Genomic DNA, 55,705 nt, shown 5'->3' on the forward strand with positions numbered 1-55,705 from the left:
GCCGACGTTGCCGTGGTTGCGGGCCAGGGTCTCGATGATCTCGCGGAAGGTCAGCATGCCGACCAGGTCGCCGTATTCCATCACCACCAGCGAGCCGATATCGTGCTCGGCCATGGTGTGCACGGCGACCAGCAAGGAGGTGTCAGGCGTCACGGTATAGAGCGTATTGCCCTTGATCTGGAGGATGTCGCTGACTTTCATGTTGGTCTCCGCTGCCTGCGCTCACACTGAGCTGAAACTGAGGGTATCGCGCCGGCCGTGGCACCGGGGGCGATACCGGTCACATTGTTATCTGTCTATGGGTGTGCGGGCACCGTGTGCCCGTTGGCCGATCCTAGCCCAAACCCGCCGCCAAAGTAAAGCGGGAGGCCGGTTTGCGGGCCGCCGGCGCGCGTGGGCGGGCGCACGATGCTACGATGCTGGCCGGAGACAACTCAAGGCCGACCGACCATGTCCGGAACCCGCTTCGACACGCTGGCGCTGCACGCCGGCGCCGCGCCCGACCCCGCCACCGGGGCTCGCGCCACCCCCATCCACCTGACCACGTCCTTCGTGTTCCGCGACAGCGAGCACGCCGCGTCGCTGTTCAACATGGAACGCGCGGGGCACGTCTACTCGCGCATTTCCAACCCCACCGTGGCGGTGCTCGAGGAACGCATCGCCGCGCTCGAGAACGGCGCCGGCGCCATCGCCACGGCCTCGGGCCAGGCCGCGCTGCACCTGGCGGTAGCCACGCTGATGGGCGCGGGCTCGCATATCGTCGCGTCGTCGGCGCTGTACGGCGGCTCGCACAACCTGCTGCACTACACGCTGCGCCGCTTCGGCATCGAGACCACCTTCGTCAAGGCGCGCGATATCGACGCCTGGCGCGCCGCCATCCGGCCCGAGACCCGGCTGCTGTTCGGCGAGACGCTGGGCAACCCCGGCCTCGACGTGCTCGACATCCCGACCCTGGCGCAACTGGGCCAGGACCATGGCATCCCGCTGCTGGTCGATTCCACCTTCACCACGCCCTACCTGCTGCGCCCGTTCGACCATGGCGCCGGCCTGCTCTACCACTCGGCCACCAAATTCCTGGGCGGCCACGGCACCACCATCGGCGGCGTGCTGGTCGAGGGCGGCACCTTCGACTTCGAGGCCTCGGGGCGCTTCCCGGAGCTGTCCGAGCCCTACGAGGGCTTCCACAACATGGTGTTCACCGAGGAAAGCACGGTGGCGCCGTTCCTGCTGCGCGCGCGCCGCGAAGGGCTGCGCGATTTCGGCGCCTGCATGAACCCGATGGCGGCGTGGCAGCTGCTGCAGGGCGTGGAGACGCTGCCGCTGCGCATGAGCCGCCATGTCGACAACACCCGCAAGGTGGTGCAGTTCCTGGTCTCGCATCCGATGGTCGAGTCGGTGTCGTACCCGGAGCTGGAATCGCACCCCGACTACGAACTGGCCAAGCGCCTGCTGCCGCGCGGCTGCGGCGCGGTGTTCAGCTTCAACCTGAAGGGCAACCGCCTGGCCGGCCAGCGCTTTATCGAAAGCCTGTCGCTGTTCTCGCACCTGGCCAATGTCGGCGACGCGCGCTCGCTGGTGATCCACCCGGCCTCGACCACGCACTTCCGCATGGACGCGGCCGCGCTGCAGTCGGCGGGCATCACCGAAGGCACGATCCGGCTGTCGGTCGGCCTGGAAGATGCCGACGACCTGATCGACGATCTCAAGCGCGGCCTGAAGGCAGCGGAGAAGGCCATGGGCGCCGGCAACAAGGGAGGGCAAGCCTGATGGAACTGAATCTTGCCGGCCAGCCGGCCTACGCCTATACCGGCGGCAAACCGTTCGATCCCGCCCTGCCCTGCGCCGTCTTCGTCCACGGCGCGCAGAACGACCACAGCGTCTGGGCGCTGCAGACGCGCTGGTTCGCCAACCATGGCTTCTCGGTGCTGGCGGTGGACCTGCCCGGCCATAACCGCAGCCAGGGCGCGCCGCTGGCCACGGTCGAAGCCATGGCGGACTGGGTCATGGCGCTGGTGGCCGCCGCCGGCGTCACCGCGCCGGCCTTCGTGTTCGGCCACAGCATGGGCTCGCTGATCGCGCTGGAATGCGCGGCGCGGCATCCGCAGGCGGTGCGCGGCATCGGCCTGCTGGCCACGGCCTATCCGATGAAGGTCTCGGACGCGCTGCTCGACGCCTCGCTCAACCGCGAGGGCGACGCCATCGCCATGGTCAACACCTGGTCGCATTCCAGCCTCGCCAACAAGCCGTCGTCGCCGGGCCCCGGCGCGTGGATGCATGGCGGCAGCCAGCGGCTGATGGAACGGGTGTCGCGCAACAACCCGCAGGCGCATGTGTTCCACAATGACTTCTCGGCCTGCAACGCCTATGCCCATGGCGAGGAAGCCGCCGCGGCGGCGGCGTGCCCGGCGCTGTTCATCACCGGCAGCAAGGACATGATGACCTCGCCCAAGGCGGCCCAGGCACTGGCCGGCAAGATGCGCAGCGCCAGCGTGGTGACGGTGCCGTGCGGCCATGCGCTGATGGGCGAGCGTCCGGATGAAGTGCTGGATGCGCTGGCGGCGTTTGCGCGCAAGGTGGTGGCGGCGGGCTGACGCTGGTCCCGGACGGCTGGCCACGCCGGCGGCCGTCCGCATTACATCACGTCGCCGAAGGTCTACACTGCAGCAAACAAGACCTGCCGGAGACAGCCATGGCCCAGGCGCATGCACGCGAGTTCGAGAATTTCGCGGCCTTTTATCCCTACTACCTGAGTGAACACCAGAACCGTACCTGCAGGCGGCTGCATTTTGCCGGGTCGACGGTGGCGCTGCTGTGCCTGGTGGCGCTGGTCGTGACCGGCAATTTGTGGTGGCTGCTCGCTGCGATAGTGGCGGGCTATGCGTTTGCCTGGGTCGGGCACTTCGGGTTCGAGAAGAACCGGCCGGCTACGTTCCGGCATCCCGTTTATAGCCTGATGGGGGATTGGGTGATGTATTTCGATATCTGGCGGGGGAGGATTCCGTTTTGATCGGCTAGCCCATGCGATTGGGTGCTCCCTCTCCCGCGCGCGGGAGAGGGGAGCAAACCGGCAAGCGGCCAGCGTGGTCGGCGATGAGCACCCCACTCACACTTGCCCATGCCACCCCGGTGGCACCACCTCCAGCGCACGCCGCGGGCGCTGCCCGTCGCCATCGCCGGCCGTCGGCGGCAAATCCACCGGCTGCTGCCGGAACACCGCCTCCAGCGTCTGGTCCAGTTGCGGATTGTCCAGGATCGACTTGAGCGCATCGGCGCCTCGCAAATGCTGCGCCAACGCCGTGCGCGGCAGCCGCGGCAGGTTCAGCACCAGCCGGTCGTGCAGCGTGCGCAGCGTCACCTGCGACGGGTCACACAGCAGCGCCCAGTGGGCCTGGCCGCGCTCCTGCTGCAGGCGGCCGACCAGGTGCATGGCCTTGAGCTTGTCCAGCAGGCCGGCGAGGTAGTCGGCCTCGACCCGCAGCTTGCGGCTCAGGTCCAGTTCGCCGACGCTGCGCGGCACTTCATCGCGGGCGCGGTAGAGCAGCAGCAGCACGCCCAGCGCGTCGAAGAACTCGCTGCCGGCAAAGCTGCGGCGGCGCCAGTAGCCCTGCCGGATCACCGGCAGGTTGGCGGCAATGGTCGCGCCCAGCAGCGTCACCAGCCAGCTCAGGTAGATCCAAAGCAGGAATAGCGGCAGCGCGGCGAAGGTGCCGTAGACCGCGGTGTAGGCCGGGATCTCGGTGATGAAATAGCCGAAGCCGCGCTTGGCGAATTCGAACGCCACCGCGGCGACCAGCCCGGCCACGATGGCGTCGCGCCACTCGACATAGGCGTTCGGCACCGCCGTGTACAGGAAGGCAAAGGCCAGGGCCGACAGCAGCACCGGCGCCGCGCCCACCAGCAGGCCCACGCCCACCGGCATGGTGCCGACATAGCCCGCCGAGATCGAGATCAGGTAGGAGCTGATCGACAGGCTGGCGCCGATCAGCACCGGGCCGAAGGTCAGCACCGCCCAGAACACCAGCACCCGCTGCGCCAGCGGGCGGCGCTGCTTGACGCGCCAGATCGCGTTGAGCGCGTCCTCCACCGTCAGCATGGTCAGCACCGAGGTCACCATCAGCCCGCCCAGGCCCATCGCGGTCAACCCGCGCGCGCTCTTGGCGAACATGCCGAGATAGCGCTGGATCGATTCGCTGACGTTGCCGGGTATCAGGTTCTGGAACAGGAATGCCTCGATGGCGTTGCGGAAGTCGCGGAACACCGGGAACGCGGCCAGCAGCGCGAAGGCCACGGTCAGCACCGGCACCACCGCCAGCACGGTGGTGAAGGTCAGGCTGGCCGAGACCTGCGGCAACCGGTCTTCGGCGGCGCGGCGCAACGCATAGCGTGCCAGGGCACGCACCTTTTGCAGGTTCCATTCCCGGCGCAGGCGGGCGACGCGGGCTCCAATCATGCGCAAGCAACCTCCTGGATCTGGTCTGTCGGATCGATTGTCGAATTCAAGGATGGCCCCGTTGCGCGTGCGGCGCGTGGCCATCGGGAGAGGGCGCGGGGGGCGCATCTATAATACGCGCATTGTTGCCGGCATCCTCGCGCGTCACCCTTCGCAGCCCCTTCACCGCCGGCCGTCCCGCTCCATGACCGAGATCCTCGTCCTGTACTACAGCCGCCACGGCAGCACCCGCAAGCTCGCCGAACTGATCGCCACCGGCATCGACAGCGTCCCCGGCGCGCAGGCCCGCCTGCGCACGGTGCCGCCGGTTTCAACCGTGTGCGAGGCCACCGCGCCGGACATCCCCGCCGACGGCCCGCCCTATGCCGAACTGCGCGATCTGGAGGAATGCGCCGGGCTGGCGCTGGGCAGCCCCACCCGCTTCGGCAACATGGCCGCGCCGGTGAAGTACTTCCTCGACGGCACCGTGGCCCAGTGGCTGTCGGGCGCGCTCGCCGGCAAGCCCGCCTGCGTGTTCACCGCCACCGGCAGCCTGCACGGCGGGCAGGAGACCACGCTGGTGTCGATGATGCTGCCGCTGCTGCACCACGGCATGCTGATCCTGGGCCTGCCCTATTCCGAGAAGGGCCTGATGACGACGGCCTCCGGCGGCACGCCGTACGGCCCCAGCCACCATGCCCACGGCGACAACCGCGGCCCCGTCACCGAAGACGAGTCGGCGCTGGCCATGGCCATGGGCCGCCGGCTGGCGCAGACCGCACTGCGCCTGGCCGGAGCGCAGGCATGACGCCCGCCGCCGATAGCGACAAGGCCCTGCACAGCCCGTGGCTGTACCGGCTCAGCGTGGGCAGCCTGCTGGCGCTGCTGGTGCTGTGCATTGCCTGGGAATGGTTGCTGGCGCCGCTGCGGCCGGGCGGCTCGTGGCTGATCCTCAAGTTCCTGCCGCTGCTGCTGCCACTGCGCGGCGTGCTCACGCGCAACCGCTACACCATGCAGTGGTCGTCGATGCTGATCCTGCTGTTCTTCACCGAAGGCATCGTGCGCGCCACCAGCGACCGCGCGCCCTCGTCCACGCTGGCGTGGGTCGAGGTGGCGCTGACGCTGGTGTTCTTCACCAGCACCATCCTCTACCTGCGCCCGTACAAGCGCCGCGCCCGCGCCGCCGCCAAGGGCGCTGCGCGCAAGTCCTGAATCGCGTCCACCCATCGCCATGACCTCGCCTCAAGACTCCTTCCTGGCACTGTGCCGCGCCGCGCTGGGTCCGCAGCACGTGCTGACCGACGCGGCCGACCAGGCGCCCTACCTGACTGACTGGCGCAAGCGCTATCGCGGCGAGGCACTGGCGGTGCTGCGCCCCGGCACCACCGCGGAAGTCGCCGAGGTGGTCCATGCCTGCCACGCGCACCGGATCGCCGTGGTGCCGCAGGGCGGCAACACCGGCCTGTGCGGCGGCGCCACGCCGGTGGCGGCCGCGCCGCAGGTGGTGATCTCGCTGCAGCGGCTCAACCGCATCCGCCAGGTCGATCCGCTCAACAACACCATCACGGTCGAGGCCGGCGTGGTGCTGCAGCAGCTGCAAGAGGTAGCGCGCGAGCACGGCCGGCTGTTTCCGCTGAGCCTGGCGGCCGAGGGCAGCTGCACCATCGGCGGCAACCTGTCGACCAATGCCGGCGGCACCGCGGTGCTGCGCTACGGCAACACGCGCGAACTGTGCCTGGGACTGGAAGTGGTGACGCCCTCGGGCGAAACCTGGCACGGGCTGCGCGGCCTGCGCAAGGACAACACCGGCTACGACCTGCGCGACCTCTTTATCGGCGCCGAAGGCACGCTCGGCATCATCACCGCCGCGGTGATGAAGCTGTTCCCGCTGCCGCGCGCGTCGGTCACGGCGCTGGCCGCGGTGCAGAGCCCGCGCGCCGCGCTGGCTCTGCTGGCCATCGCCCAGTCGCACGCCGGCGCCATGCTGACCGGCTTCGAGCTGATGTCGGCGCTCAGCATGACGCTGGTGACGCGGCACTTCCCGCAGCTGCGCTATCCGTTCGCCGACATGCATCCGCAGCTGGTGCTGCTGGAGCTGTCCGACAGCGAGAGCGAAGCCCATGCGCGCGGCATCTTCGAGACCATGATGTCGGCCGCGTTCGATGCCGGCGTGGTCGCCGACGCGGTGGTGGCGGAGTCGGTGCAGCAGTCGCGCGACTTCTGGAACCTGCGCGAGCATATTCCGCTGGCGCAGGCGGAAGACGGCAAGAACATCAAGCACGATATCGCCGTGCCGGTCTCGCGCGTCGCGGACTTTATCGAGTGCACCGACGCGCTGCTGCAGAACGCCTTTCCCGGCGCGCGCATGGTGACCTTCGGCCATCTCGGCGACGGCAACCTGCATTACAACGTGGCGCCGCCCGAAGGTGTCGACCACGATGACTTCCTGGCGCACCAGGACCAGGTCAACCGCATCGTCCACGACAGCGTGCGCTCGCATAACGGCTCGATCTCGGCCGAGCATGGCCTGGGCCAGCTCAAGCGCGAGGAAAACCGGCACTACAAGAGCGAGGTCGAACTTGCCATGATGCGGGCGATCAAGGGCGCGCTGGATCCGCTCGGGCTGATGAATCCCGGCAAGGTGGTGTAAGCGCGCCTGCGCTCAGCCGCGCAGCCCGGTGTGGCGCAGTTCGGTCTGGCGCAGTTCGGTCTGGATAAAGGCCGCGACGTGCTCGAGCAGCTCGTCGAGATGGCCGCGCAGCACGGCAAAACCCGCATGCTGCGCCAGCGTGGCCTCGTCCATGTACAACGCCCGGTTGATCTCGATCTGCAGGCTGTGGCGCCGCCGCGCCGGATCGGCATAGGCACGGATCAGCTGCGCGCCCTTGTACGGCCAGTTGATGGCCACCTCGTAGCCCAGGCTGCGCAGGCACTCCGCCACCAGTTCGAGGAACGCCGGCGAGCAAGTGGAGCCGTCGCCGTTGCTGACCACGAAATCGGGCCGCGCCGCGCCGTTGTCGAGGTTCATCGCATTGCCGCGCGACTTCATCGAATGGCAGTCGAGATGCCACACCGCGCCGCAGCGCGCATGGTGCTGCGCCAGCAGCCCGGACAACGCGGCGTGGTACGGGTCGTAGTAGGTCTTGAGCAGGTACTCCGCCATGTGCGGCGACAGGGTCGCGGCATAGACCGGCACGCCTGGCAGCGCCAGCCGGCGCAGCACGCCCATGCCGCGGCCGGACTTGTCGCTGGGGCGCACTTCGTAAGGCATGGCGCCATCGATCAGGTCGGGGTCGATATCGTCGCGGGCGCGGTTGACGTCGACCAGCCAGCGCGGGAAGTCCGCGCACAGCAAGGTGCCGCCCACCCGCGGCGCATGCGCGAAAAGCTGGTCGACATAGGCGTCCCAGCCCGACAGCAGGGCCTCGGGCGGCGCCGCCAGCGGCAGGGTCTCGGCATGCAGCAGGCCGCTGTGCGGCGAATCCACCAACAGCGGCAGCGCCGCGCCGGCCGGTTCAGTCAGCGAATACGGAAGCGTCATGGTCAGAATTTGTGCTGGATGCCGACGCCCACCGTGGTCACGGTGTCGCCGGACTTGTGCGAGTTGGGATCCTCGCGGTCAAAGAAGACATAGGGCATGGTGCGTTTGCTCAGGCTGTAGCCGTAGCCGGCCTGCACCCTGCTGAGCCGGCCCTGCGGGTCGCGCTGCACCGCGCGCTGCATATAGTTGACGGTGAGCTTGTGCGCGCCGTACGGCACGGAGAAGCCGACCAGCCAGTAGGGCACGTCGGTGCGCGTGGTCGCGGTGCCGGCGTAGCGGTCGCGCCCGACGATGCCGTAGAGGTTGACCACGGTGAAGTCGTACGAAGCCACCGCCTGCACCTTGTCGCGGAAATCGTTGGCCACCAGGCCGCCGCTCTTGGCATCGCGGGAATAGCCCAGTCCTGCCGCGAACTTGCCGGCGGCGTAGTTCAGGCCCAGGTCGAACTGGCGGAAATCGTCCTCCGCCTGCACCGGCGGCCGGGTATTGGGCGCGGCCGAATCCGGCCCCGCCAGGTTCATGCGCGCCCGCACCGAGAAGCCGCCGAAGCTCGGGGTCATGTAGCCGAGCGCATTCGACACGCGGTTGCGCGCGTTCAGCACCCGGGTGCCGATCGCGGTGGCGCCCGCATCGTGGATGGCGAAGTCGATATTCTGCGTCACCTGCGAATAGATCGGCGAACCCACGATCGTCGCTGAATCCAGCCGGCCCAGCGCGAACGCGCCGAAGCCGCCCTGCAGGCCGACGAAGGCATGGCGGAACTGCGGGTTGGTGGCGACGCCGTTGTCGGCGCCGAAGCCCTGCTCCAGGCCGAATGCCGCGCGCAGGCCGCCGCCCAGCTCTTCGCTGCCGCGCAGGCCCCAGCGCGAGGCGTTGTCCGCCATCTGCGCGGCCCGGCCATCGGGCCCCTTCTGGTATTCGATGTCGGTGTCGATGCGGCCATACAGCGTCACCGTGGCGTCGGCCGCGGCGGACATCAGCGCCAGCGCGCCGCCGAGGCAGGCGCGTGCGAGTGCGCGCCGGGTGTGGATACCGTTCATGCTGCTGCTCCCCTGTCGTGGTCTGTCATGCAAGAAATCCCCCCTCTGTGGTCCAACTGCCGCGTGTTCCGCCGGCGCAGCGCGCACGCACCCGCCCATCCCGCGCGGGCGGGATGGAACCGTTCAATCGGGAGCATGATCGGGCCGCGCCGGGCCGCGGCTATCTAGTCATTCAAATGGCAGGCGGACAGGCGTCCGCCGATATCGCGCAGCAGCGGCACCTGTGTCTTGCAGCGCGCGCTCGCGTGCGGGCAGCGCGGATGGAAGGCACAGCCACCGGGCGGCGCCAGCGGGCTGGGCAGTTCGCCGCGGATGGGCTGGTGCGCGGGCGGACTGGCGCCCAGGCGCGGCGCGTCGGCCAGCAACGCGCGCGTATAGGGATGGTTGGGCGCGGCGAACACCTCGCGCGCGGGGCCGCTTTCGACGATGCGGCCCAGGTACATGATCACCACGCGATCCGACATATGCTCCACCACCGCCAGGTTGTGGCTGATGAAGACATAGGTCAGCGCGTGCTCGCGCCGCAGCTGCATGAACAGGTTGATGATCTGCGCCTGCACCGAGACATCGAGCGCCGACACGGCCTCGTCGCAGATCAGCAGGCGCGGACGCAGCGCCAGCGCGCGCGCGATCGCCACGCGCTGGCGCTGTCCGCCGGAGAACTCGTGCGGATAGCGCTCGGCATAGCCGCGATCGAGCCCCACCTGCTGCAGCAGCTCGCCGGCGGCGGCGGCGGCGCGCGAGCGCTTGACCAGGCCGTGGTAGACCGCGCCTTCGGTAATGGCCTGGCCGATGCGAAGGCGCGGGTTCAGCGACGCATAGGGATTCTGGAACACCATCTGCACCGCGCGGTGATAGGCGGCCGAAGCGAGATCGGCGCGCTGGCCTTGCCATGCGATCTCGCCGCCGGTCCGCGGCAGCAGGCCGGCCAGCATGCGCCCCAGCGTGGACTTGCCGCAGCCGGACTCGCCCACCACGCCGAGCACCTCGCCCTGGCGCACCTGCAGCGAGACATCGTTGACGGCATGCACCGCCTGCGCCGGCTTGCCGGCCATGCGCGCGAGCAGGCCGGGCTTGAGCAGAAAGCGTTTCTGCAGGTTGTGCGCTTCGAGCATGACCGTCATGCCGCCTCCAGGGGATAAAAGCAGCGCAGCGTGCGGCCGCGCACAGTGGTTTCGACAGGGACCTGGGCGCACGCCGGGCGCGCGCGCGGGCAGCGCGGCGCGAAGGCGCAGCCCGGCGGCAGCGCCGCCAGTGCCGGCGCCGCGCCCGGAATCGCGCGCAGGGTGGCGCCGCGCATCGCCGGCGTCGGCAGCGAATCGAGCAGGCCGCGCGTGTACGGATGCAGCGGCCGGCTGATCAGTTCGGCGACCGGACCCTGCTCCACCACCCGGCCCGCGTACATCACGCAGACGCGGTCGACCAGGTCCTTGACCACGGCAAGGTCGTGGCTGATCCAGATCGCGGCAGCGCCGGTCTCGCGCACGAGTTGCTTCATCTCGTAGAGGATCTGCGCCTGGATGGTGACGTCAAGCGCGGTGGTGGGCTCGTCGGCGATGATCAGGTCGGGCCGGTTGATCAGCGCGTTGGCGATCGCCACGCGCTGGCGCATGCCCCCGGACAGCTCGTGCGGATAGGCGCGCATGCGCTCATGCGGCGCCGGGATGCCGACCCGCGCCAGCGCATCGACCGCCTGCGCATACGCCTGCGCGCGAGTGCGGCGGTGGTGCACCAGCACGGTCTCGGCAAGCTGGTCGCCCACGCGCATCACCGGATTGAGCGACATCATCGGATCCTGGAACACCATCGCGATGCGGTCGCCGCGCAGCGCCTGCCACTGGCGCGGCGAGCACGCCAGCAGCTCCTGTCCCTTGAAGCGCACCGAGCCGCCGGTGACGCGCCCGGGCGGGTCCAGCAGGTTCATCAGCGAGAACGCCGTCACCGACTTGCCCGAGCCGGATTCGCCCACGATCCCCAGAATCTCGCCCGGCTCCAGCGTGAACGACACGCCGTCGACCGCCTTCACCGCGCCGTGCGCGAACGCGAAGCTGGTGCTCAGGCCGGAAACTTCCAGTAGTGCCATGCCGGGCTCCTTACGCTTCCAGCCGCGGGTTGAGCACGCGGCGCAGGCGGTCGCCCACCAGGTTGATCGAGCCGATCAGCAGCACCAGGGCCACGCCCGGGAACACGCTGATCCAGTACTTGTTCGACAGCATGTATTCGAAGCCGTTGGCGATCAGCATGCCCAGCGACGGCTGCGTGCGCGGCAGGCCGATGCCGAGGAAGCTCATGGTGGCCTCGAGCGTGATCGCATGTGCGATCTGCAGCGTGCCGGTCACCACCAGCGGCGCCATGCAGTTGGGCAGGATATGGCGGAACATCACGCGCAGCGCCGGCAGCCCCTGGCCCAGCGCGGCCTCGACATACTCCTTGCGCCGCTCCACCTGCGCCGCGCCACGCACGGTGCGGGCAAAGTAGGCCCACTGCACGATCACCAGCGCCAGCAGGGTCTTGTCGACGCCCTGCCCCAGCACCGCCAGCAGGATCAGCGCCACCAGCACCGCCGGCAAGCTCAGCTGCAGGTCGACCACGCGCATGATGGCGGCATCGACCACGCCGCCGAAGTAGGCCGCGGCCAGCCCCACCGCGCTGCCCACCATCAGCGCCACCACCGCGCTGATCACGCCCACGCCCACGCTGATGCGGATGCCGTAGAAGATGGCGCTGAGCAGGTCGCGCCCGGCGCCGTCGGTGCCGAGCCAGTAGTGTGCCTGGGCTTCATAGCCCGTGCTGCCGGGCGGCAGCTCGGAATCGATCACCGACACCGTGGCGAGGTCATAGGGGTTCTGCGGGCTGAGCGCATGGGCCAGCACGGCCACCAGCAGCAGCACCAGCAGCAAGGCCAGCGCGGCGGCAGAGACGCGGTTGGCGCAGAAGCGCCGCAGCAGCGAAGGCCGTGCCGGCGGCGCGGCGGCTGGCGCCGGCGCGAGCGTGGGGAGCGCGGGAACGGCTTCATCGTTTTCGGATAGAGGCAGGGACATCGGTTCGGTCTCGGTCTTCGGTATGCAGTCTTCGGGTAGCGGGGAATGGAGGCGGCAGGGGCTAGGCTGCCTTGTGCCGCAGGCGCGGGTCGAGCACCACGTACAGCAGGTCGACCACCAGGTTGAGCACCACGAACAGCAGCAGCGTGACCAGCAGGTACGCCACCACCACCGGGCGGTCCAGCGCCAGCACGGAATCGATGATCAGCTTGCCCATGCCGGGCCACGAGAACACCGACTCGGTCACCACCGAGAAGGCGATCAGGTGGCCGAACTCCAGCCCGACCACGGTCACGATCGGGATCAGCACATTGGGCACCACGTGGCGCAGCACCAGCCGCGCCCCGCCCACGCCCTTGGCGCGGGCAAACTTGATGTATTCCTGCCCCGCCACCTCGCGCGTGCCGGCCTCGGTCAGCCGCGCCACCAGCGAGATCTTGAACAGCGACAGGGTCAGCGCCGGCAGCAGCAGGAAGCGGATGCCCTCCCAGCTGCTCACCGACAGCGGCACGCCCAGCACCGTGCTGACCGGCCCGCGTCCGCCCGACGGCAGCCAGCCCAGGTTCACCGAGAACACCAGGATGCCGATCATGCCGATCCAGAAGGTCGGCATGATCACGCCGCCGAGCGAGGCCGCCATCAGCATCCGCGCCAGGCGGCTGTGCGGCTTCAGGCCTGCATAGACGCCCATCGGGATGCCGATGCCGAGCGACAGCAGCAGCGCCGTCACCGCCAGTTCCAGCGTGGCCGGCACGCGGCTGACGATCAGCTCGATCGCGGGCCGGTTGTAGACGAAGGAGTCGCCGAGGTCGCCATGCAGCGCGCCCGCGAGAAAGCGCAGGTACTGCTGCGGCACGGGCAGGTCCAGGCCGAGCGCATGGCGGGCCTCGGTGATCTCCTGCTCGGTGGCGGTCGGGCTGACCAGCAAGTGCACCGGGTCGCCGATCAGGTTGACCGCGCAGAAGGTCAGCACCGACATGATCCAGAGCACCGCGATGCTCTGCAGCAGCCGTTTGAGTAGGGTTTCAAGCATGGTAGGAAGCCGGTGGGATGCGGATACGGGTTGGGCGCGGTCAGCGTTGCGGCGCAGCCAGCGGCGCCGGGCGGATGTTGCCGGCATAGGTGAAGCCGTCGCTGCGCGGCTGCACCGCAAGCCCGTCGCGATAGGCCCAGGCGGCGCGCAGGTGATGCAGCGGGACGATGCCGGCGTCGGCCGCCAGCCGCTCCGCCGCGCCCTGCTGCGCCAGCTCGCGCGCGGCCGGAGCCATGGTGCGCATGGCCTGCCCGATCAGCTCGTCGACGGCCGCGTTGGCATAGCCGCTGCGGTTGTTGGCGCCCAGCCCGGCGGCCTTGTCCTGCGCATGCGCCACCGCCACCAGCGGCTCCAGCGAATCGCCGCTGACCGCGCCGATGCCGAGCAGGAAGGCGCTGAACTCGGGCTTGCCGCCGGCGCCGCCCGAGGTGGCGCGGGTGATATAGACCGAATACGGCAGCGTGCGCACCTCGGTGCGGATGCCGGCGCGGGTCAGCATCTGGCCGACCGCCTCGCAGGTCTTGGCGTCGTTCAGGTAGCGGTCGTTGGGGCAATGCAGCGTCAGGCGGAAGCCCTGCGGATAGCCGGCCTGCGCCAGCAGCCAGCGCGCCCGCTCCACGTCGGCGCGCGGCGCCGGCACCGTCGGGGCGAAACCGAAGAAGCCCTGCGGCACCATCTGCCCGGCCGGCACGGAATCGCCCTTGGTCACGCGCGCCGCGATCAGGTCGCGGTCGATCGCCAGGCTGAGCGCCTGCCGCACCCGTACGTCGCGCAACGGATTGGCCGCCAGCGGCTGGCCCGCGTGGTCCTGCACATAGGGCGAGACCGCGCGGGCCTGGTCCAGCTGCAGGTAGTTCAGCATGTACGAGGTGGCGGAGACGGTGCGGATGCGGCCATTGGTGCGCGCAAAGGCCTCGGCAATGCTGGCCGACGAGGCGTCGATCACGTCCACCAGCCCCGACAGCAGCGCCGAGGCCCGCGCCGGCTCCTTCGGGATGAACTGGAACACCACCCGCTGCCACGGCTGCGGCCCGCCCCAGTAGCCCGGATTGCGCGACAGCGTCAGCTGCTGGCCGTGCTCCCATGCCACCAGCCGGTACGGGCCGGTGCCGATGGCGGCATTGCCATGGGCGAAATCGGCCTCGCGCACGCCCGCGCCGAGCGAGCGCGGCAGCATCGCCACCATGCCCACGTTCTGCGGCAGCACCGGGTTGGGCGAGCGCGTGCGCACGCGCAGCGTCAGCGGCCCGGTGACCTCCACCGCCACCACCGACTTCAGGTAGGTGCGGAAGGTGCGCGCGCCCGGCAGCTTCAGCGCGCGCTCGATCGAGTAGCGCGCGTCCTCGGCGGTGAACGGCTCGCCATTGCTGAAGCGCACGCCGGCACGCAGCTGGAACTCCCAGGTGCGGTCGTCCAGCTGGTGCCAGGCGGTGGCCAGCAGCGGCACCGGGCGCAGCGCATTGTCCAGGCCGACCAGGGTCTCGTAGACATGGCCCCACAGGTTGCGCCCGGCGGCGTCGAGCACATGGGGATCGGCGGCGCTGATCTCGGCCTTGTAGCCGATGCGCAGGTCGGCGGCCTGGGCGTTGTTCGCGCCGGCAAGCAGCGTCGCGCTGGCCAGGACGGCGGCCGCAAGGCGCGACGCCAGGTTGACGATGGGTCTGGGCATGGTGGGGTGGTTCGCTTCCCGATACATTGTTTCATTCAGTGATACCGCGTATCGAAGGATAAGACATCGAGGCCGTTCCCGATAAGCAGGGTTTACCCCCGAGGCGCCCTTCAGGCAAAAAAAACGGCGCCGAAGCGCCGTTTGGGACGGGAAGTGCGCGGGACGTGGCCGCGCGGTATCGGGCTCAGCCGCCCGTGTAGCCGAGTGCCCGCGACAGGTTGGCGGCCTCCGCCACCACCATCGCCACATGCTGGTCCAGCGCCTGCTGCGTGGTGCGGCTGGCCGGGCTGGCGATGCTCAGCGAGGCCATCGCCGCGCCGCTGTGGTCGCGCAGCGGCGCGGCGGCGGAGACCGCGTCGGCATCGCGCTCGCCCACCGAGATCGCATAGCCGGCGGCACGGATCGCCGCCAGTTCCTCGCGCAGCGCCTGCGGCTCGATGATGGTCTTGGCGGTGAAGCGTTCCAGCTGTTGCGCCAGCACTGCCTCCAGCACCTCGGGTGCGGCGAAGGCCAGCAGCAGCTTGCCGGAGGCCCCCACATGCAGCGGCCGGCGGTTGCCGATTTCGGTATGCACCCGCACCGACTGCGTCGACTCGTGCCGCGCCACGCAGACCGACTCGAGCCCGTCGCGCACGCGCACGATCACGTTCTCGCCGCAGGCTGCGCCGATCGCCGCCAGCCGCGGGCCCACCAGCTTGACCAGGTCGAACTGTTCGCGCGCGGCATTGCCCACCAGCAGCGCGTTGTAGCTGAGCTTGTAGACCGCCGCCGGCGACTCGCGCGCGATCAGGCCGCGGTGCTCGAGCGTGGTCAGCAGCCGGAACGCGCGCGCCTTGGTCAGTCCGGCGCGCCGTGCCAGCTCGGTCACGCCCAGCGATGGGTGCTCGGCCACCAGCATCAGCAGGCCCAGGGCCTCGTCCACCGCTTCAACGATGTAGGTCATCGATCCTTTTCGTCCAGATTCAGGAATATCCAGCGCAGATTGTAGCGGTCGCCGCAATCGTTCGCGCTGCAAGTGCCTTGCGCTCGGCCTCGATGCAAGGCTCCCCGTCCGTACCGAATACACCCTTCTGCACTTCCGAATACAACGCAGCGGGCAAGCTACGCAATACTCTCGGGATCGCCGTGCCAGCATCGCCCCGTCCCGCCCCGCCCCCTCGCTGGCACCACCTGACGCACCGAAGGAGAACAGATGAGCATCAACGGCAAGGCCTACATCGTCGGGGCCTACGAGCACCCGACCCGCAAGGCACCCGACAAGACCGTGGCACAGCTGCACGCCGAGAGCGCCAAGGGCGCGCTGCAGGACGCCGGCCTGACCCTGGCCGACGTCGACGGCTATTTCTGCGCCGGCGACGCGCCCGGGCTGGGCGCGGTCAACATGGTCGACTACCTCGGCCTGAAGGTGCGCCATGTCGATTCCACCGACACCGGCGGTTCGGCCTACCTGGTCCATGTCTCGCATGCCGCGCAGGCGATCGCCGCCGGCAAGTGCAACGTCGCGCTGATCACGCTGGCGGGCCGGCCGCGCTCGGAAGGCTCCACCGGCACGCAGGCGCGCAACTGGGGCGCCAACCTGCCCGACCTGCCGTTCGAAAGCCCGTTCAGCCCGGTCACGGTCAACCTGTACGCGATGGCGGCGATGCGCCATATGCACGAGTACGGCACCACCGCCGAGCAGCTCGCCTGGGTCAAGGTGGCGGCGTCGCACCACGCCCAGCACAACCCGCACGCCATGCTGCGCGACGTGGTCACGGTCGAAGACGTGCTGAACTCGCCGATGATCTCGGATCCGCTGCACAAGCTGGACTGCTGCGTGGTCTCTGACGGCGGCGGCGCGCTGGTGGTGGCGCGTCCGGAGATCGCGGCCACGCTGCGGCGGCCCAAGGTGAAGATCCGCGGTGCCGGCGAATACATCAAGGGCCAGCTCGGCGGCGAAGTCGACCTGACTTGGTCCGGCGCGCGCTTCTCGGGCGCGACGGCGTTTGCCGAAGCGGGCGTGACCCCGGCCGATATCAAGTACGCGTCGATCTACGACAGCTTCACCATCACCGTGCTGATGCAGCTGGAAGACCTGGGCTTCTGCAAGAAAGGCGAAGGCGGCAGGTTCGTCGCCGACGGCAACCTGATCTCGGGCGTCGGCAAGCTGCCGTTCAATACCGATGGCGGCGGCCTGTGCAACAACCACCCGGCCAACCGCGGCGGCATCACCAAGGTCATCGAAGCCGTGCGCCAGCTGCGCGGCGAGGCCCACCCCGCGGTGCAGGTCGCCAATTGCGACCTCGCGCTGGCGCAGGGCACCGGCGGCTACCTGGGCTCGCGCCACGGCAGCGCCACCCTGATCCTTGAACGTGAATAAAGCGCGGGAGCACTGACATGACGACCCCACACATCCCCGCCGCCTACAAGGCGCCCGACGAACAGCCCGACAACCTGCCGTTCTGGCAGGCCGCGCGCGAGGGCAAGCTGCTGGTCAAGGTCTGCGACGACTGCGGCAAGCCGCACTGGTATCCGCGCGTGCTGTGCCCGTTCTGCATGGGCACCACCTCGTGGCAGCAGGCCAGCGGCCGCGGCACCATCTACACCTACAGCGTGACGCGCCGTGCCGGCCCCAACCCGTTCTGCATCGCCTACGTGAAGCTGGAAGAAGGCGTGACCATGATGACCCATATCGTCGACTGCGATCTCGACACGGTGCGGATCGGCCAGAAGGTGCAGGTCAAGTTCTCGCCCAGCGACGGCGGCGCACCGGTGCCGACCTTCACGCTCGCCTGAGGCCGCGCGGCGGTAGCGGGCGTTGCGCCCGCTACCGCCGCGGCCTGCTTGCTACCGGTTGCCTATTGCCGGCCCGCCGCCATGCTGCCGAAGCGGCCGCTGCTGAAGTCGCGGAACGCCTCGGCGATCTCGGCCTCGGTGTTCATCACGAACGGGCCATGGCCGACGATGGGCTCGTCGATCGGCTCGCCGCTGAGCAGCAGCACCACCGCATCGGTGCCGGCCTCGATGCTGACCGCATCGCCGGCGCCATCCAGCACTACCATCTCGGCATCGCGCACGGTGGCCTCGGCGTTGACCGTGACCTTGCCGCGCAGCACCACCAGCGCGGTATGCCAGCCCTCGGGCAGCGCCACGCGCGTGCCGGCCCCCTGGTTCAGGCGCATGTCCCACACATGCATCGGCGTAAAGGTGCGTGCCGGGCCGCGCTTGCCTTCGTATTCGCCGGCAATCACGCGCACCGTGCCGGCGTCGCCGGGCATCGGCACCGCCGGGATATCGCGGTCGACGATGGCCTGGTAGCCCGGCGCGGCCATCTTGTCGCGCGCCGGCAGGTTGACCCACAGCTGCACCATCTCCAGCGCGCCGCCGCTTTGCGTAAACGCGGGCGAGTGGAACTCTTCATGCAGGATGCCGGCGCCCGCCGTCATCCATTGCACGTCGCCCGGACCGATGACCCCGCCCTGCCCGGTCGAGTCGCGGTGCGCGACCTCGCCCTTGTAGACGATGGTCACGGTCTCGAAACCGCGGTGCGGATGCTGGCCGACGCCGCGCGGACGCTGCGTCGGCGTGAAGTCCGCCGGGCCGGCGTAGTCCAAAAGCAGGAACGGACTCAGCTGTTTGCCGTGGCTGGTGTACGAGAACATCGAACGCACCGGGAAACCATCCCCGACCCAGTGCGGACGCGGTGCGCTGTAGACACCCAGAATGCGCTTCATGTCGATCTCCGAGAATGCCGGCCATGCGGGGGCCGGCAATGATCCATGAAGCGATGATAGGTGCCGCGGCCAGTGCGCGGTAGGCGGCGGGATTGCGATGCAGCGTCCTGCCGCTGGAACGACGCCGCCAGCGGTCAGAAGCGGTAGCGCACGTAGCCCATGCTGAAGTCGGTGCCGGGATTCGGGTCCTTGATGCCGGCGTTGGACAGGTGCTGGAAGCGGTAGCCGATGGTCAACCGCTGCGCCTTGCCGAAGGCGACGCCCACGCCGATCATGTCGGAAAACTGGAAGGCCGAGCCCATGCGATGGCCGCCGGCGATTTCGGTGTGGCTCAGCACACGCAGGCCCACCGAGGCCTCGACGAACGGCGTGGCGTACTCACCCGCATAGCTGAGCCGGAAGATCGGCGACACGCCGAACTCCATCAACTGGCTCGATGGCCGCGACGACAGTGCGCGCCAGTTGGCGACATTGACCTCGCCGTCCAGCGCCAGCGCCAGCCGGCTCGACAGCTGCCACTGCACGATCTCGTCCCAGCGCGCCGACACTTCGTATTTCTCCACGCCGTGCCGGTTGTCGCGCCCATAACCCGCCTGCATCGAGAATCCCGCGGCGCCGGCGGAGGACGGCAGCGCCAGCAGGCCAGCCGCAATCGACGCCAGAGCCGCGCGCGGCAGCCTCCCTGGCAATGTGTCTTTCTTCACTGACATCCGTATCTGTCGGGCAGCGCCTGCGAGATCGACGCGCCACCGCTTTGTTTTGATCACGGCTCGACACGATAGCAGCGCTTCGATATTGCAGAAGCCCGTTCCAGGCAAACACAGTGTTCCAAAGCCGGAACAATGTTGCGGGACGCGCCACGAAGGCGAGGCATGGCGACCCGCCCGCAGCGTCATCCAGACAAAAAACCCCGGCAAGACCGAGGTCTTCCGGGGTTCCATGGATGGCCCGCACAGGCGCGGCGGGCCACGCCAGCTGTCAGTCCTTCAGTTCCACCAGCAGGTCCTTCGCCGCCACCCGATCGCCCGCCTTCACATGCACCGCCGCGATCTCGCAGTCCCGGTCCGCGGCGATATGGGTCTCCATCTTCATCGCCTCCAGCGCCAGCAGCGTGGTGCCCGCGGCCACACGCTGGCCGGGCTGCACCGCCACTGTCACGATCGAACCCGGCATCGGCGCGGCGACATGCAGCGGGTTGTCCGGCTCGGCGACCGCCCGACCCTGGCGCGCGGTCGCGGCCTGCGCGGTGTTGCGCTGTTCGACCAGCGTGGTGCGCGACTGCCCGTTCAGCTCGAACTGGACCTTGATCTTGCCTTCGTCGGCATCGGGATGGGTGCCCTGCAACGACACCAGCAAGGTCTTGCCGGGCTCGATGTCGATCGCCACCTCTTCCTGCGGCTGCAGGCCGTACAGGTAGGCCGGCGTGGGCACCACCGAGGTATCGCTGTACTGGCGCACATGCGCGTGGTACTCGGCGGCCTGCTTGGGATACATCAGGTACGAGGCCAGCTGGCGGTCGTCGAGCGGCTGCTCGCACGCCGCCGCGCCGGCGGCGCGGGCCGCGTCGAGGTCGACCGGTGCGATCTGGTCGCCGGGCCGGTACGGCGCCGGCGGCTCGCCGCGCAGCACCTTGCGCGACAGCGCCGCCGGGAAGCCGTCGGGCGGGAAGCCCAGCTCGCCCCGGAACAGCGACACCACCGACTCCGGGAAGGCGATCTCCTTGCCCGGATTGCACACGTCGGCGGCGCTCAGGTCGTTGGCCACCATCATCAGCGCCAGGTCGCCGACCACCTTGGAGGTCGGCGTGACCTTGACGATATCGCCGAACATCTGGTTGACCTCGGCGTAGGCGCGCGAGACCTCGGTCCAGCGGTGTTCGATGCCAAGCGAGCGCGCCTGCTCGCGCAGGTTGGTGTACTGCCCGCCCGGCATCTCGTGGCGATAGACGTCGGCGGTGCCGGCGCGGATCTCGGATTCGAACGGCGCGTAGTAGCGGCGCACCCCCTCCCAGTACATCGACGCCTCGTGCAGGCGTTCCAGGTCCAGGCCCGGGTCGCGCTCGCTGCCGGCCAGCGCCGCGGCGATGCTCGACAGGTTGGGCTGCGAGGTCAGCCCGCTCATCGCGTCGAGCGCGCCGTCGACCGCGTCGCAGCCGGCCTCGATCGCGGCCAGCGCCGACGCGGCCGAGATGCCGCTGGTGTCGTGCGTGTGGAAGTGCACCGGCAGCCCGGTCTCTTCCTTGAGCGCCCTGACCAGCGCCGCGGCCGCCTGCGGCCGGCAGATGCCGGCCATGTCCTTGATGCCCAGCACATGCACGCCGGCTTGCTGCAGCTCGCGCGCGATGCCGACGTAGTACTTCAGGTCGTACCTGGAGCGCTTCGGATCGAACAGGTCGCCGGTATAGCAGATCGCGCCCTCGCACAGCGCGCCGCTTTCCCCCACTGCATCGATCGCCACGCGCATATTGCGCACCCAGTTGAGCGAATCGAACACGCGGAACACATCGACACCGGCGCTCGCCGCCTGGCGCACGAAGAAGCGCACCACGTTGTCGGCATAGTTGGTGTAGCCGACCGCATTGGAGCCGCGCAGCAGCATCTGGAACAGCACGTTGGGCACGCGCTCGCGCAACTGCTCCAGGCGCTGCCACGGGTCTTCCTTGAGGAAGCGCAGCGCCACGTCGAAGGTGGCGCCGCCCCAGCACTCCAGCGAGAACAGCTGCGACAGCTCGCGCGCATAGAACGGCGCGATCGGCAGCATGTCGGCGGTGCGCATGCGCGTGGCGAACAGCGACTGGTGCGCGTCGCGCATGGTGGTGTCGGTCAGCAGCACCTGCTTCTGCTCGAGCATCCAGCGCGAGAATTTCTCCGCGCCCAGCTCGCGCAGGCGGTCGCGCGTGCCGTACGGCAGCGCGGCGCTGGTGTCGATCGCCGGCAGCACCGGCGCGGGCAGCGGCAGCGACGGCAGCGTGCGCCCGCTCAGCTCCGGGTGCCCGTTGACGCTGACCTCGCCCAGGTAGCGCAGCAGCTTGGTGGCGCGGTCCTGGCGCCTGGCAAAGGCCAGCAGCTCGGGGGTCTTGTCGATAAAGCGCGTGGTGACGTCGCCCGAGCGGAACGCGGGATGGTTGATGACGTTCTCGAGGAACTGCAGGTTGGAGGCGACGCCGCGGATGCGGAACTCGCGCAGCGCGCGGTCCATGCGCCGCATCGATTCCGGCGCGGTCGGCGCCCAGGTGGTGACCTTGACCAGCAGCGAATCGTAGTACGGCGTGATCACCGCGCCGCCGTAGGCGGTGCCCGCATCGAGCCGCACGCCGAAGCCGGCGGCGCTGCGATACGCGGTCAGGCGGCCGTAGTCGGGCAGGAAACCGTTTTCGGGGTCCTCGGTGGTGATCCGGCACTGCAGCGCATGGCCGTTGAGGGCGATGTCCTGCTGCACCGGCACGCCCGCGGCGCGCACCACGATCCTGCCGTCGGCATCGCGCGTGTTCTCGGTCATGCCGATATGGCCGCCCTCGGTGATGCGGATCTGCGCCTTGACGATATCGATGCCGGTCACCATCTCGGTGACCGTGTGCTCGACCTGGATGCGTGGATTGACTTCGATGAAGTAGAACTGGCCGGAGTCGGCATCCATCAAAAACTCGACCGTGCCGGCGTGGGTATAGCCGACCGCGCGCATCAGCCGCAGCGCCGACTCGCACAGCGCGCTGCGCCCGGCATCGTCCAGGTACGGCGCCGGCGCGCGCTCGACCACCTTCTGGTTGCGCCGCTGCACGGTGCAGTCGCGCTCGTACAGGTGCACCAGGTTGCCGTGCGTGTCGCCCAGCACCTGCACTTCGACGTGGCGCGCATTGCGCACCAGTTTCTCGACGTAGACCTCGTCGTTGCCGAATGCCGCCAGCGCCTCGCGCCGCGCCGCGGCCAGCGCGCCCTCCAGGTCCTGCTCGCTCTCGAGCACGCGCATGCCGCGCCCGCCGCCGCCCCAGCTCGCCTTCAACATCAGCGGATAGCCGATGCCGGCGGCGAGGCGCTTGCACGCCTCCAGGTCATGCGGCAATGGATCGGTAGCCGGCATCACGGGCACGCCCGCGGCGATCGCCGCGTTGCGCGCCGCGACCTTGTTGCCGAGCTTGCGCATCACCTCCGGCAACGGGCCGATCCAGCGGATGCCGGCATCGATCACGGCCTGCGCGAACTCCGGGTTCTCCGACAGGAAGCCATAGCCCGGATGGATCGCGTCGACCCCGGCCTGCCGCGCAATGCGCAGGATGTCGTCGATATCGAGATAAGCCGCCAGCGGCTTCTTGCCCTCGCCGACCAGGTAGCTCTCGTCGGCCTTGAAGCGATGCAGTGCGAGGCGGTCTTCCTTCGAATAGATCGCCACCGTGCGGACGTTCATCTCGGCGGCCGCGCGCATCACGCGGATCGCGATCTCGGAGCGGTTGGCAATCAGCAGGGATTGGATCGGGCGGTAGTCCATGGCGGCAAGAAAATGGCCCTCCGGGCGCGCTGGCCACGGAAAGTCGGGTGATGGGGAATGGCGGATCACAGGCGCGAACCAGCATGCGCCTGCATCCTGGTGGGCGCAAGAAACGAGCCACCGACGCTCTTGTTGATTTACAAAAGGATTTTCAGTGCCGCCACGCCCGCTTGGAATTCAAAACTGAAATTCCCCCGCCGTTTCATGCGAATTCCAGCTATCGCCCCGTACCGGTCTTGTCCACCTGCAGCGCGAATTCGATGCACTCCGCGCTCGGCCCCGTCCACTGGCCAAACCCGATCCAGCCGTGCCCCCTCAGCGTGACCTCGTCGCGGCGCAAAATGAATGGCTCGGCGCCGTCCATGCAGACGTGGGTGCCGTTCGAGCTCCTGTCGATCAGCACATACCTGCCGGCGCGCGGCTCGGCCATGGCCTGGAACCGCGACGCGAGGCGGTCCGACACCACGATGGTCATGCCGGCGTCACGTCCGATGGTAACCGGCGCCGAGACCGCGTTCATCTCGACCACGGTGTCCCGGTAGCGCAAGGTGAGGAAGGCGGCATGCGCCAGCGGCTCCTTGAACCCCGCGATCAGGGTCAGGTCGGTGGCCTGCTGCCAGATCGCCTCGTACAACTCGACCGGCTGCGCCCTGCCGCGCACGTGGATCGGGTACAGGTAGCGCGTCATCTGGCGCAGCGGCGCGGGCAGGTCCGCGACCGCATCCTTGCTGGTGATGATCTGTCCGCGCGCGGCGAGCCCGGCCAGCCGCGCGGCCAGGTTGACGGCGTCGCCGAAGACATCGCCGGACGCATCGGACAGGATCGGGCCATGATGGAAGCCGATGTGGGACGACATGGTGAAGCCAGCCACGGGCGGCAGCTCGGCAACCGCCCGCTGTATGTCCAATGCCGCCTGCAAGGCCTGCTCGGCACAGGGGAACAGCACCATGACCTCATCGCCGATGGTCTTGACCAGCCGGCCTTGCGAGGCCTCGGAACAGGACTTCATCGCACCGATGCAACGGCCGACCGCGGCAAGGGCGGCGGCGTTGCCCGCCCGCTCATAGAGCCGCGTACTGCCGCTGACATCCGCGAACAGTACCGAACCCTCCGACGCCTGGTGCAGCAGTTCCCGGTCCATGTGCATCCCGATCCGTCCCGCCATCGCCGCGCGGCGCTCCGGCCAGCTGCCGGCGCCACGCCCCCGCATGCAGGGAATTCTGGCACCGGCAAAGCCGATGCTCAATATGAATCTGGAGCGCGCTGGGGCGAGGGAGGGAAGGAGATCGGCGCACGCATCATGTGAACGGCGCAAGGCAACGCGAACGGATTGCCGATGATGAGGGATGCGCCCTGCGGGGCGCCCAAAAAACAAAACCCCGGAAGACCGCGATCTTCCGGGGTTCCGCCGCCAAGGACGGTTGTCATTGGCGGAGACGGAGGGATTCGAACCCTCGATCCAGGTTTTGGCCCGGATGCTCCCTTAGCAGGGGAGTGCCTTCGACCTCTCGGCCACGTCTCCCAAACTTGCGTTGTGTGAGGGAGCCACACAACGAAGCGCGTATTCTAGCGATGCCACCGGGGTTGGTCAATGAAAAATCGATGACTCAACACAAATTTTGCGGCCTCGCCAGAAAAGCTTACGAACGGATCACGCCTGTTCCAGTTCGAAGGCCTTGTGCAGCGCGCGCACGGCCAGCTCCATGTACTTCTCGTCGATCAGCACCGAGATCTTGATTTCCGAGGTGGAGATCATCTGGATGTTGATGCCCTCTTCCGACAGCGTGCGGAACATCTTGCTGGCGATGCCGACGTGCGAGCGCATGCCCACGCCCACCACCGACACCTTCGACACCTTGGGGTCGCCCGACACGCTGCCGGCGCCGATGTGCGCCTTCACGCCATCGTTCAGGATCGCCAGCGCGCGCTGGTACTCGCCGCGCGGCACGGTGAAGGTGAAGTCGGTCTTGCCGTCGACGGACTGGTTCTGGATGATCATGTCGACGTCGATGTTGGCGTCGGCGACCGGGCCCAGGATCTGGTAGGCGATGCCGGGCTTGTCGGGCACGCCCAGGACGGTGATCTTGGCTTCGTCGCGGGCAAAGGCGATGCCGGAGATGACAGCGGCTTCCATGGTGGAGTCTTCTTCCTCAAAAGTGATCAGCGTGCCCGAGTGCATTTCCTGCTCGAGCGGCATAAGCGGGTCGGTCAGCGACGACAGCACGCGGGTCTTGACGCGGTACTTGCCGGCGAACTCCACCGAGCGGATCTGCAGCACCTTGGAGCCCAGGCTGGCCATTTCCAGCATTTCCTCGAAGGTGATCTGGTCCAGGCGGCGGGCATCCTCGACCACGCGCGGGTCGGTGGTGTAGACGCCGTCGACGTCGGTGTAGATCAGGCACTCGTCGGCCTCGATCGCGGCGGCAATCGCCACGGCCGAGGTGTCGGAGCCGCCGCGCCCCAGCGTGGTGATGTTGCCGTCGTCGTCGATGCCCTGGAAGCCAGTGATCACCACCACGCGGCCGGCGTCGAGGTCGGCCAGGATGCGCTCGTCGTCGATCGATTCGATGCGGGCCTTGGTGTAGGACGAATCGGTCTTCACCGGAACCTGCCAGCCGGTGTAGCTGACGGCGTCGATGTCCTCGCCGTGCAGGGCGATCGCCAGCAGCGCCACGCTGGCCTGTTCGCCGGTGGAGGCGAGCATGTCCAGTTCACGCGGATTGGGCTGGGGCGAAATTTCCTTGGCGAGTCCCAGCAGGCGATTGGTCTCGCCCGACATGGCCGAAGGCACCACGACTACGCGGTGACCGGCGCGGTGCCACTTGGCCACGCGCTTGGCGACATTCTTGATGCGTTCCGTGGAACCCATCGAAGTGCCGCCGTATTTGTGAACGATGAGAGCCATCTTCTTGTCGACGCCAGCGATTGTGCAAAGCCCTTGAAAATACACGAAGCGGCCCGGTCAGGCAAGGCGCACGGGGACTATCTGGGCCAGACCGATGTGATGCCGGCGGCTGGCGAGCGCCATCGAGGTGCCGTTCGGCAAGGTCAGCGCGGCGGCGTTGCCAGCGTCGGCGCCTGCGGTTGCCACGCCACGCGCCAGCGCGGCGCCGGTGCGGCGTCGGGCCAGCGGCGATGCATGCCCAGTCCGGCGGCGAGCACCAGCGTGTCCCCGGCCCACAGCAACGGCAGCCAGGCCCGGCGCCAGGCCGGGATGCCGGCTTCCTGGCAGGCCTGCTTCAGCGCCCGCGCGGGGCCGCCGGGGCGCAGCACGATGCGCTCGCCGCCGCTGCGCGCGGCCAGGCGCAAAGGCTGCCGCAGCACCGCTTCGGGCACGCCGAAGGTGTCGTCGCGGAAGAAATGGAGTTCGCCGCGCCAGGCGGGCACGACGATGCGCGCCTCGCCGCGCCAGTCCAGCAGCACCGGCGCGGGCGCCTGCGCCGGCGGCGGCACGCAGGCCAGCACGCGCTCGCGGAAGCGGCGCAGCACCAGGCCTTCATGCGCGATGGCCGGCTCGCCGCCCGTGTGCGCAATCAGCTGCTCGCGCATCGCCGCCAGCCGCGCGGTTGAAGGGGCGCGCACGCCGAGGTCGCGCAGCCACAGGCGCAGCACCGCATCGGCCTGCGCCGCCGGCAGCGCGCGCAGGCCGGGCAGGTCGAGTTCGGACAGCGTGTCGGCGTCGCGGCCGGCACGCGCCAGCGTCGCCAGCGCGGTGGCGGCGAGCTGGTCGATCAGCGCGCCGGCCTGGGCAAAATGCGCGGCCGCCTGCACCACGTTGATCGCCAGCGCGGGAAATGCCGCCTGCAGGGCCGGCAGTTGCGCACGCAGGGCGTTGCGCGCATAGCGGCCGTCGGCATTGGACGGGTCGTCCACCCACTGCAGCGCGTTGGCGGCGCAGTAGGCCTCGATGCCGGCGCGCGGAACATCGAGCCACGGGCGCAGCAGCATCACGCCGCTGTGCGGATCCAGCGGGCGCAGCGCCGGCATGCCCGCCATGCCGGCCACGCCGGCGCCGCGGAACAGCCGCAGCAGCACGGTCTCGACCTGGTCGTCCTGGTGATGGGCAAACAGCAGCATGCGCGTGCCGCTGTCGGCGCACATCGCCGCAAGCGCGGCATAGCGCGCGCGGCGCGCGGCGGCTTCGATGCCCTCGCCCGCCGACGGCCGCACCGACACGCGCCGCACGAAATAGCCGACCTGCCACTGCGCGCACAGCGCGGCGCAGAAGCGGTCCCAGTCGTCGGCCTCGGCCTGCAGGCCGTGATGGACATGCAGCGCCACCACGCGCGCGCCATCGCCCGCCTGCGCCACCGCCGCGCGCGCGGCATGCAGCAGCGCGACCGAGTCGCGCCCGCCCGACAGCGCCACCGCGACCGTCGGCGCAGCCGCCGTGGCGTCGCCAGAAACAACAAAGGCCGCACCGGCCTGCAGGGCCTGTGCGACCTTGTCGGTCAGCCGGGCGGACGGGTCAGTCCTGGGCGCCGGTTTCCTTGAACTTGCCATAGGCCAGCAGGCGCTCGTAGCGGCGCGCCTGCAATTCCTTCACGCTCATGCCCTGGAACTGGCGCAGCGACTCGGCCAGCGAGCGCTTGAGCATTGCCGCCATGCCCTTGTAGTCGCGGTGCGCGCCGCCCAGCGGCTCGCTCACGATCTTGTCGATCAGGCCCAGCGCCTTCAGCCGGTGCGCGGTCAGGCCCAGCGCCTCGGCGGCTTCCGGCGCCTTCTCGGCGGTCTTCCACAGGATCGAGGCACAGCCTTCCGGCGAGATCACCGCGTAGGTGGCGAACTGCAGCATCTGCACCACGTCGCCCACGGCAATTGCCAGCGCGCCGCCCGAACCGCCCTCGCCGATGATGGTGGCGATCAGCGGCACCTTCAGGCCGGCCATCACGTATAGGTTGTGGCCGATGGCCTCGGACTGGCCGCGCTCTTCGGCATCGATGCCGGGGAACGCGCCCGGGGTGTCGACGAAGGTGAAGATCGGCAGGCCGAACTTGTCGGCCAGCTCCATCAGGCGCTTGGCCTTGCGGTAGCCCTCGGGCTTGGGCATGCCGAAATTGCGCATGGCGCGCTCTTTCGTGTCGCGGCCCTTCTGGTGCCCGATCACCATGCACGACTGGCCATTGAAGCGGGCCAGGCCGCCGATGATCGACAGGTCGTCGGCGAAGGTGCGGTCGCCGTGCAGTTCGTGGAAATCGGTAAAGATCTCGCGCACGTAGTCCAGCGTATAGGGGCGCTGGGGGTGGCGGGCGATTTGCGCAACCTGCCACGGGGTCAGGTTGGCATAGATATCTTTGGTCAGCTGCTGGCTCTTGCCGGCCAGCCGCGAAATCTCTTCGGAAATATCGACAGCCGAATCGTCCTGCACGAAGCGCAGTTCTTCGATCTTTGCCTCGAGTTCGGCAATGGGCTGCTCAAAATCCAGGAAGGTGGTTTTCATAAAATCACACGTACCTGTCTGTGAAGGGGCGCATTCTACCGGAAATTGGGCGCTATCTTAGCGCCTGCCAGATAGCCCGGACTGCACCCGCCGTTAAATTTTGTTGTTGCGATGCTTAATACGTCACAGGCAATGGGTCGAGGCTGCGCCACATATACCAGGTGGCCACGGTGCGCCACGGCTCCCAGTTGGCCGCCACCTCGCGCGCCTCGCTGCGCGTGACCGGTTCGCCGCTGAAATAGTTGGTCGAGATGGCGTTGATCAGCCCGATGTCGTCAAGCGGCAGCACATTGGGCCGCATCAGGTTGAACATCAGGAACATCTCGGCGGTCCAGCGGCCGATGCCGCGGATCTGCGTCAGCTCGGCGATGACGGCCTCGTCGTCCATCTGCGCCCACTGCGCGACGTGCACGGTGCCGGCCTTGAAGTGCCCGGCCAGGTCGATCAGGTATTCCGCCTTGCGCTTGGACACGCCGCAGCCCGCCAGTTTCTCGGGGCCGGCACGCAGGAACTGCGCCGGCGCTAGCCGGGGGCAGACCGCGTGCAGGCGTTCCCACACCGACTGCGCCGCCTTGACCGAGATCTGCTGGCCCACCACCGCGCGCGCCAGCGTGACGAACGGGTCGCCGCGCGAGACCAGGTGCGCGGGACCGTAGGTCGGGATCATCTTGCGCAGGATGCGGTCGCGCTTCATCAGGTCCGCGCAAGCCTCGTCCCAGTAGGCGGGTCGCACCGTGTCGGCCACGGTCTCGACCGGCAGCGGCACCGCCTGCGCCTCGGGCAGCACGGACCTGGCGTTGCGCGTGGCCTTGGCCGCGGGCCGCGCGTCCTTGCTGGTGTCCTTGCCGTCGGGCAGCGGCGCTTCCCTGGCGCCGGCCTTGGCCGGGCGCGGGCCGGCCGCCTTCGCCCGGCCCGCGGCGGCGGGGGACGTGGCGGTGGCGGGCTTGCGCGCGGCAGCGTTCAAGCACGCCTCCACTCGGTGGCACCACCCGGTTTGTCTTCCAGCACGATGCCCGCTTCCAGCAACTGGGCGCGGATGCGGTCCGCCTCGGCGAAATTGCGCTCGGCCTTGGCCGCCTTGCGCGCCGCGATCAGCTTCTCGATCTCGTCCGGCGCCGGGCCGTCGTCGGACTTGCCGCCCTGCAGGAAGGTATGTGGATCACGCTCGAGCAGGCCCAGCGTGCCCGCCAGCCCCTTGAGCTGGCGCGCGGCCGCGGTCGAGCCGGTGCGGTTGATCTCGCTGGCCAGGTCGAACAGCACCGACATCGCGATCGGCGTGTTGAAGTCGTCGCCCATGGCCTCGGCAAAGCGCTTCGCGTGCGGCTCGTCCCAGTCCACCGCGCAGCCGCCCGGCTGGCTGTCCTTGAGCGCCGTGTACAGGCGCGTCAGCGCGTGGCGCGCATCGTCCAGGTGCGCGTCGCTGTAGTTCAGCGGACTGCGATAGTGCGCGCGCAGGATGAAGAAGCGCACGACCTCGGCGTCGTACGCCTTCAGCACCTCGCGGATGGTGAAAAAATTGCCAAGCGACTTGGACATTTTCTCGTCGTTGATGCGCACGAAGCCGTTGTGCATCCACAGGTTGACGAAGGGCTTGCCGCTGGCGCCTTCGGACTGCGCGATCTCGTTCTCGTGGTGCGGGAACTGCAGGTCGGCCCCGCCGCCATGGATGTCGAAATGCTCGCCCAGCAGCGCGCAGCTCATCGCAGAGCATTCAATGTGCCAGCCCGGGCGGCCGGCGCCCCATTTCGAGTCCCACTTGCTCTCGGGCGGCTCGCTGGCCTTGGCGGACTTCCACAGCACGAAGTCGAGCGGGTCCTGCTTGGCATCGTTGGCGCTGACGCGCTCGCCGGCGCGCAGGTCTTCCAGCGACTTGCCGGACAGCTTGCCGTAGCCGTCGAACTTGCGCACCGAGTAATTCACGTCGCCGTCGCTGGCATGGTAGGCCAGGCCCCTGGCCTCGAGCTTGCCGATCATGTCGAGCATCTGCGGCACGTAGTCGGTGGCGCGCGGCTCGTAGTCGGGACGGATCACGCCGAGCGCGGCGGCATCCTCGTGCATGTACTGGATGAAGCGCGTGGTCAGCTCGCCGATGGTCTCGCCATTTTCGACCGCGCGGCGGATGATCTTGTCGTCGATATCGGTGATGTTCTGCACATACGTCACCTCGTAGCCGGCGGCGCGCAGCCACCGGTGCACCATGTCGAACACCACCATCACGCGCGCGTGGCCAACGTGACAATAGTCGTACACGGTCATGCCGCACACATACATGCGGACCTTGCCGGGTTCGATTGGCACGAATGGCTGCTTCTCACGCGCGAGCGTGTTGTAGATGTTGAGGGGCTGCATGAAACGAAGTGAGTGGTGAGAGGAGTCTGCCGGTTCCACACGGCAGGCAGCGCGAACGCCGCTGCTGGCGCAATGCCGTCGCGCCCCATATCTTACCGGAAGGCGGTGCGCGAGTCGGACCCGCGGCCTGGCCGCCACGGCATCGCCTTCGTGCCGCACTTGCCGCTTTGCTAGAATGCCGCGGAGTATAACGGACCCGTCCTCAATGAGCCTGCCGCTGCCCTCCCCGTTTTCTGCCGTCTCCGCTACGCGCACGCGCCGGCGCGGACCCTGCACCGTTCTGCCGCTGCTGGCCCTGGCCGCGGCGCTGGCAGGGCCAGCATCCGCGCAGAATGGCCCGTTGTCGCTGGCGGTGCCGACCTCGCCGGTCGGCGGCATCCAGTCGACCGACCCTGGCATGGGCGAGGCCCAGCAAGCCGCCAACGCGCGCCGCTACGAGGACGCCATCAAGGGCTTCGACCGCGTGCTCGCCACCAACCCGCGCAATGCCCAGGCCCGCTTCCAGCGGGCCTGGGCGCTGGCCCAGGCGGGCCGCGAGGACGAAGCGATCCAGGCCTTCAGCGAGATGGCGCAGGACTTTCCCGAACTGCCCGAGCCGCACAACAACCTGGCGCTGATCTATGCCAAGCGCGGCGACCTGAAGCGCGCCGAAGCCGAATTGCTGCTGGCCACCGAGGTCAAGCCCGCCTTCGCGGTCGGCTACACCAACCTGGGCGACGTCTACCGCCGCCTGGCCGAGCAGGCCTACACCGAAGCGCTTCGCCGCAATCCCGGCGATGCCCGCGCCAGTGCCGGCCTGCGCCAGCTGGCCCCGGCTTCCGCCGTGGCAGCGCCACCGAAGCCGGCCGCACCCGCGGCCACCGGCCGCAAGTCGGCGCCGGGCGGGCGCCAGTCGCCGGCCAGCGCCCCCGCGGCCAACTGACAGCATTCATCCGCAGGCCCGGCGCGGCATGCCCGGGCCGTGTCCATCCCGACTTACCGGAGTTCCCTTCATGATCCGTTCCCGTCGCATCGTCATTGCCGGCCTGGCCGCAGGCGCGCTGGCGCTGTCCTCGTTCAGCGCGCTGGCCCAGCAGAAGGCCGCCGAGCGCGTCCAGTTCGTCACCAGCGCCGGCAAGTTCACGGTCGAGCTCTATCCCGAGGCCGCGCCCAAGACCGTCGCGAACTTCCTGGAATATGTGAAGAGCGGCTTCTACAGTGGCACCATCTTCCACCGCGTGATCAATGGCTTCATGGTGCAGGGCGGCGGCTTCGACCGCGACATGAAGGAAAAGCCGACGCGCGCACCGATCCCGCTGGAAGCCCGCAACGGCCTGAAGAACAAGGCCGGCACGGTTGCCATGGCGCGCACCAGCAACCCGGATTCGGCCACCGCGCAGTTCTTCGTCAATGTGGTGGATAATCCGAATCTCGACTACCCGCAGCCGGACGGCAATGGCTATGCCGTCTTCGGCAAGGTGGTGGAAGGCATGGACACGATCGACAAGATCAAGACCGTGCCGACCACGGCCTACGGCCCGATGCGCAACGTGCCGGCCGCGCCGATCGTGATCGAGTCGGCCACCGTCGTCAAATAATTACCGAACAGAGGAAACCGCCATGTCCAAGGTACAGCTGCAGACCAACAAGGGTGTGATCACCCTGGAACTCGACGCCGAGAAGGCTCCGAAAACGGTGGAGAACTTCCTGTCGTATGTCCGCAAGGGCCACTACGACAACACCATCTTCCACCGCGTGATCAAGAACTTCATGATCCAGGGCGGCGGCTTCGAGCCCGGCATGAAGCAGAAGGACACCGACGCCCCGATCGAAAACGAAGCCGGCAACGGCCTGAAGAACGACCGCTACACCGTGGCGATGGCGCGCACCAATGCGCCGCACTCGGCCACCGCGCAGTTCTTCATCAACGTGGTCGACAACGACTTCCTCAACTTCTCGTCGCCGACCCCGCAGGGCTTCGGTTATGCCGTGTTCGGCAAAGTGGTCGACGGCACCGACGTGGTCGAGCAGATCAAGGGCGTGCGCACCGGCAGCTCGGGCTTCCACCAGGACGTGCCGCTGGAAGACGTCGTGATCGAGAAGGCCGTCGTCGTCGAATAAGCCGATGCCTGCCGATTGCGGTACCGTGCGCGCGCGCGTGCCGGCCTGCGTGCCGGCCTTTTTCTCCCGACACCACGCATGACCGCAATCTCCCACACGCCGGTGGCCGGTCCCCTCGAGGTACAGGCGCCGGCGTGGTTCATTTCAGACCTGCATCTGACGCCCGGCATGCCGCGCACGCTGGCGGCCTTCGAGCGCACGCTCGAGCGCGCCGCCGCGCACGCGCGCACGCTGTTTATCCTGGGCGACTTCTTTGAATTCTGGGTCGGCGACGAAGAAACCGAGGCGCCGTTCGCGCAACGCGTGGCGCTGGCGCTGCGCGCACTGGCCGCGCGCGACGTGGCGGTGTACCTGATGCACGGCAACCGCGACTTCCTGCTGGGCCGCCGCTTCGCCGACGCCGCCGGCGCCACGCTGCTGCCCGATCCCACCTTGATCGATTGCGCCGGCCAGCGCGTGGTGCTGAGCCACGGCGACATGCTGTGCATCGACGACGAACGCTACAACCGCTTTCGCCGCTGGACCCGCAAGCGCTGGGTGCAGCGCGTGTTCCTGGCGCTGCCGCTGCGCGCGCGCCTGGCCGTGGCCCGCAAGCTGCGCGCGGACAGCGAAGGCAACCGCGCCCGGCAACGCAGCGCCGGCGCGGCGGTACCGGTGGTCTATGGTGATGTGGCCCCCGCGGCGGCGGCCGAGTTGCTCGGCGCCGCTGGCGCGTCGCTGCTGGTCCATGGCCATACCCATCGCCCTGCCCGCCACGAAGAAGGTGCAGGCGTGCGCTGGGTGCTGACCGACTGGGACCTGGATGGCGCGCATCCGCGCGCCGCGGTGCTGCAGCTGGACCGCGACGGTTTCCGGCTGCTGCCGCAGACCGACTGAGCGGCGCCAGCCATCGCCGGGCGCCCTTACTTCATCAGCTTGCGCAGCTCGCTGGCATCGAACGGGTCGTTCGGCGTGTTTTCCAGGTGTTCGCCAAGCCGGTCTAGCGCGGCCAGCACGGCCTCGATGCGGTCATGCTGGAGCGCGGCGTTGTCGATCAGGCTCTTGAGCGCCAGCGACACCGGGTCGTCCGCGTTGGGCGTGATGCCGTAGGCCGAGAACTCCTGCTTGGCACCCTGCTGCACCGACGGCGCATCGGGCAGGATGATGCGGGCCGGAATGCCGACCGCGGTCGCGCCCGCCGGCACCGGCTTCAGCACCACCGCGTTGGAGCCGACGCGCGCACCGTCGCCCACCACGAACCCGCCCAGCACCTTGGCGCCCGCGCTGACCACCACGCCGACGCCGAGGGTCGGATGCCGCTTCTGGCCCTTGTACAGCGACGTGCCACCCAGCGTCACGCCCTGGTAGATGGTGCAGTCGTCGCCGATCTGCGCGGTCTCGCCGATGACTACGCCCATGCCGTGGTCGATAAACACGCGCCGGCCCAGCGTCGCCGCCGGATGGATCTCGATACCGGTGAAAAAGCGCGACCAGTGCGAGATCCAGCGGCCCAGCCAGTGCCAGCCCGCGCGCCAGCACGCGTGCGCCAGCCGGTGCAGCAGCACCGCGTGCAGGCCCGGATAGCAGGTCAGGACTTCCAGGCGGCTGCGCGCGGCGGGATCGCGCAGCATGATGGTGTCGATATCTTCCTTCAGGCGAGAGAACATCTTGGTCGTGTCGTGGTGCCGCGCCGTGCGCCACGCCACGCGGGCCAGGGCCCGGGGCGGGGTCGCCGGCGCGGTCGGGGGCCGGTGAAGAGGATCAGGAGTGTAAGGGATTTGCCGGCCCGCCTTGCGGCGCCGGCGTTTGGCCCCTGATCCGCCAGGGACATTGCTGCGATGCTGCGATCAACATCGACCGGGCCTGCACCCACCCGCGGCGGCAGGACACCCGGCCACGCCGCCTCGGCATGCACCGTTCCGGTCCCACATCGCATCGCTACGGGTTGCTGCCACGGTCCTTTGCTCCTGTCACCGGTCGGCCGGCGGGCCAGACGGGTTCTGCGCGGCAATCAGCATGTGCTTGGCAATGCCGCGCAGGATGTTCACTTCCTCGCGCTCGAGGCCGCTGCGCGCCAGCAGGCGGCGCAGCCGGGTCATCAGCTTGCGCGGATTGGACGGATCGAGAAAGCCGATCGCCTCCAGCCCGGCCTGCAGGTGGCCGAACATGGCCTCCACCTGTTCGGCCGTGGCCGGCTCGCCAGCATAGCCGATATTGGCGCCCGCGTCCGGGGCGGCCTCCAGCAGCGTCAGCCGCATCTCGTAGGCGATCAGCTGCACTGCCTGCGCCAGGTTCAGCGAGGCATAGGCGGGATTGGCGGGGATATGGGTCACGGCGTTGCAGCGCTGCACCACCTCGTTGGGCAGGCCATAGCGCTCGTTGCCGAACACGAACGCCACGTCGCCGCTGCCGGACAGCATCTGCCGCGCCCGCGCGGCGGCGGCGCGCGGCAGCAGCCGCGGCGGGCCGAACTCGCGATGGCGCGCAGTCATGGCCACGGTCAGCGCGGCCCCGGCCAGGGCCGCGTCGACCTGGTCGACGATCACGGCGGCGGCCAGCACGTCGTCGGCGCCGCTGGCCATGGCGATGGCATCGGGATGCCGCAGCACCTCGGGCTCGCGCGGCGAAACCAGCACCAGGCTGCCGAAGCCCATGGTCTTGATCGCCCGCGCCACCGAGCCGACGTTGCCGGGATGGCTGGTTTCCACCAGCACAAAGCGCACGCGGCCGAAGGCATCCCCGCCTGACGTGGGGGTGGCTGGCTGGCTCGTATCAATTGCCGGGTTCATATACAATTCGGGGTTCTTCTTTGGCGCGGCGCCAGGTTTATGCATGCCCGCGAGACGTTCGCGACACATTTGCGAAGCGTCGAGCAACAAGGCCGGCGACGCCCCACGTTCTTCTACAATCCGTTGTGTTGTCAGCTGCCCATGAGCGGGCGAGCGGCGCTTTGGCGCCCCGCCGCGCGATCGTGGCCGGCCTGGAGAGATTCATGCATCCGATGCTCAATATCGCCATCAAGGCGGCCCGCAAGGCGGGATCCATCATCAACCGCGCGTCGCTCGACGTCGATCTGGTGCGCGTCTCGCGCAAGCAACACAACGATTTCGTTACCGAGGTCGACCGCGCCGCCGAAGCCGCGATCATCGAGATCCTGCGCACGGCCTACCCGGAACACGGCATTCTAGCGGAAGAGTCCGGCCAGTCCTGGACCGAAGAAGAAGCCACCCACGAATACACCTGGGTCATCGACCCGCTCGACGGCACCACCAACTTCATCCACGGCTTCCCGCAATACGCGGTCTCGATCGCCCAGCTGCACCGCGGCACGCCAGTGCAGGCGGTGGTCTACGACCCGACCCGCGACGAGCTGTTCACCGCCACCAAGGGCGCCGGCGCCTTCCTCAACAACCGCCGCATCCGCGTCACCCGCCGCGACAAGCTGGCCGACTGCCTGATCGGCACCGGCTTCCCCTTCCGTGACCTGGAAGGCGTGGAAGAGTACCTCGAGATCTTCGCGCTGATGACGCGCAGCTGTGCCGGCCTGCGCCGCCCGGGCGCCGCCGCGCTGGACCTGGCCTATGTGGCCTGCGGCCGCCTCGACGGCTTCTTCGAGCGCGGCCTGCAGCCGTGGGACATGGCCGCCGGCATGCTGCTGATCACCGAGTCGGGCGGCCTGGTCGGCAACTACGCCGGCGAGCCGCGCCAGCTGGAACAAGGCGAAGTGCTGGCCGGCAACCCCAAGGCCTTTGCGCAGATGGTGCGCCTGCTGTCGCCATACTCGCTGGACAACACCAAACCCAGCGCCAAGCCCAGCGCCGCCTGACGCTGGCAGATGGCCTGAGCGGCCATGCCAGCAAGCACGCCCGCCGCATCCCGGCGGGCGTTTGTTTTTCCGGGGCCGCATGCCCGTGCGTCCTGCATTGCGGCCTCGTCTCATTCCCCGGCGAGCCATGATCCTGGTCAAGGCCGCGCCGCCCTGCGCTCACCAGAATGAATCCATGCGCCACGCCATGTGCGCGCGGATCCAGCCACAGGAGAGCCAGCATGTTTCCCGAGTACCGCGACCAGATCACCGCCCTGAAGACGCAGGACGCCCGCTTTGCGCGGCTGTTCCACCGCCACAATTCGCTCGACCAGGAAATCCACAACATGGAAGCGGGCCTGGTGCCGGCATCCACCTTCGAGATCGAGCGGCTGAAAAAGGAGAAGCTGCTGCTCAAGGACCAGCTCTACCAGATCCTGCGCCGCACCGCCGCCTGACCGGAGGCGCGCAGATGACCGATCGCGACACCCTCCCCACCCGTATTCCCACCCCCACCACCACACGGCCCCGTGCCACCGCCAGGGGCGATGTGCTGCCCACCAGGTCGGCGCTGTCGGCGCAGCGCAATGAAGTCGACAGCGCAGTCGACGCCGCGGTGCAACTCGCGGCAAGCGGGATGCAGGACATCCTCGCCAGCCAGGCCGGCGATGGCAGCGGCATGCTGGGCGCCATCCGCACGCTGCTCGACGGCATGGCGCCAGACGAGGCCGCGCAATTGCGCAGCCTGATCCTCGAAGGCGACCCGGCCGCCTGGCACGCTGGCCGCCAGCGCCACCCGGACGATGAGCTGTCAGCCGGCTGGCGCGAAGGCGCATATCCGTACCAGAACCTGATGTCGCGGCGCAGTTACGAGAAGCAAAAGTACCGCCTGCAGGTGGAACTGCTCAAGTTCCAGGCCTGGGTGCGCGAAACCGGCCAGCGCGTGGTGATCCTGTTCGAAGGCCGCGACGCCGCCGGCAAGGGCGGCACCATCAAACGCTTCATGGAACACATGAACCCGCGCGGCGCCCGCGTGGTGGCGCTGGAAAAGCCCACCGAAGCCGAACGCGGGCAATGGTATTTCCAGCGCTACGTGCAGCATCTGCCCTCGGCGGGCGAGATCGTGCTGTTCGACCGCTCCTGGTACAACCGCGCCGGCGTCGAGCACGTGATGGGCTTCTGCTCGACCCGCGAATACCAGGACTTCCTGCAGCAGGCGCCGGATTTCGAGCGGCACCTGGTGCGCAGCGGCATCCACCTGTTCAAGTTCTGGTTCTCGGTCAGCCAGAAGGAGCAGCGCCGGCGCTTCCGCGAGCGCGAGATCCATCCGCTCAAGCAATGGAAGCTCAGCCCGGTCGACGTCGCCTCGCTCGACAAATGGGACGAGTACACCCACGCCAAGGAGGCGATGTTCGCGCATACCGATACCGCCGATGCGCCCTGGACTGTGATCCGCTCCGACTGCAAGAAGCGCGCGCGGCTCAATGCGCTGCGCTACATCCTGTCGCGCTTTCCCTATGCCAACCGCGACACCACCGCCATCGGCCAGCCGGATCCGCTGATCGTCGGGCGCGCGCTGGGCAACTGAACACAGCGCCGAAGCACAGGACGCAGCCGCTTTCGTCCGCTTCGCGCCATTGCCTCCCACAACCGAAAAGGACCCCATGTTCAAGCACATCCTGCTCCCCGTCGACGGTTCGGAGCTGTCGCACCAGGCCGTCTCCGCCGGCATCCAGTTCGCCCGCACCGCGGGCGCGCGTCTCACGCCTTACATGTGCGTGGAAAGCTATCCCTATGTGCTGACCAGCGACAGCTCGCACGAAAAGCGCGACGCCTACCAGCAGCGCGTCGAAGCGGAGGCGCGCCAGGAACTGGCCAAGGTCGAGTCCGCGGCCGCGCTGGCCGGCGTGCCATGCAGCGGCCACGTTTCCAGCGCTTCGGCGCCGTACCAGGGCATCATCCATGCCGCCCGGGACCTGGGCTGCGATGTCATCTTCATGGCCTCGCACGGCCGCCGCGGACTCAGCGGCCTGCTGCTCGGCAGCGAAACGCAGAAAGTGCTGACCCATAGCGACATCCCGGTGCTGGTGTTCCGCTGATCCGGCACCCGCGCAGCGCGCCTGCGCCGCTTCGGCGGCAGCACCGTGCTGTACCATATCGCCCATATTCGAAAACGCCCCTTCGTGCCGCGGCCACAGGCCGCCGGAGCAGCGCCCGGCCCGCCCCCGCGGGGGCGCTTTTCCGCGGCACGCAAGGTGCGCTCGGCGCGGATCGGGCGGCTCGACGCAGGCCCACCGCCAGACAGGCTAAATGGCAATGGGATTGCAGAAGAAAACCGACCCTGAACAGGCACAGGCAGACGCCACAGGCAGCCGCCACACGCCCATGATGCAGCAATATTTGCGCATCAAGGCGGACCACCCCGACACCCTGCTGTTCTACCGCATGGGTGACTTCTACGAACTCTTTCATGACGATGCCGAAAAGGCCGCGCGCCTGCTCGACATCACGCTGACCGCGCGCGGCGCGTCGAATGGCGTGCCGATCCGCATGGCCGGCATCCCCTTCCATTCGGCGGACCAGTACCTGGCGCGGCTGGTAAAGCTGGGCGAGTCGGTGGCGATCTGCGAGCAGATCGGCGACCCCGCCACCAGCAAGGGGCCGGTGGAGCGCAAGGTGGTGCGCATCGTCACCCCCGGCACGCTGACCGATGCCGCGCTGTTGCCAGACAAGGCCGATACCTTCCTGATGGCCGTGCACCAGCAGACCACGCGCCGCGGCGTCAGCAAGACCGGGCTGGCGTGGCTGAACCTGGCCAGCGGCGAGCTGCGCCTGATGGAATGTGAGGCGGCGCTGTTGGGCCGCGAGCTGGAGCGCATCCGCCCGGCCGAGCTGCTGTATGCCGATGGCATCGAACTGCCCGCGCTGGCGTGCGCACGCACGCGCCTGCCGGAATGGCATTTCGACCAGGACGCCGGCACGCGCCGGCTGCGCGAGCAGCTGGGCGTGGCCAGCCTCGACCCGTTCGGCTGTGCCGGGCTGGGCGCCGCGCTGGGCGCGGCGGGCGCGCTGCTGAACTACGCCGCCACCACGCAGGGCCAGTCGCTGCGCCATGTGCAGGGCGTGAAGGTCGAGCGCGAATCGGAATACGTCGGACTGGATTCCGCCACGCGGCGCAACCTGGAACTGACCGAAACCCTGCGCGGCGGCGAGTCACCGACGCTGTTCTCGCTGCTGGACACCTGCTGCACCGCCATGGGCAGCCGCGCGCTGCGCCACTGGCTGCACCACCCGCTGCGCGACCCGGCGGTGCCGCAGGCGCGCCAGCAGGCCATCGGCGTGCTGATCGACCAGGGCACCGACGCGCTGCGCGGGGCACTGCGCCGGCTCGCCGACGTCGAGCGCATCACCTCGCGGCTGGCGCTGCTCAATGCGCGCCCGCGCGACCTGTCGTCGCTGCGCGACACGCTGCGCGCGCTGCCCGAGGTGCAGGCCTGCCTGCAGGACGACCAGGGCAGCCTGCTGCTGGCGCAGACCCTGCAGGACCTGGCCGTGCCGCACGACTGCCTGGACCTGCTGGTGCGCGCCGTCGCCGAAGAACCCGCCACCGTGGTGCGCGACGGCGGCGTGATCGCCCGCGGCTTCGATACCGAGCTCGACGAGCTGCGCGATATCTCCGAAAACTGCGGCCAGTTCCTGATCGACCTGGAAGCGCGCGAGCGCACGCGCACCGGCATTGCCAACCTGCGCGTCGAGTTCAACCGCGTGCACGGCTTTTATATCGAGGTCACCAACGGCCAGGCCGACAAGGTGCCCGACGACTACCGCCGCCGCCAGACCCTGAAGAACGCCGAGCGCTACATCACGCCCGAGCTCAAGGCCTTCGAGGACAAGGCGTTGTCGGCGCAGGACCGCGCGCTGGCGCGCGAGAAGCAGCTCTACGATGGCCTGCTGCAGGCATTGCTGCCGCATATCGGCGAGCTGCAGCGCGTCGCCGCCGCGCTGGCGCGGCTGGACGTGCTGGCGGCACTGGCCGAGCGCGCGCAGACGCTGGACTGGTCGGCGCCCGAGCGCGTCGCCGAGAACGTGATCGACATCGTGCAAGGCCGCCATCCGGTGGTCGAGGGCCAGCTCGCGGCGGAGTCGGTGGCATTCATCGCCAACGACTGCCAGCTCAACGAGGCACGCAAGCTGTTGCTGATCACCGGCCCGAACATGGGCGGTAAATCGACCTTCATGCGCCAGACCGCGCTGATCGTGCTGCTGGCCTGCGTTGGCGCCTATGTGCCGGCGCGGCGGGCGGTGATCGGGCCGATCGACCGCATCTTCACCCGCATCGGCGCCGCCGATGACCTGGCCGGCGGGCGTTCGACCTTCATGGTCGAGATGACCGAGGCCGCCGGCATCCTGCATCACGCCACGCCGGCATCGCTGGTGCTGATGGACGAGATCGGGCGCGGTACCTCGACCTTCGACGGCCTGGCGCTGGCGTGGGCAATCGCGCGCCACCTGCTGTCGCACAACCGCAGCCATACCCTGTTCGCCACGCATTACTTCGAACTGACGCAGCTGCCGCAAGAGTTTCCGCAGGCGGCCAACGTGCACCTGTCGGCGGTCGAGCATGGCGACGGCATCGTGTTCCTGCACGCGGTGCAGGACGGACCGGCCAGCCAGAGCTACGGCCTGCAGGTGGCGCAACTGGCCGGCGTGCCGCAGCCGGTGATCCGCGCCGCGCGCAAGCACCTGGCCTGGCTGGAACAGCAATCCGCCGACGCCACGCCCACGCCGCAGCTCGACCTGTTCGCCGCGCCGCCGACACCTGACGAGGACGAGGCCTGGGACGATGGCGATGCCGGCACGGCGGCGGCCGCCCTCCCCGCCGCGCTGGCGCCTGAGCAGGCAGCCGTGATCGACGCGCTGGCCGACCTGGATCCGGACACGCTGACGCCGCGCGCGGCGCTGGAGGCGCTGTACCGGCTCAAGGCGCTGGCGGGCGAGGCGGTCGATACGGCATGAAGGCGCTGCGCCGGGCCCTGCCGACCCTGCTGCTGCCATGGCTGTGCCTGGCCGTCATGGCGGCGGCCGCGCCGCACGCGCTGGCGGCGCGGGCACCGGCCAAGCCGCAGGTGGTGCGCGTCGCGCTGATCGCCGACCTGCCGCAATGGCCCGCCGCGGAAGCCAACCTGGCGACGCTGCTCGACCACTTCGCCGAGCGCAAGCTGAACCTGGTAATCCATGCCGGTGGCATCAAGGGCGATACGGAGTCATGCAGCGACGCCGTGCTCAGCAGCCGCCAGCAGCTGCTGAGCCAGTCGCCGCTGCCGCTGGTCTATGTGCCGGGCGAAACCGATTGGTCCGAGTGCCGGCTGCCAGTCAACGGCAGCTTCGACCCGGTCGAACGGCTGAGCCGGCTGCGCGAGCTGTTCTTTCCGGAAGACGCCACGCTCGGAAGGCAGACGCGGCCGCTGGTGCGGCAATCGGACCAGGCGCTGTTCCGCAGCTTTCGCGAGAACATGCGCATCAGTGTCGGCGACGTGCTGATCGTCGGCCTCAACGTGCCGGGCGACAACAACCACTACCGCGACGAAGGCGGGCGCAACAGCGAATTCGAGGACCGGCGCGAAGCCAACCGGCAGTGGCTGGCGCGGGCATTCTCGGTGGCGCGCCAGCGCGATCTGAACGGCATCGTCGTGGTGGCCCATGCCGATCCGCATTTCGCCAACGGCTGGGAGAAGAAGGGACGGCCCACGCTGCTCGACGGCTTCATGCGCCATCGCACGCGCGACGGCTACCTCGAATTCAAGCGGCAGCTGCGCGACCTGAGCGCGCGCTTCAAGGGCCAGGTGTTGCTGGTGCACGCCGCCGGCAGCGGCGCCGACAGCGGCTTCGGCATCGACAAGCCGCTGCGCGACGCGGCCGGCAAGGTGCTGCAGAACTTCACGCGCGTGTCGCTGCCGACCAGCACGATCTCGCAATGGGCCGAGCTGGTGATCACGCCCGCCGCGGCGTCGCCGTTCGCGGTGGTGCTGAAGGATGCGCCGGCACCGAACTGACGCGCGCGCCAAAGCAAAGAAGCCGGCAACGGCCGGCTTCCTGATGACAGCACTGCAAGCGAAGGCTCAGTGCAGCGTGCGGGGAGTATCGTCGTCCTCGTCTTCATCCACCACTTCAACGCCCGAGGCGCCGTGGGCGTGGCCATGCTCGACTTCCTCGGCGGTGGCCTCGCGCACTTCCGAAACCTTCAGCCAGAAGCGCAGCGCCATGCCGGCCAGCGGATGGTTGCCGTCCAGCACGACCTTGTCTTCGGCCACGTCGGTCACGGTGTAGATGACGGAGTCTTCTTCGTCGCCGTCCTCGGGCATGCCTTCGAACTGCATGCCGACTTCGAGCGGCTCGGGGAAGCGGTTGCGCGGCTCGACCTTCACCAGGTCGGCATCGTAGTCGCCGAACGCGTCTTCCGGCTCCAGCTGCAGCTGGGTCTCGAAGCCGGTGTCATGGCCGTCGAGCGCTTCCTCGATCTTGGGGAACGTGCCATCATAGCCGCCGTGCAAATAGACCATGGCTTCATCTGACTCCTCGATCAGATTGCCTTGCGCGTCCGATAGCTTGTACATCACGGACACCACCGTGTTCTTAGCGATTTTCAATTCTTGACTCCATGAACGATTCCGCATTATACGCGCAGGCCCTGCCCCCTGGCCCCGTCGATCCAGACACTCCGCTCGACTTGCTTGGTGGCATGACGCCTGCTGCATTCATGCGGGATGTCTGGCATCGCAAGCCCTTGCTCATTCGACAGGCGGTGCCGGGAATTGTGCCGCCGGTGTCGCGCGATGCGCTTTTCGATCTCGCCAATCGCGACGACGTCGAATCGCGCCTGGTGACGCACTTCCGCAATCGCTGGAAGCTCGCGCATGGTCCATTTGCGCGCGAAAACCTGCCCGGCGTCAAGACCCGACAGTGGACCCTGCTGGTGCAGGGCGTCAACCTGCACGATGCCGCCGCGGCGGAACTGATGGGCCGCTTCCGCTTCGTGCCCGACGCCCGCCTCGACGACGTGATGATCAGCTACGCCACCGACGGCGGCGGCGTGGGTCCGCACTTCGATTCCTATGACGTGTTCCTGCTGCAAGTCTCGGGCCGGCGCCGCTGGCGCATTTCGTCACAGACCAGCCTCGAGCTGATTCCGGACATGCCGCTGAAGATTCTTGCCGACTTCAGTGCGGAACAGGAATGGGTGCTGGAACCGGGCGACATGCTGTACCTGCCGCCGCAATATGCGCACGATGGTATTGCCGAGGGCGAATGCATGACCTGCTCGATCGGTTTCCGCGCGCCCGCCTATCGCGAATTGGCCGGGCACTTCCTGGCATGGCTGTCGGAAACGGTGGAAGACAACGAGGATCTCGGCGGCCGTTATGCCGATGCCGGCGAGCGCGCCGCGACCCGGCCCGCGCAATTGCCGGCCGGCATGGCCAAGGCGGTGGCGGACCGGCTCAAGGCATTGCAATGGAACAGCCAGATGGTGTCGGAATTCCTCGGCAGCCATCTGTCCGAACCGAAGCCTGGCGTTGAATTTGCAGAGATCGCTGACATGCCGTTGCGCCGTTATGCGACACTGGCGTCCCGGCATGGGGTGGTGCTGGCGCCGGCATCGATTGCGCTTTACGACCGGGCCAATTTCTTCCTGAATGGAGAAGCCTACGAGCCGCCGGCCGAATTGATGCCGTGGCTGAAGAAGTTGGCCGATAATCGGCAGCTTAGTGCGCAGGAGGTAGGAAACTGTGCTGACCTGCCCGATCTGATGGAAACATTCCATCACTGGACCCTGGAAGGATGGTTGCAATTGGGGCCGCGGCTGTAATAATGCGTAACATTGCGAATCAGCAAATTTCGGCGCTACACAAGCCGGGAAAACGCGGATATAATCGTTGGCTGGCTAGTACTGTGGACCACTGCATATGTCGGCACCCGGGAGGGCCTAATTTTGCAGTTCAAGAGCGATAATTACCGGTAATTATTCATCGCCTGTTTTTCGTTATTACAAGTTAAAGGACGAACAATGAAGAAGTCTCTCCTGATCGCATCGCTGCTGGCCGCTGTTGCTCTTGCTGCTTGCGGCAAGAAGGAAGAAGCTGCCGCCCCGGCCGCTGACACGGCTGCTCCGGCTGCTACCGCTCCTGCTGCTGAAGCTTCGGCTCCGGCTGCTGAAGCCCCGGTCGCTCCGGCTGCTGACGCTTCGGCCCCGGCTGCTGACGCCTCGGCTCCGGCTGCTGACGCTTCGGCTCCGGCCGCCAAGCAGTAATCGGTTTCTGACCGATAAAAAAACCGGCCTTCGGGCCGGTTTTTTGTTTCTGGGGCGCGCCCTCGCGCGGTCCCTGCTGCCACGGGCCTCAGGCCCGGACCGCCTGCCACGCCAGGCCTTCGTCCTGATCCGCCACCAGCACTTCGCTCGGCCTGGCGCCCAGCGCCGCCGCCAGCGCACCGGTGGCCAGTTCACGCGTGTTGTTCTGCTTGCTCAGGTGGGCCGCCACCACGCGGTTCAGGCCATCATGGGCCACCTGCGCCAGGATGCTGGCGGCCACTTCATTGGCCAGGTGGCCGAAGTCGCCGCCGATGCGCCGCTTGAGCGAGGCCGGGTAGACCGAATTGCGCAGCATCTCGCGGTCATGGTTGCATTCGAGCACCAGCGCATCGACGCCCGCCAGGCGTGCGGTCACGTAAGGCGTTTCCATCCCTGCATCGGTCAGCACACCCAGCCGTGCCTGCCCGTCCGAGAGCACGAACTGCACCGGCTCGCGCGCGTCGTGCGGCACGGTGTAGGGCAGCACCTGCAAGCTGCCGATGGCGAAGCCATGGTCGGCACAGCAAACCCGCACGTCGGCCACGTCGGCACCGCGCAGGTGCGAGGTGGCCAGCCAGGTGCCGTGGCTGGTATAGACCGTCAGGCGATGGCGCGCGGCAAAGGCATAGGCCGAACCGACATGGTCGCCATGCTCGTGCGTGACCAGCACGGCGTCGAGCTGGTCCGGCGTGACGCCCAGGCGCTCCAGGCGCCGGGCGGTCTCGCGGATGCCGAAGCCGCAGTCCAGCAGCACGCGCGTGGTGGTGGTGTCTTCGCGGGATTCGATCAGCAGCGAGTTGCCCTCGCTGCCGCTGCCGAGGAAGGCGAAGCGCATCATGGCCGCGCCCTCCCCGCCAGGCACCGGCCAGGATGGCCGGCTGGCAAGCCAGCACTCATGCGCCGGCTCAGTGCAGTTGCTCGTCGATCAGCGACAGGATGCGCTTGCCGACTTCGCCGTTCTCGGGCTGGCCGGCGTCGTTGAGCACCGTCACCAGCGTGCCGCTGCCCGTGCCCTTGAGCGAGACGCGGTACTTCTTGGCGGTCTTGGGATCATCCGGCTTGGTGAACAGCTTGGAGAAGAAGCCGCGGTTGTCGACCGTGTTGCGCGGGTCGACATAGCGCACGAAGTACAGCCCTTGCGCGCGATCGCGGTCTTCGACGGTGAAGTTGACTCGGTCCAGCGACAGGCCCACCGAGCGCCAGGCGCGGTCGAACGGCTCGGGCAGCTGCAGCGCAGGGGCGCCGTTGACCTGGGCCAGGTACGACTTGTTCGGCGCGGCCCCGTCAGCACCGGCAGCGGCACCCGCGGCGGCCGCAGTGCCGGCGGCAGCGCCCGCCGCCGCGGCGGTATTGCCGGCCGGCGTCGGGTTCTTGGCCATGCGGTCGGCCTGCTCCTTCTGCACGCCCAGGCGCTGGGCCAGGCGCGACAGGAATTCGGCTTCCAGCTCGGGATCGGCCGGGCGCGGAGTCCACACGGTGCTCGACTTGTCGATGCCGGTCAGCTGTTCCTGCGCGCCGCGGTGGCTGATGAAGACTTCCAGCGTGCCGTTCTGCGAGCGCTCGACGCGGGTGCGGAACTTGTCGCGCTCCGAGGTCGAGTACAGGCCGTCGAACACCTTGCCGATGGTGTTGCGGATGATGTCCTGCGGGATCTTGGCGCGGTTCTCTGCCCAGTCGGTTTCCATGATGCCGGTCTCGGGCGAGTCCTGCACCAGCAGGAAACCGCTCTCCTGCCAGAAGCCGCGCAGTTGCTGCCACAGCTGGTCGCCGCGCATGCCGTTGCTGATCACCAGCCAGCGCTGGTTGCCGTCGCGCTCCATGCGGATGCCCTGCGCCGACGGCAGCACGTTCTCGGTCGGCGATTGCTCGCGCACCTTGGTGGCCTGGCTGTAGGTCGAGAGCGTCGAGGTGCCGTTGGCATCGGGCACCGAGTAACGACGGTCGCCTTCCAGCTTGGTCAGGTCGGGCGGCACGTCCAGCGTGGGCGTGCGCTTCGAGGCCGACGACTTGTAGTCGATCTTGTCGGGCTGCATGGCCTCGTTGAGGCTGCTGCAGCCGGTCAACACACCTGCGGCGAGCACGGGCACAACCAGGGCGGCGCGGCGGACTTGCGTCGCGCCACGGCGGTTAAGCTTCAGTTTCATTGACACGCAATCCTAGTAGGTAAGGCGGACAGCAGGACGCCGCGGAAAATCAGGCCAGCAGGCCGGCGGCGGCCAGTGCCTTGCGTACGTAGTCGTGGTTGCCCTCGGACAGCGGGGTCAGCGGCAGGCGGATACCGCCTGCCATCTTGCCCATCTGCTGGAGCGCCCACTTGACGGGGATCGGATTGGCTTCGATGAACATGGCCTGGTTCAGCCCGATCAGTTCCATGTGCAGGCGGCGCGCGGTGACGACGTCGCCCTTCAGTGCCGCCGCGCACATCTCGTGCATCTTGCGCGGCGCCACGTTAGCGGTCACCGAGATATTGCCGTGGCCGCCCAGCAGGATCAGCGCCACCGCGGTGGGATCGTCGCCGCTGTAGATGGCGAAGCCTTCCGGCGCGCCCTTGATCAGCTGCGCGGCACGGTCGATATTGCCGGTCGCTTCCTTGACACCGACGATGCCCGGCACCTGCGCCAGACGCAGGATGGTCTCGTTGTTCATGTCCGCGACCGTGCGGCCGGGGACGTTGTACAGCAGCACCGGCAGCTCCACCGCTTCGGCGATGGTGCGGAAATGCCGGTACATGCCTTCCTGGGTCGGCTTGTTGTAGTACGGCACGACCTGCAGCGAGGCATCGGCGCCCACCTTCTTGGCGAAGGCGGTCAGCTCGATGGCTTCCTTGGTGGAATTGCCGCCGGTCCCCGCGATGATCGGGATGCGCTTGCCGGCCTGTTCGACGGCAACGCGGATCAGTTCACAGTGCTCCTCGACGGTCACCGTCGGGGACTCGCCGGTGGTGCCCACGATCACGATGGCGTCGGTGCCTTCGGCAACGTGCCAGTCGACCAGTGCGCGCAGGGCCGGGAAGTCCAGGCTGCCGTCCTCTTGCATCGGGGTGACGATGGCAACGATGCTGCCGGTAATCTGTGTCATAACGTTAGGGAATTCGGGATGCGAATAACGGGATTGTACCGGAACCGCAGGCCGCTTCGACCGCTGCCCGGACAGGGGTTGATACCAACTGTTTCAACGCATGCGGCGCCGTTTGCGCCGACAGCGCGGCGCGCCGCTCAGGGATCGAGCCGGTAGCGTGGCGGCGCGGCCGCACCAGCTGCCGGCGCCGCCTCGCGCACCGCACATAGGCGCTGCACGAAGGCTGTTTTCGGCACTTCGACCACGCCGTCCTCGTAGGCCACCACGCGCAGCCCATGGGCGTGCGCGACCTCGAGCAGCTCGCCCGGGCGCAGCAGGAAATCCGGCCGCGACGGCTTGCCCACGGTCTCGTTGCCAGCGGCGAAGGTTTCGTAGATCCAGCAGCCGCCCGGCGCCAGCGCGGCCGCCAGGTGCGGCCACAGCGGCCGGTGCAGGTAGTTGGTGACGACGATGGCGTCGAACGGGGCCTCGCCGGCCAGCGGCCAGTCGCCCTGCTCCAGGTCGGCCGCGCGTCCGACGACGTCGGCGGGCAGGCTGGCGATGGCGTCGGCATCGCGGTCGACCGCCAGCACCTGGTGGCCGCGCGCGGCCAGCCAGGCGGCATGGCGGCCGCCCCCACAGGCCAGGTCCAGCACCCGCGCGCCCGGGCGCAGCAGATGGGCCCAGCGCGTGACCCAGGCGGAGGGCGCGGCAATACCGGCGTGCGACAGCGTCATGGCAGCCCCGATCAATTGAGCAGAAGCACGATCGGGCGCAGCAGCAGCTCGATCACGGACATCAGCACATTGACCACCGGCGTCATCCAGATGGTGGTGATCACCCCCGCGGCCACCAGCGCCAGCACCACGAAAATGCCGTACGGCTCGATGCGCGACACCGCGCGCGCAATGCCCTGCGGCAGCAGCGCGGTCAGCACGCGGCCGCCATCCAGCGGCGGCACCGGGAACAGGTTGAAGGCCGCCACCACCAGGTTGACGCGCACGCCGGCCAGCGCCATCTCGCCGAAAAACGGCTCGCGCACGCCGCCCCAGGTCAGGCCGATCGCCAGCAGCACCCAGACGAAGGCCTGCACCACGTTGCTGGCCGGGCCCGCCAGCGCCACCCACATGCCATGCCAGCGCGGGTTGCGCAGGCGCTCGAACACCACCGGCACCGGCTTGGCGTAGCCGAACACGAACTGGCCGCTGGTCATGATGTACAGCAGCAGCGGCACGGCGATGGTGCCGATCGGGTCGATATGGCGGATCGGGTTCAGGCTGACGCGCCCGAGGGCATAGGCGGTGCTGTCGCCGAACAGCTTGGCCACGTAGCCGTGCGAGGCCTCGTGCAGCGTGATGGCGAACAGCACCGGCAGGGCATAGACCGCGAAGGTCTGGATAAGGGAGGAATCCATGAGCGCTATTGTAGCGGCCCGCCGCCGCCCGGGCGCACGCTGGTGCACCCGACCGCAGGCGCGGCGGCGCCGCGGGTCAGAGGCCGAAGCGGGCGATGTCGCCGCGGCCGGCGCGCACCAGTTCCGGCTCGCCGCCGGTCAGGTCGATCACCGTGGTCGGCTGCGCCGGCGCCGGCCCGCCGTCCACCACCAGGTCGAGCTGTTTTTCCAGCCGCGCGCGGATCTGCGCCGGATCGTTGAGCGGTTCCTCGTCGCCCGGCAGCTGCAGCGTCGCCGAGATCAGCGGCTCGCCGGTCTCGCCCAGCAGCGCCAACGGGATGGCATGCTCGGGCACGCGCACGCCGATGGTCTTGCGCGCCGGGTGCGACAGCCGCCGTGGCACCTCCTTGGTCGCCTCCAGGATGAACACATACGGGCCCGGCGTGGCGCCCTTGAGCCAGCGGTACTGGCGGTTGTCGACACGGGCAAAGTTGCCGAGCTCGGACAGGTCGCGGCACATCAGCGTCAGGTGGTGGCGGTCGTCGATGCCGCGCAGCCGGCGCAGGCGCTCGACCGCGGCCTTGTCGTCGAGCCGGCACGCCAGCGCATAGCTGGAGTCGGTCGGCAGCGCGATCAGCCCGCCCTTCTGCAGGATCTGGGCCGCCTGCTTGAGCAGGCGCGACTGCGGGTTGAGCGGATGGATCTCGAAGTACTGGGACATGGGCCAGGGAGCGGAGTCGGATGGAACGGAGCGGCATCCGGGGGCTGGCCCCGGCCAGGCGGGGCGCCTACCAGTCGTGCCAGACCGGCGTGACCGTGGGCGGCAGCGGCGGCAGCGTGCCGAGTTCCACCCGGCCCTCGCCGGGCCCATGGAAGTCCGTGCCGCGCGAAGCCAGCAAGCCGTAGCGCCGCGCCACCTCGGCGTAGCGGCGGTACTGGTCGAGCGTATGGCTGCCGGTCACCACCTCGACCGCGCCACCGCCCAGCGCCGTGAATTCATCGAACAGGGCGTCGTGCTGGGTGTCGGTGTAGTGGTAGCGGCCCGGGTGCGCCATCACCGCGATGCCGCCGGCGGTGCGGATCCAGCCCACCGCTTCGGCCAGGCTGGCCCAGCGGTGGCCGACATAGCCCGGACGCCCCTCCGACAGGTACTCGCTGAAAACATCGCCGATGCTGGCGCAGCGGCCCTGGTCGACCAGCCAGCGTGCGAAATGCGTGCGCGAGATCAGGTCGGGGTTGCCCACGTACTGCAGGGCCCCTTCATAGGCACCGTCGATGCCAACCCTGGCCAGCGCATCGGCGATATCGCGCGCGCGGCGCGCGCGGCCCGAGCGGGTCTCGGTCAGGCCATCGATCAGTTCCGGGCAGAACGGGTCAATCTGCAGGCCGACGATATGCACGGTCTGCCCGGCCCAGGTCACCGAGATTTCGACGCCCGGCACATAGCGCATGCCGAATTCCTCGGCCGCGGCGCGTGCCTCGGCCTGTCCGCCCAGCTCGTCGTGATCGGTCAGCGCCCAGAACGCAACCCCCGCGTCGCGGGCGATCTGCGCCACGGCGCGCGGCGCCAGCGTGCCGTCGGAAACGGTGGAATGGCAATGCAGGTCGGCATTGATGGCGTGGGCGTTTTGCATGGTGGCAATTCTACTCCGGTCGCCCCTGGCCTGCGCGGCGCCGCCGCCTCCCGACCGGCCAGGCAAAGCCATGCCGGCAACGCTGGCGTCGGCGGAAAGGCGCCGGCTGCGGGGTATAGTCGGGCTTTGCATCGTCGATTCGCGGGCACCTGGCGTGCCTGCCATGCCCATGTCCACCGCTACCCCAGCCACCGCTCCCGCCACCGCCCCGGCCACCACCACCGATGTCCTGATCGTCGGTGCCGGCCCCGTTGGCCTGTTCGCCGCGTTCCAGGCCGGCGTGCTCGGCCTGAAATGTGAACTGATCGATGTGCTCGACCGCGCCGGCGGCCAGTGCACCGAGCTCTATCCCGAGAAGCCGATCTACGACATTCCCGCGGTGCCGGGATGCCTGGCGCAGGACCTGGTGGACCGGCTGCTGGAGCAATGCGCCCCGTTCGACTTCCCGATGCACTTCGGCCAGCGCGCCGAAAGCGCCGCCGAAATCCCGGCGCCAGCCGCGCCGGAAGGCCATGCCGGGCACCAACGCCTGCTGGTAACGACCGACGGCGGCAAGCGCTTCGATGTCGCCGCGGTGCTGGTCTGCGCCGGCGCCGGCGCGTTCGCGCCGCAGCGCGTGGCGCTGCCCGAGGCGCCGGCGCTGGAAGGCCGCCACGTGCACTACGCGGTGCGCGATGTCTCGCACTTCGCCGGCAAGCGCGTGATCGTCGCCGGCGGCGGCGACTCGGCGCTGGACTGGGCCCTGGCGCTGCGCAAGGTCGCCGCGCGCGTGACGCTGCTGCACCGGCGCGAGGGCTTCCGCGCCGCCGACGGCAGCGTCGCCGAGATGCGCCGCGCGGTGGCCGAGGGCGAGATGGACTTCGTGGTCGGCATGCTGGGCGCACTGCGCACCGAAGGCGCGGACGGCGCGCTCAGCGAAGTCGAAGTGCGGACCCGCGACGGCAGCACCGTGCTGCCCGCCGAGGAACTGGTGGCGCTGTACGGCCTGGTGTCCGAGCCCGGCCCGATCGCGCAGTGGGATATGGATATGCGCGCCGGCCGCATCCTGGTCGATACCACCACCTACGAAAGCTCGCGCCGCGGCATCTTCGCCGCCGGCGATATCGCGTTCTACCCCAACAAGCAGAAGCTGATCCTGTCAGGCTTCCACGAGGCCGCGCTGGCATTGCGCCGCGCCTACCACTACGCCTTCCCGGAAAAGGCGCTGGTGCACGTGCACACCAGCAACAACGCCGCGCTGAAGGAAAAGCTCACCCACGCCTGAAGCCTGCACTGCCGCAGGCGCCGGTATCACCGGCCGGCACAGAACGATTCCACCAGTTCCGCCACGGCCGCGGGCTGGTCGTGGTGCAGCATATGGCCGGCGTCCTCCACCACCGCCTCGCGGAAGTCGCGGAAGGCGCTGAAGCGCTGCCTGAATTCGTCGATGGCCTGCTTGTGGGCGATATGGCGCAGCGTCTCCGAATCGCGCGCTTCCACATGCAGCACCGGCGCGGTGACCTGCGCCCACACCGCCATCACTTCATCGAGCCGGTACAGCATCGGGTTGACCAGCTTGTGCGCGGGGTCGCCCAGGATCTCCCAGCGGCCCTCGGCATTGCGGCGCGACCAGTGCGCGGCCAGGAACGCGGCGCGGTCGTCCGGCAGGCGCGGGTTGGTCTTCTGCAGGCGCGCGGCCACGCCATCGAGGCTGTCATAGGTCTTCAGCTCGGCGCCGGCGCGCACTTCGTCGAGCCAGCGCGCATAGCGCCGGGGCGCATGCTCGGGCCGCGTCGCGGTCATGCCGAAGCCCTCCAGGTCCACCACGTGGCGCACGCGCTGCGGGCGGATGCCGGCATACAGGCAGATCACGTTGGCGCCCATGCTGTGGCCGACCAGGTCGACCTGCCCTTCGGGCGCATAGTGGTCGAGCAGAGCCTCGAGGTCGGCGAGGTAGTCGGCAAACCAGTACGACTGCGTGCCGGGGTAGCGCGTGGGCCAGTCGGTCGCGCCGAAGCCGCGCCAGTCCGGCGCGATCACGTGCCAGTCGCCGCGCAGGTGGTCGACCAGGAACTGGAACGACGCGGCCACGTCCATCCACCCATGCAGCATGAACAGCTTGCGCGCACCAGGCGTGCCCCAGTGGCGCACGTGGTAGCGCAGCCCGCGCACCGTGATAAATTCAGACCGCGAGGTTTCCTTGATTGTCATTGTCTCCACCCTTGCGTCGGGATCTTGCCCGCCGCGGGGGCTGGCGGGGAAACCACGACAAAATAGAACGATCGTTCGCTTGTGCGCATTATAGCGGCAGCGGCTGTCAGCGCCGCTGACCGCTCGCCGTTTGCCGCGAGGCGGACCCCAACGGAGACCCTGAATGGCCGCAGCTGCCTTGCCGGCAAGCCGGCGCGACGACTACCGCGCCCTGTACGAATCGTTCCGCTGGGAAATTCCGGCGCAGTTCAACATCGCCGAAGCCTGCTGCGGCCGCTGGGCCCGCGACCCGGCCAGCATGGACCGCATCGCGGTCTATACCGAGCACGAGGACGGTCGCCGCAACGCGCACAGCTTTGCCTATATCCAGGCCGAGACCAACCGGCTGGCGGCGGCGCTGCGCGCGCTGGGCGTGGCCCGCGGCGACCGCGTCGCGATCGTGATGCCGCAGCGCATCGAGACCGTGATCGCGCATATGGCGATCTACCAGCTCGGCGCCATCGCCATGCCGCTATCGATGCTGTTCGGGCCCGAGGCGCTGGCCTACCGCATCGCGCACAGCGAAGCCGGCGTGGCAATCGCGGACGAGACCTCGATCGACAACCTGCTGGCGGCGCGCCCCGAGTGTCCCGCGCTGGCCACCGTGATCGCCGCCGGCGATGCCCGCGGCCGGGGCGACCACGACTGGGACTTGCTGCTCGCGGCGCAGCTGCCGACCTTCGTCGCCGAGCAGACCAAGGCCGACGAGGCTGCGGTGCTGATCTACACCAGCGGCACCACCGGCCCACCCAAGGGCGCGCTGATCCCGCACCGCGCGCTGATCGGCAACCTGACCGGCTTCGTCTGCTCGCAGAACTGGTATCCGCAGCACGACGACGTGTTCTGGAGCCCGGCCGACTGGGCCTGGACCGGCGGCCTGTGGGACGCGCTGATGCCGGCGCTGTACTTCGGCAAGCCGATCGTCGGTTACCAGGGTCGCTTCTCCGCCGAGCGTGCCTTCGAGCTGCTGGAGCGCTATGCCGTCACCAACACCTTCCTGTTCCCGACCGCGCTCAAGCAGATGATGAAGGCCTGCCCCGAGCCGCGCCGGCACTACGACATCCGCCTGCGCGCGCTGATGAGCGCCGGCGAGGCGGTGGGCGAGACCGTGTTCGGCTGGTGCCGCGACGCGCTCGGCGTGCTGGTCAACGAGATGTTCGGTCAGACCGAGATCAACTACATCGTCGGCAACTGCACCGCGCAGAACGACGACGCACGGCTGGGCTGGCCGGCCCGGCCGGGTTCGATGGGACGCCCCTACCCCGGCCACCGCGTGCAGGTGATCGACGACGAAGGCCGCCCCTGCGCGCCGGGCGAGGACGGCGAGGTGGCGGTGTGCGCCACCGACAGCGCCGGCCATCCGGACCCGGTGTTCTTCCTCGGCTACTGGAAGAACGAAGCCGCCACCGCGGGCAAGTACACCGAGCGCGACGGCCTGCGCTGGTGCCGCACCGGCGACCTGGCGCGCGTCGATGCCGACGGTTACCTGTGGTACCAGGGACGTGCCGACGATGTGTTCAAGTCCTCGGGCTACCGCATCGGGCCTAGCGAGATCGAGAACTGCCTGCTCAAGCATCCCGCGGTCTCCAACTGCGCCGTGGTGCCGTCGCCCGATCCGGAGCGCGGCGCGGTGGTCAAGGCCTTCGTGGTGCTGACGCCGTCGGTGGCGCGTTCGTTCGACGGCGACGCCGCGCTGGTCGCGGAGCTGCAGGCGCATGTGCGTGGCCAGCTGGCGCCGTACGAATATCCGAAGGCGATCGAATTCATCGACCAGTTGCCGATGACGACCACGGGCAAGATCCAGCGGCGCGTGTTGCGGCTGCTGGAACAGGAGCGCGCCGCCGAGCGCCTCCGCTCAGCCTAGCCGGCCGATGCCTCCAGCCACGCCAGCTCGTCCTCGTCGAAGCCCGCGGCGCGGCGGGCCTCGAGGTTGAAGGGTCCGCGCAGCTTCGGCGCGCGGTACTGTTCGGCCAGCCGCGCGTAGGTGACGACGGGATCGAGCCCGCGCTGCGCGCACAGCCAGCGGTACCAATGGTTGCCGATGGCGACGTGGCCGACCTCGTCGCGCAGGATGATGTCGATGATGGCCGCGGCGGCATGGTCGCCGGCGCCGGCCAGCCGGGCGCGCACCGGCGGCGAGGCATCGAGCCCGCGCGCCTCGAGCGTGCGCGGCACCAGCGCCATGCGCGCGAGCACGTCACCGGCGGTCTTGTCGGTCATCTCCCACAGGCTGTTGTGGGCCGGGAAATCGCCGTAGGCGGCGCCGAGGGTGGCGAGGTGGTCGGCCAGCAGCGTGAAGTGGTAGGCCTCTTCATCGGCCACGCGCAACCAGTCGCGGTAGTACGCGGGCGGCATGCCGGCAAAGCGCCAGGCCGCGTCCAGCGCCAGGTTGATGGCATTGAACTCGATATGGCACAGCGCGTGGAT

Annotated in this window: 53 protein-coding genes and 1 tRNA gene (2 of these 54 cut by a window edge); 22 read left to right on the forward strand and 32 right to left on the reverse strand. The window is 68.7% G+C overall.

Going from position 1 to position 55,705, the window contains the following annotated elements:
- Positions 1-201: the start of a CBS domain-containing protein gene (locus tag MKD38_RS00540; protein ID WP_092313657.1), read on the reverse strand. 246 nt of this gene lie to the left of the window's left edge; only the first 201 of its 447 coding nucleotides appear in the window; it begins with the start codon at positions 199-201; the stop codon falls past the left edge of the window.
- 249 nt (positions 202-450) lie between these two features.
- Between MKD38_RS00540 and MKD38_RS00545 the strand changes: the two genes are divergently transcribed.
- From MKD38_RS00545 to MKD38_RS00555, 3 genes are all read left to right on the forward strand, one after another.
- Positions 451-1,767: an O-acetylhomoserine aminocarboxypropyltransferase gene (locus tag MKD38_RS00545; RefSeq protein WP_252674205.1), complete on the forward strand. Its 1,317-nt coding sequence runs from the start codon at positions 451-453 to the stop codon at positions 1,765-1,767.
- Positions 1,767-2,591, forward strand: coding sequence for an alpha/beta fold hydrolase (locus MKD38_RS00550; RefSeq protein WP_252674206.1), 825 nt, complete (start codon positions 1,767-1,769; stop codon positions 2,589-2,591). The genes MKD38_RS00545 and MKD38_RS00550 overlap by 1 nt, the downstream gene beginning before the upstream one ends.
- 98 nt (positions 2,592-2,689) lie before the next feature.
- Entirely contained in the window at positions 2,690-3,007 is a 318-nt protein-coding gene (locus MKD38_RS00555) for an Mpo1-like protein (protein WP_252674207.1), read from the forward strand.
- A 96-nt stretch (positions 3,008-3,103) separates the two neighbouring features.
- Here the strand turns inward: MKD38_RS00555 and MKD38_RS00560 are convergent, their stop codons facing one another.
- On the reverse strand, positions 3,104-4,450 hold the full coding sequence (locus tag MKD38_RS00560; RefSeq protein ID WP_252674208.1) for a YihY family inner membrane protein: 1,347 nt from the start codon (positions 4,448-4,450) through the stop codon (positions 3,104-3,106).
- A 184-nt stretch (positions 4,451-4,634) separates the two neighbouring features.
- Between MKD38_RS00560 and wrbA the strand changes: the two genes are divergently transcribed.
- From wrbA to MKD38_RS00575, 3 genes are read left to right on the forward strand one after another with little or no spacing between them, the layout of a single operon-like run.
- A complete protein-coding gene (gene wrbA / locus MKD38_RS00565; protein WP_252674209.1) occupies positions 4,635-5,237 on the forward strand; it encodes an NAD(P)H:quinone oxidoreductase in 603 nt (200 codons plus the stop codon).
- Positions 5,234-5,641 carry a DUF2069 domain-containing protein gene (locus MKD38_RS00570; RefSeq protein ID WP_252674210.1) on the forward strand — a complete coding sequence of 136 codons (408 nt, stop codon included), beginning with the start codon at positions 5,234-5,236 and terminating at the stop codon, positions 5,639-5,641. The genes wrbA and MKD38_RS00570 overlap by 4 nt, the downstream gene beginning before the upstream one ends.
- 19 nt (positions 5,642-5,660) lie before the next feature.
- A complete protein-coding gene (locus MKD38_RS00575; protein WP_252674211.1) occupies positions 5,661-7,079 on the forward strand; it encodes an FAD-binding oxidoreductase in 1,419 nt (472 codons plus the stop codon).
- Between the two features lie 12 nt (positions 7,080-7,091).
- Here MKD38_RS00575 and MKD38_RS00580 read toward each other — a convergent pair whose 3' ends face one another.
- The 8 genes from MKD38_RS00580 to MKD38_RS00615 form a co-directional block, all read right to left on the reverse strand.
- Positions 7,092-7,970: an N-formylglutamate amidohydrolase gene (locus MKD38_RS00580; protein WP_252674212.1), complete on the reverse strand. Its 879-nt coding sequence runs from the start codon at positions 7,968-7,970 to the stop codon at positions 7,092-7,094.
- 2 nt (positions 7,971-7,972) lie between these two features.
- The gene (locus MKD38_RS00585; RefSeq protein WP_252674213.1) at positions 7,973-9,010 is read right to left on the reverse strand and encodes a porin; all 1,038 of its coding nucleotides are present in this window, start codon (positions 9,008-9,010) and stop codon (positions 7,973-7,975) included.
- A gap of 164 nt (positions 9,011-9,174) precedes the next feature.
- Positions 9,175-10,134 carry an ABC transporter ATP-binding protein gene (locus MKD38_RS00590; RefSeq protein ID WP_252674214.1) on the reverse strand — a complete coding sequence of 320 codons (960 nt, stop codon included), beginning with the start codon at positions 10,132-10,134 and terminating at the stop codon, positions 9,175-9,177.
- Positions 10,131-11,093, reverse strand: coding sequence for an ABC transporter ATP-binding protein (locus MKD38_RS00595; RefSeq protein WP_252674215.1), 963 nt, complete (start codon positions 11,091-11,093; stop codon positions 10,131-10,133). Before MKD38_RS00595 ends, MKD38_RS00590 begins: the two co-directional genes overlap by 4 nt.
- 10 nt (positions 11,094-11,103) lie before the next feature.
- On the reverse strand, positions 11,104-12,051 hold the full coding sequence (locus MKD38_RS00600; protein WP_252674216.1) for an ABC transporter permease: 948 nt from the start codon (positions 12,049-12,051) through the stop codon (positions 11,104-11,106).
- Positions 12,052-12,112: 61 nt separating this feature from the next.
- Positions 12,113-13,084 (reverse strand): ABC transporter permease, encoded by a 972-nt coding sequence (locus MKD38_RS00605; protein WP_252674217.1) that lies wholly within the window; start codon positions 13,082-13,084, stop codon positions 12,113-12,115.
- A gap of 40 nt (positions 13,085-13,124) precedes the next feature.
- Entirely contained in the window at positions 13,125-14,753 is a 1,629-nt protein-coding gene (locus tag MKD38_RS00610; RefSeq protein ID WP_252674218.1) for an ABC transporter substrate-binding protein, read from the reverse strand.
- 184 nt (positions 14,754-14,937) lie between these two features.
- Positions 14,938-15,696 carry an IclR family transcriptional regulator gene (locus MKD38_RS00615; RefSeq protein ID WP_252674219.1) on the reverse strand — a complete coding sequence of 253 codons (759 nt, stop codon included), beginning with the start codon at positions 15,694-15,696 and terminating at the stop codon, positions 14,938-14,940.
- Positions 15,697-15,945: 249 nt separating this feature from the next.
- On the opposite strand from MKD38_RS00615, the gene MKD38_RS00620 reads away from it, so the two are divergent.
- Positions 15,946-17,112: a thiolase family protein gene (locus MKD38_RS00620; RefSeq protein ID WP_252674220.1), complete on the forward strand. Its 1,167-nt coding sequence runs from the start codon at positions 15,946-15,948 to the stop codon at positions 17,110-17,112.
- Between the two features lie 17 nt (positions 17,113-17,129).
- Positions 17,130-17,528, forward strand: coding sequence for a Zn-ribbon domain-containing OB-fold protein (locus tag MKD38_RS00625; protein ID WP_252674221.1), 399 nt, complete (start codon positions 17,130-17,132; stop codon positions 17,526-17,528).
- Positions 17,529-17,590: 62 nt separating this feature from the next.
- Here the strand turns inward: MKD38_RS00625 and MKD38_RS00630 are convergent, their stop codons facing one another.
- The 10 genes from MKD38_RS00630 to cysS form a co-directional block, all read right to left on the reverse strand.
- Positions 17,591-18,466 (reverse strand): pirin family protein, encoded by an 876-nt coding sequence (locus MKD38_RS00630; protein ID WP_252674222.1) that lies wholly within the window; start codon positions 18,464-18,466, stop codon positions 17,591-17,593.
- Positions 18,467-18,600: 134 nt separating this feature from the next.
- The gene (locus MKD38_RS00635; RefSeq protein ID WP_252674223.1) at positions 18,601-19,176 is read right to left on the reverse strand and encodes an acyloxyacyl hydrolase; all 576 of its coding nucleotides are present in this window, start codon (positions 19,174-19,176) and stop codon (positions 18,601-18,603) included.
- A 268-nt stretch (positions 19,177-19,444) separates the two neighbouring features.
- Entirely contained in the window at positions 19,445-22,948 is a 3,504-nt protein-coding gene (locus tag MKD38_RS00640) for a pyruvate carboxylase (RefSeq protein WP_305882503.1), read from the reverse strand.
- 217 nt (positions 22,949-23,165) lie between these two features.
- Complete coding sequence (locus tag MKD38_RS00645; protein ID WP_252674659.1) at positions 23,166-24,095, reverse strand: adenylate/guanylate cyclase domain-containing protein; 930 nt, start codon at positions 24,093-24,095, stop codon at positions 23,166-23,168.
- A gap of 281 nt (positions 24,096-24,376) precedes the next feature.
- A tRNA-Ser gene (locus MKD38_RS00650) sits at positions 24,377-24,470 on the reverse strand.
- A 129-nt stretch (positions 24,471-24,599) separates the two neighbouring features.
- Positions 24,600-25,853: an aspartate kinase gene (locus MKD38_RS00655; protein WP_092313717.1), complete on the reverse strand. Its 1,254-nt coding sequence runs from the start codon at positions 25,851-25,853 to the stop codon at positions 24,600-24,602.
- Positions 25,854-25,996: 143 nt separating this feature from the next.
- Entirely contained in the window at positions 25,997-27,451 is a 1,455-nt protein-coding gene (gene tilS, locus MKD38_RS00660; RefSeq protein ID WP_256504645.1) for a tRNA lysidine(34) synthetase TilS, read from the reverse strand.
- Complete coding sequence (locus MKD38_RS00665; protein ID WP_062798076.1) at positions 27,417-28,388, reverse strand: acetyl-CoA carboxylase carboxyltransferase subunit alpha; 972 nt, start codon at positions 28,386-28,388, stop codon at positions 27,417-27,419. The genes tilS and MKD38_RS00665 overlap by 35 nt, the downstream gene beginning before the upstream one ends.
- 115 nt (positions 28,389-28,503) lie before the next feature.
- A complete protein-coding gene (locus MKD38_RS00670) occupies positions 28,504-29,352 on the reverse strand; it encodes a DNA-3-methyladenine glycosylase family protein (RefSeq protein ID WP_252674224.1) in 849 nt (282 codons plus the stop codon).
- A complete protein-coding gene (gene cysS, locus MKD38_RS00675) occupies positions 29,349-30,737 on the reverse strand; it encodes a cysteine--tRNA ligase (protein ID WP_252674225.1) in 1,389 nt (462 codons plus the stop codon). The genes MKD38_RS00670 and cysS overlap by 4 nt, the downstream gene beginning before the upstream one ends.
- Before the next feature lie 205 nt (positions 30,738-30,942).
- On the opposite strand from cysS, the gene MKD38_RS00680 reads away from it, so the two are divergent.
- The 4 genes from MKD38_RS00680 to MKD38_RS00695 all read left to right on the forward strand — a co-directional run bounded on the left by MKD38_RS00680 (position 30,943) and on the right by MKD38_RS00695 (position 33,713).
- Positions 30,943-31,659 (forward strand): tetratricopeptide repeat protein, encoded by a 717-nt coding sequence (locus MKD38_RS00680; protein WP_252674226.1) that lies wholly within the window; start codon positions 30,943-30,945, stop codon positions 31,657-31,659.
- A gap of 70 nt (positions 31,660-31,729) precedes the next feature.
- Entirely contained in the window at positions 31,730-32,314 is a 585-nt protein-coding gene (locus MKD38_RS00685) for a peptidylprolyl isomerase (protein WP_252674227.1), read from the forward strand.
- Between the two features lie 22 nt (positions 32,315-32,336).
- Positions 32,337-32,837 (forward strand): peptidylprolyl isomerase, encoded by a 501-nt coding sequence (locus tag MKD38_RS00690; protein WP_012352488.1) that lies wholly within the window; start codon positions 32,337-32,339, stop codon positions 32,835-32,837.
- 78 nt (positions 32,838-32,915) lie between these two features.
- Positions 32,916-33,713, forward strand: coding sequence for a UDP-2,3-diacylglucosamine diphosphatase (locus tag MKD38_RS00695; protein WP_252674228.1), 798 nt, complete (start codon positions 32,916-32,918; stop codon positions 33,711-33,713).
- 26 nt (positions 33,714-33,739) lie between these two features.
- On the opposite strand, the gene cysE is transcribed toward MKD38_RS00695, so the two are convergent.
- Together cysE and MKD38_RS00705 are read right to left on the reverse strand one after the other, a co-directional pair.
- A complete protein-coding gene (gene cysE / locus MKD38_RS00700; RefSeq protein ID WP_252674229.1) occupies positions 33,740-34,483 on the reverse strand; it encodes a serine O-acetyltransferase in 744 nt (247 codons plus the stop codon).
- A gap of 303 nt (positions 34,484-34,786) precedes the next feature.
- Positions 34,787-35,605: an RNA methyltransferase gene (locus MKD38_RS00705; protein WP_371925603.1), complete on the reverse strand. Its 819-nt coding sequence runs from the start codon at positions 35,603-35,605 to the stop codon at positions 34,787-34,789.
- Positions 35,606-35,808: 203 nt separating this feature from the next.
- Between MKD38_RS00705 and MKD38_RS00710 the strand changes: the two genes are divergently transcribed.
- From MKD38_RS00710 to MKD38_RS00735, 6 genes are all read left to right on the forward strand, one after another.
- Complete coding sequence (locus MKD38_RS00710) at positions 35,809-36,642, forward strand: inositol monophosphatase family protein (RefSeq protein ID WP_252674231.1); 834 nt, start codon at positions 35,809-35,811, stop codon at positions 36,640-36,642.
- A 221-nt stretch (positions 36,643-36,863) separates the two neighbouring features.
- Complete coding sequence (locus MKD38_RS00715; protein ID WP_252674232.1) at positions 36,864-37,079, forward strand: HP1242/YdcH family protein; 216 nt, start codon at positions 36,864-36,866, stop codon at positions 37,077-37,079.
- 14 nt (positions 37,080-37,093) lie between these two features.
- A complete protein-coding gene (ppk2, locus tag MKD38_RS00720) occupies positions 37,094-38,209 on the forward strand; it encodes a polyphosphate kinase 2 (protein ID WP_252674233.1) in 1,116 nt (371 codons plus the stop codon).
- Between the two features lie 76 nt (positions 38,210-38,285).
- The gene (locus MKD38_RS00725; RefSeq protein ID WP_252674234.1) at positions 38,286-38,720 is read left to right on the forward strand and encodes a universal stress protein; all 435 of its coding nucleotides are present in this window, start codon (positions 38,286-38,288) and stop codon (positions 38,718-38,720) included.
- Between the two features lie 217 nt (positions 38,721-38,937).
- On the forward strand, positions 38,938-41,637 hold the full coding sequence (mutS, locus tag MKD38_RS00730) for a DNA mismatch repair protein MutS (protein WP_252674661.1): 2,700 nt from the start codon (positions 38,938-38,940) through the stop codon (positions 41,635-41,637).
- A complete protein-coding gene (locus MKD38_RS00735) occupies positions 41,634-42,674 on the forward strand; it encodes a hypothetical protein (protein ID WP_252674235.1) in 1,041 nt (346 codons plus the stop codon). The genes mutS and MKD38_RS00735 overlap by 4 nt, the downstream gene beginning before the upstream one ends.
- A gap of 66 nt (positions 42,675-42,740) precedes the next feature.
- On the opposite strand, the gene MKD38_RS00740 is transcribed toward MKD38_RS00735, so the two are convergent.
- Complete coding sequence (locus tag MKD38_RS00740; protein WP_025582242.1) at positions 42,741-43,268, reverse strand: FKBP-type peptidyl-prolyl cis-trans isomerase; 528 nt, start codon at positions 43,266-43,268, stop codon at positions 42,741-42,743.
- An 11-nt stretch (positions 43,269-43,279) separates the two neighbouring features.
- Here MKD38_RS00740 and MKD38_RS00745 point away from each other — a divergent pair, with 11 nt between their 5' ends.
- Positions 43,280-44,485, forward strand: coding sequence for a cupin domain-containing protein (locus tag MKD38_RS00745; RefSeq protein ID WP_252674236.1), 1,206 nt, complete (start codon positions 43,280-43,282; stop codon positions 44,483-44,485).
- 198 nt (positions 44,486-44,683) lie between these two features.
- Positions 44,684-44,926, forward strand: coding sequence for a hypothetical protein (locus MKD38_RS00750; protein WP_092313758.1), 243 nt, complete (start codon positions 44,684-44,686; stop codon positions 44,924-44,926).
- A gap of 88 nt (positions 44,927-45,014) precedes the next feature.
- Here MKD38_RS00750 and MKD38_RS00755 read toward each other — a convergent pair whose 3' ends face one another.
- From MKD38_RS00755 to MKD38_RS00785, 7 genes are all read right to left on the reverse strand, one after another.
- Positions 45,015-45,803, reverse strand: a complete 789-nt coding sequence (locus tag MKD38_RS00755; protein WP_252674237.1) for an MBL fold metallo-hydrolase — start codon at positions 45,801-45,803, stop codon at positions 45,015-45,017.
- Positions 45,804-45,870: 67 nt separating this feature from the next.
- Entirely contained in the window at positions 45,871-47,109 is a 1,239-nt protein-coding gene (gene bamC, locus MKD38_RS00760; RefSeq protein WP_252674238.1) for an NlpB/DapX family lipoprotein, read from the reverse strand.
- Positions 47,110-47,158: 49 nt separating this feature from the next.
- Entirely contained in the window at positions 47,159-48,043 is an 885-nt protein-coding gene (dapA, locus tag MKD38_RS00765; protein WP_115706531.1) for a 4-hydroxy-tetrahydrodipicolinate synthase, read from the reverse strand.
- Between the two features lie 137 nt (positions 48,044-48,180).
- Positions 48,181-48,759, reverse strand: a complete 579-nt coding sequence (locus tag MKD38_RS00770) for a class I SAM-dependent methyltransferase (RefSeq protein WP_252674239.1) — start codon at positions 48,757-48,759, stop codon at positions 48,181-48,183.
- An 11-nt stretch (positions 48,760-48,770) separates the two neighbouring features.
- Positions 48,771-49,436, reverse strand: coding sequence for a site-2 protease family protein (locus MKD38_RS00775; protein WP_252674240.1), 666 nt, complete (start codon positions 49,434-49,436; stop codon positions 48,771-48,773).
- 76 nt (positions 49,437-49,512) lie between these two features.
- Positions 49,513-50,136 (reverse strand): L-threonylcarbamoyladenylate synthase, encoded by a 624-nt coding sequence (locus MKD38_RS00780; RefSeq protein ID WP_252674241.1) that lies wholly within the window; start codon positions 50,134-50,136, stop codon positions 49,513-49,515.
- A 67-nt stretch (positions 50,137-50,203) separates the two neighbouring features.
- Complete coding sequence (locus MKD38_RS00785; RefSeq protein WP_252674242.1) at positions 50,204-51,049, reverse strand: 3',5'-nucleoside bisphosphate phosphatase; 846 nt, start codon at positions 51,047-51,049, stop codon at positions 50,204-50,206.
- Between the two features lie 169 nt (positions 51,050-51,218).
- Here MKD38_RS00785 and MKD38_RS00790 point away from each other — a divergent pair, with 169 nt between their 5' ends.
- Positions 51,219-52,313 (forward strand): NAD(P)/FAD-dependent oxidoreductase, encoded by a 1,095-nt coding sequence (locus MKD38_RS00790; RefSeq protein ID WP_252674243.1) that lies wholly within the window; start codon positions 51,219-51,221, stop codon positions 52,311-52,313.
- Positions 52,314-52,339: 26 nt separating this feature from the next.
- Here the strand turns inward: MKD38_RS00790 and MKD38_RS00795 are convergent, their stop codons facing one another.
- Positions 52,340-53,239 (reverse strand): alpha/beta fold hydrolase, encoded by a 900-nt coding sequence (locus MKD38_RS00795; protein WP_252674244.1) that lies wholly within the window; start codon positions 53,237-53,239, stop codon positions 52,340-52,342.
- A gap of 163 nt (positions 53,240-53,402) precedes the next feature.
- On the opposite strand from MKD38_RS00795, the gene MKD38_RS00800 reads away from it, so the two are divergent.
- Positions 53,403-55,142, forward strand: coding sequence for an acetate--CoA ligase (locus tag MKD38_RS00800; RefSeq protein ID WP_252674245.1), 1,740 nt, complete (start codon positions 53,403-53,405; stop codon positions 55,140-55,142).
- On the opposite strand, the gene MKD38_RS00805 is transcribed toward MKD38_RS00800, so the two are convergent.
- Positions 55,139-55,705 carry the 3' portion of a ferritin-like domain-containing protein gene (locus MKD38_RS00805; RefSeq protein WP_252674246.1) on the reverse strand. 288 nt of this gene lie beyond the right edge of the window, so 567 of the gene's 855 nt are visible here — the last part of the coding sequence; its start codon lies beyond the right edge, outside the window; it ends in the stop codon at positions 55,139-55,141. The genes MKD38_RS00800 and MKD38_RS00805 overlap by 4 nt on opposite strands.

The sequence above is a fragment of the Cupriavidus sp. WGlv3 genome (genome assembly GCF_023952475.1).
Classification (GTDB): domain Bacteria; phylum Pseudomonadota; class Gammaproteobacteria; order Burkholderiales; family Burkholderiaceae; genus Cupriavidus; species Cupriavidus phytorum.

Coding starts and splice junctions, on each gene's coding strand:
- MKD38_RS00555 (WP_252674207.1), top strand. CDS start 2,690: ATGGCCCAGGCGCATGCACGCGAGTTCGAGAATTTCGCGGCCTTTTAT.
- MKD38_RS00725 (WP_252674234.1), top strand. CDS start 38,286: ATGTTCAAGCACATCCTGCTCCCCGTCGACGGTTCGGAGCTGTCGCAC.
- MKD38_RS00665 (WP_062798076.1), bottom strand. CDS start 28,388: ATGAAAACCACCTTCCTGGATTTTGAGCAGCCCATTGCCGAACTCGAG.
- mutS (WP_252674661.1), top strand. CDS start 38,938: ATGGGATTGCAGAAGAAAACCGACCCTGAACAGGCACAGGCAGACGCC.
- MKD38_RS00795 (WP_252674244.1), bottom strand. CDS start 53,239: ATGACAATCAAGGAAACCTCGCGGTCTGAATTTATCACGGTGCGCGGG.
- MKD38_RS00635 (WP_252674223.1), bottom strand. CDS start 19,176: ATGTCAGTGAAGAAAGACACATTGCCAGGGAGGCTGCCGCGCGCGGCT.
- MKD38_RS00575 (WP_252674211.1), top strand. CDS start 5,661: ATGACCTCGCCTCAAGACTCCTTCCTGGCACTGTGCCGCGCCGCGCTG.
- MKD38_RS00800 (WP_252674245.1), top strand. CDS start 53,403: ATGGCCGCAGCTGCCTTGCCGGCAAGCCGGCGCGACGACTACCGCGCC.
- MKD38_RS00735 (WP_252674235.1), top strand. CDS start 41,634: ATGAAGGCGCTGCGCCGGGCCCTGCCGACCCTGCTGCTGCCATGGCTG.
- MKD38_RS00785 (WP_252674242.1), bottom strand. CDS start 51,049: ATGCAAAACGCCCACGCCATCAATGCCGACCTGCATTGCCATTCCACC.
- MKD38_RS00595 (WP_252674215.1), bottom strand. CDS start 11,093: ATGGCACTACTGGAAGTTTCCGGCCTGAGCACCAGCTTCGCGTTCGCG.
- MKD38_RS00790 (WP_252674243.1), top strand. CDS start 51,219: ATGTCCACCGCTACCCCAGCCACCGCTCCCGCCACCGCCCCGGCCACC.
- MKD38_RS00625 (WP_252674221.1), top strand. CDS start 17,130: ATGACGACCCCACACATCCCCGCCGCCTACAAGGCGCCCGACGAACAG.
- MKD38_RS00640 (WP_305882503.1), bottom strand. CDS start 22,948: ATGGACTACCGCCCGATCCAATCCCTGCTGATTGCCAACCGCTCCGAG.
- MKD38_RS00715 (WP_252674232.1), top strand. CDS start 36,864: ATGTTTCCCGAGTACCGCGACCAGATCACCGCCCTGAAGACGCAGGAC.
- MKD38_RS00585 (WP_252674213.1), bottom strand. CDS start 9,010: ATGAACGGTATCCACACCCGGCGCGCACTCGCACGCGCCTGCCTCGGC.
- bamC (WP_252674238.1), bottom strand. CDS start 47,109: ATGAAACTGAAGCTTAACCGCCGTGGCGCGACGCAAGTCCGCCGCGCC.
- MKD38_RS00695 (WP_252674228.1), top strand. CDS start 32,916: ATGACCGCAATCTCCCACACGCCGGTGGCCGGTCCCCTCGAGGTACAG.
- MKD38_RS00550 (WP_252674206.1), top strand. CDS start 1,767: ATGGAACTGAATCTTGCCGGCCAGCCGGCCTACGCCTATACCGGCGGC.
- MKD38_RS00580 (WP_252674212.1), bottom strand. CDS start 7,970: ATGACGCTTCCGTATTCGCTGACTGAACCGGCCGGCGCGGCGCTGCCG.
- MKD38_RS00780 (WP_252674241.1), bottom strand. CDS start 50,136: ATGTCCCAGTACTTCGAGATCCATCCGCTCAACCCGCAGTCGCGCCTG.
- MKD38_RS00570 (WP_252674210.1), top strand. CDS start 5,234: ATGACGCCCGCCGCCGATAGCGACAAGGCCCTGCACAGCCCGTGGCTG.
- ppk2 (WP_252674233.1), top strand. CDS start 37,094: ATGACCGATCGCGACACCCTCCCCACCCGTATTCCCACCCCCACCACC.
- MKD38_RS00750 (WP_092313758.1), top strand. CDS start 44,684: ATGAAGAAGTCTCTCCTGATCGCATCGCTGCTGGCCGCTGTTGCTCTT.
- cysS (WP_252674225.1), bottom strand. CDS start 30,737: ATGCAGCCCCTCAACATCTACAACACGCTCGCGCGTGAGAAGCAGCCA.
- MKD38_RS00590 (WP_252674214.1), bottom strand. CDS start 10,134: ATGACGGTCATGCTCGAAGCGCACAACCTGCAGAAACGCTTTCTGCTC.
- dapA (WP_115706531.1), bottom strand. CDS start 48,043: ATGACACAGATTACCGGCAGCATCGTTGCCATCGTCACCCCGATGCAA.
- MKD38_RS00545 (WP_252674205.1), top strand. CDS start 451: ATGTCCGGAACCCGCTTCGACACGCTGGCGCTGCACGCCGGCGCCGCG.
- wrbA (WP_252674209.1), top strand. CDS start 4,635: ATGACCGAGATCCTCGTCCTGTACTACAGCCGCCACGGCAGCACCCGC.
- MKD38_RS00705 (WP_371925603.1), bottom strand. CDS start 35,605: ATGAACCCGGCAATTGATACGAGCCAGCCAGCCACCCCCACGTCAGGC.
- cysE (WP_252674229.1), bottom strand. CDS start 34,483: ATGTTCTCTCGCCTGAAGGAAGATATCGACACCATCATGCTGCGCGAT.
- MKD38_RS00770 (WP_252674239.1), bottom strand. CDS start 48,759: ATGACGCTGTCGCACGCCGGTATTGCCGCGCCCTCCGCCTGGGTCACG.
- MKD38_RS00755 (WP_252674237.1), bottom strand. CDS start 45,803: ATGATGCGCTTCGCCTTCCTCGGCAGCGGCAGCGAGGGCAACTCGCTG.
- MKD38_RS00680 (WP_252674226.1), top strand. CDS start 30,943: ATGAGCCTGCCGCTGCCCTCCCCGTTTTCTGCCGTCTCCGCTACGCGC.
- MKD38_RS00710 (WP_252674231.1), top strand. CDS start 35,809: ATGCATCCGATGCTCAATATCGCCATCAAGGCGGCCCGCAAGGCGGGA.
- MKD38_RS00645 (WP_252674659.1), bottom strand. CDS start 24,095: ATGCACATGGACCGGGAACTGCTGCACCAGGCGTCGGAGGGTTCGGTA.
- tilS (WP_256504645.1), bottom strand. CDS start 27,451: ATGGCAAGTTCAAGGAAACCGGCGCCCAGGACTGACCCGTCCGCCCGG.
- MKD38_RS00745 (WP_252674236.1), top strand. CDS start 43,280: ATGAACGATTCCGCATTATACGCGCAGGCCCTGCCCCCTGGCCCCGTC.
- MKD38_RS00605 (WP_252674217.1), bottom strand. CDS start 13,084: ATGCTTGAAACCCTACTCAAACGGCTGCTGCAGAGCATCGCGGTGCTC.
- MKD38_RS00620 (WP_252674220.1), top strand. CDS start 15,946: ATGAGCATCAACGGCAAGGCCTACATCGTCGGGGCCTACGAGCACCCG.
- MKD38_RS00775 (WP_252674240.1), bottom strand. CDS start 49,436: ATGGATTCCTCCCTTATCCAGACCTTCGCGGTCTATGCCCTGCCGGTG.
- MKD38_RS00615 (WP_252674219.1), bottom strand. CDS start 15,696: ATGACCTACATCGTTGAAGCGGTGGACGAGGCCCTGGGCCTGCTGATG.
- MKD38_RS00600 (WP_252674216.1), bottom strand. CDS start 12,051: ATGTCCCTGCCTCTATCCGAAAACGATGAAGCCGTTCCCGCGCTCCCC.
- MKD38_RS00655 (WP_092313717.1), bottom strand. CDS start 25,853: ATGGCTCTCATCGTTCACAAATACGGCGGCACTTCGATGGGTTCCACG.
- MKD38_RS00690 (WP_012352488.1), top strand. CDS start 32,337: ATGTCCAAGGTACAGCTGCAGACCAACAAGGGTGTGATCACCCTGGAA.
- MKD38_RS00685 (WP_252674227.1), top strand. CDS start 31,730: ATGATCCGTTCCCGTCGCATCGTCATTGCCGGCCTGGCCGCAGGCGCG.
- MKD38_RS00560 (WP_252674208.1), bottom strand. CDS start 4,450: ATGATTGGAGCCCGCGTCGCCCGCCTGCGCCGGGAATGGAACCTGCAA.
- MKD38_RS00610 (WP_252674218.1), bottom strand. CDS start 14,753: ATGCCCAGACCCATCGTCAACCTGGCGTCGCGCCTTGCGGCCGCCGTC.
- MKD38_RS00630 (WP_252674222.1), bottom strand. CDS start 18,466: ATGAAGCGCATTCTGGGTGTCTACAGCGCACCGCGTCCGCACTGGGTC.